Genomic DNA, 56,773 nt, shown 5'->3' with positions numbered 1-56,773 from the left:
AGCGGCGGCGCTGCCGGGATTCGGTGAGGTCGCGCACGGCCTCGCGAAATTCGCGCAGGCTGGACCGGATCTCTTCGATCGGGGCCTGCTGCGTCTCCGGGGCGGGAGGAGGAGCTTCCGGCTGCCGGAATGGCGCCGCGGGATGCGGGGCATAGGCCTGCGGCGCCGCGCGCAGCGGATAGAGCGTCTGCGGCGCCATGTGCCCCGGATAGAAGCCTACGGGCGGCTGCCCCTGCTGCGGATAGGGATAATAGGACTGCGGCGGCATTTGCGGCTGCTGCCAATGCGGCGCCTGCTGGACCGGAGCGTGCGGATAAGCCATCGGCGGTGCATAGTGCGTCGCGGGCAGGTTGGGATCTGCGTAGTATGGTTGTGGGTAGACCAGCTGCGGCTGCGCCGGCGGATAAGGCTGCGGGTGGGCCTGTGGCTGCATCGGATAGGTGGCACGGGCGGACATCGGATGTGGCGCGCCAAAGGGCGAGTAGGCGTAGACTGGACCTTGCATCGGAGTTTCCCTCGGGAGTGCGTCATCACGGCGCGGCGGATTTTGCGGCTCTGGCTGCGCCTCGGGCGTAATGCCGGCCGGAGCGGCTTGTCGGCTGCGCGGCTCCAACCGGATGGCGTGATAAGCCTCTTCTTCTGTCGCCGGACGGGACGAGTTGACCTCGGCAAGTCCATCTTCGGGAGCCGCCGGAATAGCCTGGCTGTATGAATCGCCCCTGCGCGGCTTTTGCCGCGTCGCGCGGGAGTTGGCGGTTTCGCGCAGGCTTTCATAGGCGCCGCGCATGCCGCCGAATCCGACGCCGGCGAAGAATCCGAGCATCAGCCCGGTCAATGCCATCGTCGAACGCGAGGGCGGATTGGCGTTGAGCGGCGGCCACGCCTTGGAAATCACGCTCATATTGGCGGTGTTGATATCCTTCTGCTCGCCGGTTTCGCGTGCGCGCAGCAGGAACGCCTCGTATACGGCGCGCTTGGCGGACGCTTCGCGTTCGAGTTCGCGCAGCGTCACCATCTCGCTGCTAAGATCACCCTGGCGCACCTTCAGCTGAGCCAGCCGCGAGGCGAGTTCCTGTTCGAGCTGCACTGCCCGCTTTAGCTCCGTCTGCGTCGACGAGACGATGCGGCGCAGTTCGCTGTTGATCATGTCGCGTGCGCCGGCGAGTTGCGCTTCGATCGCCATGCGTTCGGGATGTCGCGGGCCGAGCCGCACAGCCATCCGGTCGGCGTCACTTTTCAGCGACGAATATTGTGCACGCAACTCCTGGATGGTCGGCGAAGTCAGCTCCTCCGGGAGCGTTCCGCCGAGCACCGCGTCGACATTGACAGAGCGCGTAGACGCAGCCCTAGCGTTCAATTCCAGCGTCCGTGCGCGGGCCACCGAAAGCTGCTCGTTCAGCTTTACGATCTCGTCATCCGTGATCAGCCGGCCCTGCGCGTCGATGATGTCGTTTTCCGCCTTGAACGTCTCGACCTTGCGCTCGGCCGCCTCGACGCCTGCGCGGAGCTGGTCGAGCCTCGACGTCAACTCCTCCTCTGCCCGCCCGGCCGTATTGGACTGGATTTGCCCGTAGGTCTGCAGAAACACATCGGTCATGGTGTTGGCGATGAGGGCTGATTTTTCGCCATCCTTGGTGACCGCGCTGATCATGATAACGAAGGTCTTGCCGCCGCGCTCGACCGAGAGGGACTCGGAAAGGTTCTGCACGGCAAGAGTGTGCCGCCTGTCGCCTCCATCGTCGCCATCGCTGCGCGACAGGAGCGAGCGCAGATTCGATATGAAGGCGCCGATGCCGCCATCGCTGCCCTCGCCGTTGAATTCGGGATCGCTGGCGAGATTGAGACGATCCACGACTTTGGTCAGCACCGTGCCGGAGGTCAGGATCCGGACCTGGTTCTCGATAATCGCCAAAGTAGCTTCGTTTGAAAGCCCGCCCTGGGTGATATCGCGCTCGACGAGATTGAGGTCTCGCGGATCAACCAGCAACTCGACCGTGGCCTCGTATTTCTTGGGGGTGGATAGGGCGATCATGACGCCCAGCACCGCGCCGAGAACTGTCGTACCGACGATAATCCATTTCGATCTGGCTATGCCGGCGACCACCTTGCCGGGGTCGATGAGCGGCTTCCAATGCTCGTCGGGCACATCGCGGTTGGGAGCCGGTTCCGACTGGTCGACGCTCGGAATATATCGATCCTCGCGGCGCTCGGCGCGAACATCCACGGCCGGCTGAGGTGCGCCGTCCCCGCCTTCTGCCCGCAAGCGCCGGCTGATCCAGCCAGGGACAAGGCCGCTGACCCAGTCCATCCCGGCTGAGGCCGTCGCAGGCGCCGCTTTGGGTGCGGGCTTTTCATCGATCGCCGCTACGCGTTCATGACGAGGCGGAGGCGGATCGTTCTTAACCTCCCGGCGCTGACGGGCCGAATGATGGCGAGCGGCGGCATCGTAAGTACGTTGCGGCTCGGCCGCGGCAAGAAGCGACGCCGAACGCTGCGGAACGCCTTCACCGGGCCGGGCGTCGCCAAACGAAAGCAACGAGCGCTCACGCCGTGGATCGTCGCGTTGATCGGTGTCGAACATGGATTGCGGCCGTTTCCCGGCGCATGCCGGATTGGTGAGTGCAAACGTTAAGCCACGCTAAACAGCCATGGGAAACAAAAGGTTAATTTAGCGACCTAAAGGCGTTCATCATCTAGCGGAAAACGGCGGCGCTCTCCTCGGAACCGCCCATTAAACTTTCCGCGCTAGCATTCGCAGAAACATGACCGAGGCAAGCGACATCCGGCAAAGGCGGCCTTTCGCCAGAATTGGCGCGTTCCTGTCGGAGCGGCGCGGCCTTCTGCGCGACTATTTCGCGGCGATCAGCGGCGCCGGTGGCCGGCTGGTGTTTTCGCTGCTCTATTTCGTCGCGCTGGCGAACACGCTGTCGTTGGGCGATTTCGGGCTTTTCGCCACGGCTTCAGCCGCCGGCGTCATGCTGTCGCGGATCCTGGCCTTCGGCTTCATCTCTGCGCTCTACCGCACGGCGACCATACGCCCAAACCTTATCGGTACGTACACGGCCGGCTTTCTAGCGATGGCGGCGCTGTCGCTTCCAGTTTTGGCGGCGGCGGCATGGCTGACCTACCTGCTGTTCTTTTCGGGGCAGATGGCGCTTTCGATATTCGCCGCGGTGATAGTCACCGAAGCGCTGTTGTGGCGGCCGTTCGAGGTTGTGGTCATCGTCAACAACGGCCAGAACCGGTTCGGTCGCGCGGCTTCCCTGACCATTTTCGGAACGGTCATGCGCGCGGCGGGCGCGGTCGCGTTTGCGTTGTGGCCAACGGACAGCCTGGCCGCGTGGTCGGGCTTCTATATCGTCATCAACGGCATCGCCCTGATTGCAGCGATCGCGCTGTTTTACCCCCGCCAGCGCCTGCGTTTCCGACCGCTGCTCTATTGGCGCCGGCTTGCGGATTCGCTGTATGTGGCGGGAGCGGAAATCCTGTTCTACCTGCAGATGGAGTTCGACAAGCTCCTGGTACTGGCGATCGGCGGGCCGCAGCTAGCCGGCCTCTATGCGATCGTCATGCGGCTCGTCGATCTGACCGCCATTCCGATCCGTACATTTTCGATGATGCTGGTGCAGCGGATAATGCGCGCGCCGGACATGCTGAAAAACTGGCGCATACGCGGCAGCATCGAAACCGGCATCTTTGCCGTTTCGACGGGCGCGTTGCTAAGCCTTGCTGTCGTTCTTCACTATTTCCCGGCGGCATTGGGCCGAACCGTGGAAGAGGCCGCGCCGCTGGTCGGGTTGGCGGTTTTCGTGCCCGGGCTGCGCAATCTGATCGAGTATCAGGCCGAGCTACTGTTTGCGCGCGGGCAGACATTTGTCCGCGCGCTCAATCTCGCTTTGCTTGCGGGCGCAAAGGCCGTGCTGCTGATCTTTGTCATGATGCGCAGCCCGGATACCGCGGCTTTCATCTGGTCGCTGAACGCAATGTTCGTCGCGCTCTATCTGGTGTCGGCGCTCTTGACCTATTCGGCGCTGCGCATGCCGGCCAAGCCTGTCTGATGGCTACTCCGCCTGCGTCAGGCGGCGGATGCGGTCGACATCTGTGCCGATGAAGGACTGCATCCCGATCGCCACCTGATGCGGCGACATGCCGGCGACGAAGCGCCGGAACTCGTCGTCGGACATAGCCGACCCGGTCCAATGGACGCGGCAGAATTCCTCCGCGGCGTGGAAGTGGCTCGCGCCGCCGAGCACCTCGTCGACGAAGCGGCCGTAGATCAGGCATTCGGAAAACTTACGGGACGATCCGACCACTTCGACCCAGTTGCGGCCGTGCAGCCGCTCAATTTGCGCGCACATCGCCTGAACGTCCTGCCTGCTCCATGCGATCAATGTGGAGATGTAGTCATGAGGCGAAACAGCCGGATACTCGATGCCCAAGACCGCTCCAGCATTTCTGGACCAAGTCTCGTGATCGCCCGTACCCGGCAGCGCATTGTCGCGCCGGAAAAGGCGCAGCCTGCCATCGCTGCGGAACGCCGCGCAGTCGAAGGGTTTCAGGAAGACGACATCGGAATCGCAATAGACGAGGATGTCTTCGGCCGCATGGGCAGCGATGGCGATGCGCCGAAGCTGCTGAACATGCCAGCCGCGCAGTGGCATGGTTTTCCAGCTCAGCCAAATGCGGCGGCGGAACAGGCTCGCAGGATCATTGACCGCGTGAAGCCATGACGGCAGCAGGTCGCGCTCGTCGACCACCGTCCGCGATTTCGTTTCAAGCTGTCGAAATAGCGCGACATCGTTCCGCTCAACCAGAAGGTAGTGATGGGACATGCCGGTCACATGCCGATCGACGGTCTCGCAAAGCAGGCGGCAGCGCTCGAAATCGGGGGCATAGCTGGCCGTGACCATGGCGGAGGCGGCCGTTTGACTGATCGGGTCTGACGCGCGCCCCCCTTGAGGTAAGAAACGGCTGTTCACCGGCTTTGTCCGCCGCCGACGAGCTTCTGGCGCAGGACGCGCGCGAGAAAGAGCGGATTGCCGACTATATAGCGCCGCCAGAGGCGGCCGGGTTCGACGATGAGACGAAAGAGCCATTCGAGCCGCATGCGCCGCATCCAACCGGGCGCGCGCGGCACCGCACCGCTCAGGAAATCGAGCAACGCGCCGACGGCGATCGGCAACGTGCAGTGTTTTTCCGTCAGGTTGCGGGCGATCCAGAGTTCCTGCCTCGGCACTCCCATCGCGACCAGCAGGATATCCGGCCGCAACGCCCTGATGGTTTCGACGACGCCAGGTTCTTCCTGCGGAGAAAAATACCCGTCATGGATCACGATATAATTGTGCTGCGGAGCAATCGCCGCCAGCTTTGTGGCCGCCCCCTCCGCGTTGCGGCGGGTCGCGCCAAGCAGGCCGACCGTCAGCGGTTTCGAGACCGCCTGAAGGAAGCCGGGGATGAAATCCGTACCGTTGAGGTTTGCCGGAAAAGGCGATCCATAGAGGATCTTCGCCGCCATATCGACGCCGACGCCGTCCGGCAGGATGAGGAAGTTTTCGAGAGCGTCGGCAAACGCCGCGTCGATGGAAGCGACGTTTGCGTTGTGGGCGTTGAGGAAGCTGACTTTGGTGAACCGCCGTTCGACCAGCATGCGGTTCAAGAGACTTATCGCATCATTCCACCCTATGCTGGCGACGGAGATGCCGAGGATCGTTTTCCAAGCAGAAATGCCGATCGCGTTGGCGGCGTGCATGTTCATGCCAACGCCTCGTGCCGCTGGTAGCCGAGCGCTTCCAGGCCGCGCCTGACCCGCGCGTCGAGTTCCGCGCGCTGGCGGCGGTAGAAGGCAGAGCCGTCCGCATCGGCAACTTCACCCGAAGCGGCGCGCTCGAGCGCCGCCGCAAAGGCTGCCGGATCGTCGGCAACAACGCAGTTTGCGGGAGCATGCCCGATGCCGCGCAACGATGAACTTGTGGCGACGGTCGGCAGACCGAGTTCGAACGCTTCGATGGTCTTCAACTGCACGCCGGTTCCTGCCCTGCTGATCAGCGGCACGACCGCGGCACTGCGGACGAAATCCTGTGCGTCGGGAACACGGCCGACGAATGTTACGCCCGGATGGAACGAGGTGACACCCGCAGGCACGGAGCCGGCGATGCTGATCCGGAAATCTCGGCGCAGATGCGGCACGACTTCGCCCAGAAACCAGTCCAGACCGATACGGTTGGGCTGCCAGGTCCAGGTGCCGATAAGGGCGGCATCGCAATCCGTACGGCGCGCTGCCGGCGGCGGCGGCGCGTCGGGCCGGGTGATCAATGGCAGTGCGACCGATTTGGCATCGGAAGCCACGCCGAGCGCCGAGCGATCTTCTTCCGCGAGAGTGAAGACGAAGCGCGCGCCTCGGCATAGCCGCGCCTCCAGGCGTTTCAGAAGCCGCGCCTCGCGTCGGAACAACAGTCGCTCGAACGCACCTCTCACCGCAATCGCATTTTCGGCGGCCGAGACGTGCTCGACGTTGTGGGCAACGAAGATCGAGGGCCTGTCATCGAACAAGCCATCGAAGGCGCCGGTAAACTGCACCGAGTTCAGCAAATAGCCGTCGAACGGCCCGGCCGCGGCGATGGCACGGCGAACCTGTTCCGGGCCGACCAGGCGCAGTTTCACCGACGAGAATGTGAGGCCGGTCAACACCGCCTTGGCGAGCCATTTAAGCTTCTGCGTGATCGACGCATGGTCGTTGCGAACATCGACTGCGCCGAGAACAATCGTGTTTTCGGCATCCAGTGCGGTCCGGCCGGGCCAGGTGAAGCCAAGGATGGTGACGCGAACGCCGGCACGGCGCAAAGCCGCGATGATCGCGGCGTTGGCGATCTCGTAACCTGAACCGAGCCCGCCGTCGGGCACGATCGAAGTGGCAAACAGCAGATGCATCTCACCTATCCTGAGATGTCGAATAGCCAAACCCAGTGAAGCCTTGCTTAAAAGCTGGCCCGGCGGCCGCAAAACCACGGCAATCAAACGGCCATCCGCCAAAGGTGTTTAACGAATCCTTATCGTCGCCGGTGCTATCCAAACCGGGCATTGACGGACGTTCGCATGAAGCCCTTGCAGAAAGATGGACCGGTCTCGATCCTCGGCCGGTCTCCGGGACTTATTCCGGAGACCATCGAAGCGGTTGTGACAGTGCCGACATTCCGCCGGCCGGAACAGTTGCTGGCCACACTCGAATCGCTGCGGCTGCAGGAAACGGCGCGCCGGTTCGCGGTGATCGTGATGGAAAATGAGGCGGAGGTTCGAGAGGGCGCCCATGCCGCGCTGCCGCTTTTCGAGGCGGGCATCCTTGGGGGGATGGTTATCGTCGCGCATGAGCGCGGCAATTGCAGCGCCTACAACGCCGGCTGGCAGACGGCGGTGATGCATTTTCCGGGATTCAGATATTTGCTGGTCATCGACGACGACGAGATCGCCGACGGAAGCTGGCTGGAAAACATGTGCGCGGCTGCGGAAAAGTACGAGGCGGATATCGTCGGCGGGCCGCAGGTTCCGGTGTTCGCCAGCCCGGCCCATGCGAAATGGGCGGAACACCCCGTCTTCGCACCGCCCTACAAGAAGAGCGGAAGGGTCGGCGCGCTCTATTCGTCAGGCAATCTGCTGATTGGCCGGCATGTGCTGGCTGCTATGGGACCGCCATTCCTCGACCTCAAATTCAACTTCATGGGCGGCGGCGATTCCGACTTCCTGAGCCGCGCAGCGCAGCGCGGCTTCAAACTCGCCTGGTGCGCCGAGGCGGCCGTGCGCGAAGCGGTGCCGCCGCGCCGGGTCGAGGCCGATTGGATCCGCGCCCGCAGCCTGCGCAACGGCGTGATCTCCACGCTGGTCGAGAAAAAGAAACGCGCCGGCACGCGGCTCGCTAACATCCGGGTGCTTGCGAAGAGCCTGGCGCTGCTCGCCGCTTCGCCGTTCCGGGCGCTGGCAAGGTTGGCCAGCACGGGCTCACCGGCGATCGGCGTCTATCCGATCCATGTCGCGCTCGGCCGGGTTCTGGCCGAGTTCGGATATGCCAATGAACAATACCGTCAGCCCGAGAAGAACTGACGCCGCGCCGATCACGGCTGCATTCTCGCGGAGCGGCATAGCCACGGCCATCGCGGCGATCCTGCTGACAATAGCGATGGTGTCGTTCAAGCCGTTCCAACCTGCGGCAACGACCGTCGGCGATGGCGGCGACATCGTCAATCAGCTCGGCTTCGGTTCGCTGGGCGCGCTTTCGATCTTCTCGCTGGTGGCTTTCGCCAATCCGCGGGTTGTCAGTGCCTTATTCAGCCCGACCTTCCTGCTGATGATAGGCTTCCTGCTGCTTTCGGCATTCAACGCAACCGACCCGAATGCCGCCATGCGCGCCGCCTCCTTCACGCTGATCGGCATCCTGACGATGGCGACCGTGCTGGCGATCCCGCGAGATGCCGACGCGTTCTCGACCGTTATCGCGGTGGCGGGGCTGTTCGTCATCGGGCTGAGCTTCGCCGGGCTGGTGATCTTTCCGAGCGACGCCATGCACACGGCCGATTCCATCGAGGCCGAGCATGCCGGACTCTGGCGCGGCGTCTTCAGCCACAAGAACATCGCCGGCCCGGTGATGGCCTGTCTAAGCTTCTGTGGTCTTTATCTCTTCCGTCGCGGCTGGAAGGTGACCGGCGTGCTGCTGTTCGCTTGCGCGATGGTATTCATGGTCAACACCGGCTCCAAGACGACCGCAGGCCTTGTGCCTGCGTCGATCCTTGTTGTTGTTGTGCCCAGCCTGTTCGGGATGCGGTTGATAACGCCGCTTTTGTTTGCGCTCGCCATGATCTGCACGGCGCTCGCCACGCTGGGCATTGTCTTCATCGATCCGCTGAAGCAGCTTGCCGCGGAGCATTTTCCCGACCTCACCTATACGGGGCGTACGACGCTTTGGGAGTTCGTCGCCGAGATGATCGCCAGACGGCCCTGGACGGGCTACGGCTATAACAGCTTCTGGGGTACGGACGTCGTCGCCAATACGGCCCAGCCCTTCGATCGCGCTTGGGACGTTCGCGGTATCGTCCATGGCCACAATGGCTATCTCGACATCGCCGTGATCATGGGACTGCCCGCAATGTTCGTCGCCATATGGGCATTCCTGATCGCACCGCTGCGCGACTACATGCGCATACCGCTGCGCAAGGAGAACATCTTCCTCGGCGATTTCTTCATGATGATCCTGCTGTTCACGGCGCTGAACTCGTTCCTGGAAAGCTTTTTCTTCCGGCGCGCCGATCCCGTGTGGCTGTTCTTCGTGTTTGGCGTCATCGGGCTCAGGCTGACCGCACGTTTCCCGCTCAAGGCGTCCAATCCGGACTGATCGGCCTCTTTCGCATGACTGCCGGACCGTCTAAACGGAAGCGGACGGAGGCTCGGAAATGACAGTGAAACTGGTGCTCGCCGGTTGCGGCAATATGGGATACGCCATGCTTTCGGGCTGGCTTGAATCGGGCAAGCTCAGGCCAGACGAGACCTTCATCGTCGAGCCCAACGCGGAATTGCGGGCGCGAGCCAAGGCGCTCGGCAGCGCGGTGGGCAGCGACGCCGGCGAAATTTCCCCAGGTGCGGTCCCTACCCTGATCGTGCTTGCGGTCAAACCGCAGGTGATACGCGACGTGACGGCCGGCTACCGACGCTTCGGCGATGGTCGCACCACATTCCTCAGCATCGCTGCGGGAACGGCTATGGCGACGTTCGAAGAAATACTCGGCGAACGCGCGCCGATTGTCCGCTGCATGCCCAACACGCCCGCCGCGATCGGCAAGGGCATGATGGTCACATTCGCCAATGATCGCGTTTCGGACGACACCCGTAAATTCATCGCCGACCTCCTTTCGGCCAGCGGCGAGGTCGCTTCTATCGATGACGAGAGCCTGATGGATGCCGTGACCGCGGTTTCAGGATCCGGGCCAGCCTATATATTCCATTTCATCGAGTGCCTGACAGCGGCGGCCGAAAGCGCCGGCCTGCCGACGGAGACGGCGAAGCTGCTGGCCATGCAGACCGTCTATGGGGCGGCTTCGCTGGCGGCCGAAAGCCACGAGGAACCGGGCGTTCTGCGCCAGCAGGTGACCAGCCCGAACGGCACCACCGCTGCGGCGCTCGCCGTGCTGATGGGCGAGGACCGGCTCAAGCTGCTGGTGACGGAAGCGGTGGAAGCCGCGAGGCTCAGGAGCATAGAACTGGGCAAATAGCGAAAGCCGGCTCCGCCTCGGGCTACCCCGCTTCGATCTCGGCCTGAAGCGCTTCCAACTGATGCGAGGCGGCGGCGACCGCGGCATTCTCGATAGCGCGAAAACGGGTCACGACCGAAAGGCCGAGCGGCGTGAGTGCCGCGCCGCCTCCGCTTTTCCCGCCGGTGCGGGCAGAGACAAGCGGTTTGCCGAACAGCCGGTTCAGATCGTCCACCAGATCCCAGGCGCGCTTGTAGGACATGTCCATTGCGCGGGCGGCCGCCGAAATCGAACCCGAAGCCGATATCTCCTCAAGCAACGCGATCTTGCCGGGTCCAATCCGGCCTTCTGGATCGAGATTTATCCGCAGGCTGAGCGAAGGCATCCGTGTAGCGCTCCCGTTCAGAAACCTTGATCTGCCAAGCTATTCGACAGGTTTTCGTGATCGAAAGCCACAGATTTTATCACCGCAAAAACCTCCTGCCCGACGTGTAGCCGAAGAGCATCAAGAGATCGGCGGGTGATCCGCGACAGCACCTGTTGTCCGTGGCAGTCGACGTGAATCTCGACCAGCGGGTCGCCCGAACGGGCAATCCGCGCGATCTTCCCGCGCAGTATGTTCTGGGCACTGAGCCCGATTGGCTCGGCGGTTGCGATCATGACGTCGCGCGCCCGGAGCCGGAGCCTGACCATCGCGCCGGTCTCGGCACGGATGCGCGGAACCCGGATTTCGCCGGCAACCGACTTCAGCACGGTCATGCCGTAGTCGATGTGGTGGGCGATTACCGTCATGTCGAGCACGACGCCGCCCTCGCCGCGTTCTTCGGCCGGGAGAAGGTCGAGCCGCTGGACAATCTCGCCTGTCGGGCCGGACGCGACGACTTTGCCATCCGACATGACGACGATGTCGGTGGCGAGCCTGGCGACCTCGGCGATCGAATGGCTGACATAGACGATCGGGATCTTCAGTTCATCGCGGAGCCGCTCGATATAAGGCATGATCTCGCTTTTGCGCACCTCGTCGAGCGAGGCCAGCGGCTCATCCATCAACAATAATCGGGGGCTGGCGAGCAAGGCGCGGCCTATGGCGACGCGCTGCTTTTCACCGCCGGAAAGCAAATTCGGCCTGCGCTCGAGCAGGTGGCCGATGCCGAGCAATTCCACGATGCGGCCGGTGTCCGCGTAACGTTCGCGCGCCGGCGCGAACCATTTGCCGTAGGCAAGATTACCGCGCACGCTCATATGCGGAAACAGCCGTGCGCCCTGGAACACGGCGCCGATGCGACGGCGATGCGTCGGCACGAAAACGCCGGACGCCCGGTCTGTGAGCACACGCCCGTCGACCTCCACGCTGCCGCGGTCGGGCCGGATCAGTCCGGCGATCATGCTGATGATCGAGGTCTTGCCAGATCCGGACGGTCCGAATAGCGCCGTCAGGTGGCCGGGGCTTGCAAAGCGCGCCTCCAACTGGAAGCCGCCGAGCCGGTGGCTGACATCGACGAGAATGGTCATGCGCGGCCCTCGATCCGGCGGCTGGCGCGCTGCGCCAGCGCTTCCGAAGCCATGAGCGCGGCCATCGAGATAGCCACGGAAATCAGGGTGAGCCGCAACGCGCCCGCATCGCCTCCGGGAATCTGGGTGAACGTGTAGATCGCGGACGGCAGCGTCTGCGTTTCGCCGGGAATGTTCGACACGAAGGTGATTGTCGCGCCGAACTCGCCCATCGCCTTGCCGAAGGAAAGGATCATGCCAGCGATTATGCCGGGCAAGATCAGCGGCAGGGTGATGGTGGCGAAGACCCAGGCCGGGCCGGCGCCGAGCGTGCCGGCGGCTGCCTCGAGCCGGCGATCGACGGCCTCGATGGACAGCCTGATCGCGCGCACCATCAGCGGGAAACCCATGATCGCGCAGGCGAGCGCGGCCCCGGTCCAGCGGAACGAGAACACGATGCCGAAATGCTCGGCGAGGAACGCGCCCACGGGGCCCCGCCTGCCAAAACTCAGCAGCAGCAGATAGCCGGTGACGACAGGCGGCAGGATGAGCGGCAGATGGACGATGCCGTTGAGGAGCGACTTTCCCCAGAAGTTCCCACGCGCCAGGATCAGGGCGGTGAGCAGGCCGAGCGGCAGGCTCCCCAGCATCGCCCAGACAGCGACCTTGATCGACAGCCGGACCGCATTCCATTCGTCGGGCGTCAGTTCCATGCGCGACTGCTAGTTGGAGGCGACTGGAGCGAGCACGGCGAAGCCCTGCTGCTCGAACAATTGCTTGGCCTTGGCCGATTGCAGATATTTCACGAATTCCGCAGCGTCCGGATTGCTGGAGTCAGCGATCACTCCGACAGGATAGACGATCGGTGGATGTACATCCTCTGGAAAGACGCCGATCACCTTCACAGTCGGTTCGGCGACGGCGTCGCTCCGGTAAACGATGCCGAGCGGCGCCTCGCCTGTCGCGACAAGCTTGAGCGCGGCGCGCACATTCTCCGCCTGCGCCACCTTGCCTTCGACCTCGGCCCAGACACCGAGCCTTTCGAGCGCTGCCTTGCCGTATTTGCCGGCAGGCACCGCCTTCACGTCTGCCATCGCCAACCGGCCGTCGCCGAGAAGCCCCGTTAGCGGGAAGTCGGGCGCGATGTTCGCCTCGATCGCCGAATCCGCGCTTGCTATCAGGACGATGCGGTTGCTCAGGAGATTTGTCCGGGAGCCTGGAGCGATCATCTGTTTTTCGGATAAATAGTCCATCCAATCGAGATCGGCCGATATGAAAATGTCGGCTGGGGCGCCTTGTTCGATCTGCCTGGCCAACGCCGAGCTTGCCGCGTAGGAGATAGTCGCCCTCCGGCCCGTCTCGGCCTGCCAAGTCTCATTGACCGCATCGAGTGCATTTTTGAGGCTGGCGGCGGCAAACACGACCACTTTCTCGGCCGCGTGAACGGAGGGCGCTGATGAAAGCGCCATCACCATCGCCCCAATCAGCGCAGCGAACTTCCACCGATTTCTGCCCATCTCGGCCACTCTCCAGAGTAGGTAGCAATCAAACTATGCGAAGGCCAGCGATATATCCAGATGAATATAACACTGGCGGACGCTGTTGGTACAACGCCGACACGCTGCGCGGTGATACCAATCCGGCCCAGTCCAAGCTATGTCTCGGCATCGTCGAAGGCAGTGGCGGGAGGAACAACCAAAAGCATGACGGAAACGGTTGTCATTGTCGGCGCCGGCATCGTCGGTGTGTCGACGGCCATCTGGCTGCAGCGGGAAGGCCATAAAGTGATCCTGATCGACCGTGGCGAACCCGGCGAAGGGACGAGCTACGGCAATGGCGGCGTTCTTGCATCCTGTGCGGTCGTTCCGGTGACGGTTCCGGGCCTGCTCCGCAAGGCGCCGCGGATGCTCTTCGATCCACGCCAGCCGCTGTTCCTGAAATGGCGGCATCTTCCCAGGCTCGCGCCTTGGCTCAAAGCTTATCTCAGCCATTGCACGCCGGATGAAACGCGGCGGATCAGCGATGCGCTCTTTGCGCTCACAGGAGACAGTCTGGCCGACCATCAGGCGCTTGCCGCCGGGACCGGGGCAGAGGCGTTTGTCGTGCCTTGCGACTATCTCTACGTCTATCGCGATCGGTCGCAGTTCGAGGCCGACGCATTTGGCTGGTCGATCCGCAGGGAACATGGTTTCCGGTGGGATGAACTCGATGGAGCGGCACTCCGCGCGCATGACCCGATCTTCCGGCCGGACCTGAATTTTGCGGTTCGGCTGGGCGGGCATGGGCGCATCAGCGACCCCGGACGTCATGTCAAAGCGCTGGCGAGTCACGTGGAAGCCCGCGGCGGACGCATCATTCGCGCCGAGGTGACCGACGTCGTACATCAGGATGGCCGCGTCACCGGCGTTCGCGCCGGCGGCGAAACGATCCCCTGCTCCGCTGCGATCGTCACGGCGGGGGTGTGGTCGGGCTCGTTGACCAAGAAGCTGGGGCTTGAGGTGCCGCTCGAAAGCGAACGCGGATATCACATCGACCTGCACGAACCGAACCGGATGCCCAGATCGCCGGTGATGTTTGCATCGGCAAAATTCGTCGCGACACCGATGGACGGCCGCCTCAGGCTTGCCGGCATAGTCGAGTTCGGCGGGCTGGATGCGCCGCCTTCCCGCCCACCTATAAACCTGCTTCTCCGGAATATACGCGCAGCGATGCCGGACCTGACCTGGCGCGGCGCCAAGGAATGGATGGGACATCGGCCCGCGACGCCGGACTCCATCCCTGTGATCGGCGCCGTACCGGGCATTGAAGGCGCGTGGCTTGGATTCGGCCATCACCACATTGGGCTTACGACCGGGCCGAAGACCGGCAGGCTGCTCGCGCAACTGGTTTCGGGCCACCGGCCGAACTTAGACCTTGCGCCCTATGCTCCTTCACGTTTCACTAGGCGATAACAATCGAATGAATGGGAGATTCATATGAAGCATTTTTCACGCCTGATGGCGGCGACCGCGCTTGTGGCGGTTTCCGCGAATGCCGCGTTCGCGGAAAAATGGGATATGCCGATGGCCTATCCCGCGACCAATTTCCATTCCGAGAACGCGGCGGCCTTCGCGAAATGCGTCGGCGAAGGCACAGGCGGCGCGCTGGAGATCGTCACCCATGCCGGCGGTTCGCTGTTCGGCGGCAACGATATCAAGCGAGCGGTGCAGACAGGTCAGGCGCCCATCGGCGAGCGGCTTCTTTCGGCGCATGCCAATGAAAATCCGCTCTACGGGATCGATTCGATTCCCTTCCTCGCCACGTCCTTCGACGCCTCTGAAAAGCTCTGGGCCGCGGCAAGCGACAAGCTCAAGGCGGCGCTCGATGCGGAAAACCTCGTCTACGTCTACGCCGTGCCGTGGCCGGCGCAGGGCCTCTACATGAAGAAGGACGTCAATTCGGTCGCCGATCTGAAGGGCGTGAAGTTCCGTTCCTACAATGCGGCTACCGCGCGGATCGCCGAACTCGCCGGCATGGCGCCGGTGCAGATCGAGGCGGCCGAACTCAGCCAGGCGCTGGCGACCGGCGTCGTGGAAAGTTTCATTTCGTCCGGCGCGACCGGCGTTGATTCGAAGGTTTGGGAACAGCTCACGCATTTCTACGACGTGCAGGCCTGGCTGCCGCGCAACGTCGTCTTCGTCAACAAGGACGCCTGGACCGCGCTCGATGACGCATCCAGGACGGCGATCACCACCTGCGGCGAAACTGCGGCTGCGGACGGCCTCGCCAAGGTGAAGGAGCTTTCCGGAGGCTACCTCAAAACGCTGGAAGAGAACGGCATGAAGGTTTCGCCGCCCAGCGAGCAACTGGCGAAGGAACTCGAAGGTTTCGGCCAGACCATGACCGACGAGTGGCTGAAAAGCGCCGGCGACGACGGCAAGGCGATCATCGAAGCTTACCGCGCCAACTGACGACTCCAGTCAGACCAAGGCCCGGCGACGTCGCCGGGCCGGGTTCTTTCTTGAAACCAGGAGCGCACAGTGGACGGCGAAGCCAACATATTCCGCCGAAGCCTCGACTTCGTCTATGATTTCGCAGCCTGGCTGTCGGCCCTGTGCCTGGTTGCGATACTGGTCGTCATCACGGCTCAGGTTTGTGCCCGCTGGTTGGGCATTCCCTTCCACGGCTCCAACGAATATGCCGGCTACTTCATGGCGGCGGCATCGTTCCTGGCGTTCGCGCATACGCTAAACCGCGGCGCACATATCCGCGTCGGCCTGCTTCTAACGGCCTTGGGCGAGCGGCGCTTCTGGGGCGAACTCTGGTCGCTCGCCATTGCGGCGGCGGCTTCGACCTATCTCGCCTGGTATGCGATCAAGATGGTCTACTGGTCGTGGAAGTTGAACGATGTCAGCCAGGGCCAGGACGTTACCCCTTTGTGGATCGCGCAAACCCCGATGGCGATCGGCGCTGTCATTCTCGCAATCTGCCTGATCGACAATCTGGTCACTCTACTTGTCACCGGACGCGACAATATCCGCGACGGCCTCGCCGAACAAAGCCACGCGGAATAGCGCCGATGGAACCGTTCTACGCCATCGGCATCTTCCTTTTCATCCTCTTCCTTCTGCTCGGATCCGGCGTGTGGATCGGGCTTGCGCTGCTCGGCGTCGCTTATGTTGGCATGGAGATGTTCACCAGCCGGCCAGCCGGCGACGCGATGATGACGGTAATCTGGCGCTCGTCGTCATCCTGGTCGCTGACGGCGCTGCCGATGTTCATCTGGATGGGAGAGATTCTCTACCGGACGCGACTGTCGGAAGACATGTTCAAGGGGCTCGCTCCCTGGATGGGCCGGCTGCCGGGCGGCCTGCTTCATACCAATGTCGCGGGCTGCACGATCTTTGCCGCGGTCTCCGGCTCCTCCGCCGCCACGCTGACGACGGTCGGCAAAATGACCATCCCCGAACTGCGCAAACGGAATTATCCCGAGCGCTTGACGATCGGAACGCTTGCCGGTGCGGCGACGCTTGGCCTGATGATCCCGCCTTCCCTGACGCTGATCGTCTATGGCGTGGCAATCAATGAATCGATCACCAAGCTGTTCATCGCGGGCGTTCTTCCCGGGCTCGTGCTGGCCTCCCTCTTCATGTGCTATGTCGTCATCGCTTCCATGGTGTCGAAGGATTACAGGCCGGCGGCCGAGCCGACGCTGCCCTTCTGGGACAAGGTGAAGCGTTCGCGGTTCCTGATCCCCGTCCTGCTTCTGATAACCGCCGTGATAGGCTCCATGTATCTGGGCGTTGCAACCGCGACCGAAGCCGCCGCGATCGGCGTTATCGGGTCGCTGGCGCTTGCCGCTGCGCAAGGGGCGCTGACGGCCGGGAATTTCTTCGAGAGCCTGATGGGCGCGACAAGAACCTCGGCGATGATCGCGCTGATCCTTGCGGGTGCGGCTTTCCTGTCTTTGTCGATGGGCTTCACCGGGCTGCCCCGTGCGCTTGCCGAATGGATCGCCTCGATCGACCTCAGCCGGTTCGAACTGCTGATGGTTCTCTTGGTATTCTACATCATTCTTGGCTGTTTCCTCGACGGGATTTCCGTCGTGGTGCTGACAATCGCCATCGTCGAACCGATGATCCGTCAGGTCGGGATAGATATTATCTGGTTCGGCATATTCATTGTTGTTGTTGTCGAGATGGCGCAGATCACGCCGCCGATCGGCTTTAATCTGTTCGTGCTACAGGGCATGACCGGGCATTCCATGGGTTACATCGCACGTGCGGCGCTTCCGATGTTCCTGATCATGATGCTCATGGTGCTGATCCTTATCGCCTTTCCGGAACTGGCGACCTGGTTGCCCGAGAACATGCGGCAGGCGCGCTAGTTGTTCAATGCGCTCCTCACCCAGGCTGCTAAACACGGTCGCCTGCTGCTGGTGCTCGGACTGGTCGCCGGCATCGCCCTGCCCGGCCTTGCGCTCGCGCTGAAACCGTGGATTGGCGAGATGGTCGCCGCGCTGCTGTTCTTGGCAGCACTCCGCGTCGGCCCGCGCCAGGCGCTCGGCGCGGCGCGCGATATCGGATTTTCAGTTGGCGTCGTGCTGGTATTCCAGGTGCTGTTTCCGGTCGCGCTTATCCTCTTCATGCTCGGCATCGGCTGGACCGGAATCCTGCCGACGGCGCTGGTGCTCATGGCGGCCGCATCGCCGATCTCGGGCAGCCCGAACCTGACCGTCATGACCGGCCATGATCCGGCCCCCGCGCTGCGCCTGCTGATCGTGGGCACAGCACTACTGCCGCTGACCGTGCTGCCCGCGTTCTGGCTCACCCCGGCGCTCGACAACACGTCGGAGGTCTTCACAGCGGCCGGCCGCTTGCTCCTGATCATCTTTGCGGCGGGCGGTCTTGCGTTCATTCTGCGCTGGCGCTTTCTCTATGACTTGAGCGCCAATGGACTACAGGCGATAGACGGCGCATCGGCCATCGCCATGGCGGTGGTGGTTGTCGGACTTATGTCGGCGGTCGGGCCGGCAATTTTTTCCGAACCGTCGAGGTTCGCGGTCAATCTCGCCATAGCCTTCGGCGCGAATTTCGGCCTTCAGGTCGTGGTGGCGACGCTGCTGCGCCGCAGCGGCAGACGCCGGCTCGCAACCCCTCTCGGCATCGTGGCCGGCAACCGCAATATCGCGCTGTTCCTGACGGCGCTGCCTGCCGCCGTTACCGATCCGCTGCTTCTCTTCATCGGCTGCTACCAAATCCCGATGTATCTCACGCCGCTTCTTCTCGGATGCTTCTATCGCGATGCGCAAGCAAGTCGCGACAGCGACGCCGCAGCCTAGGGAACCCTTGTTAGACTTTAGGCGTATGGCCGCCAGCGGTTGATCGTGGTGCACTGCCTTGCTGATGTCGGTTCCCGGCGTGCTGCGTCCGGCGAGATCATGGGGAGTGGATGGCGCAAGACATCATCTTGTCCGCGAACGGGCTTACCAAGGAATTCAAGGGTTTCCTGGCCGTGAACGATGTGGATCTCAAGGTCGAAAGAGGATCCATCCATGCGCTCATCGGGCCGAACGGCGCCGGCAAAACGACATGCTTCAACCTCCTGACCAAGTTCCTCCAGCCGAGCCGCGGCACGATCGTCTACAATGATCGCGATATAACGAGGAAGCAGCCGGCCGACATCGCCCGGCTTGGTATGGTTCGCTCCTTCCAGATTTCGGCAGTCTTCCCGCACCTGACCGCCATCGAGAATGTCCGCATAGCGCTGCAGCGCAATCGTGGCGACAGCTTCGACTTCTGGCGCTCGGAGCGCGTGTTGACGGAGTTCAACGGCAGGGCCGCCGGGCTTCTCGATGATGTCGGCCTGTCGGAGTTCGCCGCGGTCCGCGCTGGCGAACTCTCCTATGGCCGTAAACGCGCTCTGGAGATCGCCACCACGTTGGCGCTCGAGCCGGAAATGCTGCTTCTCGACGAGCCCATGGCGGGAATGGCGCAGGAGGATGTCGAACGCATTTCGCAGCTCATCCGCCGAATTTCGGCCAACCGGACGATCCTGATGGTCGAGCACAATCTGTCTGTCGTCGCCGCCCTGTCCGATTACATCACGGTGCTGGCGCGCGGCAAGGTGCTGGCCGAGGGCGACTACGCCAGCGTGTCGAAGGATCCGCGCGTCGTCGAGGCCTATATCGGAGCCGAACATGCCTGAGACGGAAACGGTGGAGCACGCATCTTCCGCCGCCTCGCCCGGCGCGCTGCTTTCGGTCAGGAACCTCCAAGGCTGGTACGGCGAGAGCCATGTCCTGCACGGTATCGATTTCGACGTGCGCGAAGGTGAGGTCGTGACGCTGCTCGGCCGTAACGGCGCCGGCAAGACCACGACGCTTTTGGCGATCATGGGCATCCTGGCCAAGCGCAAGGGCTCGATCACTTTCGACGGCCGCGAAACCATCGCGCTGCCGGCGCGAGCGATAGCCAGGGCAGGCATCGCCTTCTGCCCGGAGGAGCGCGGCATCTTCGCCAGCCTTTCGGTCGAGGAAAACCTGATGCTGCCGCCGCGGGTGCGCGAGGGCGGGCTGACCGTCGAGCAGGTCTTCGAATTGTTCCCCAATCTCCGGGAGAGGCTGTCCAGCCAGGGCACGAAGCTTTCCGGCGGGGAGCAGCAGATGCTGGCCATCGGGCGCATATTGCGTACGGGCGCGAAGCTCCTGCTGCTCGACGAGCCCACCGAAGGCCTGGCACCCGTCATCGTCCAGCAGATCGGGCATACCATTGCGCGGCTGAAGCGCGAAGGGTTCACCATCGTTCTGGTTGAGCAGAACTTCCGGTTCGCGGCTTCGGTCGCAGACCGTCACTACGTGGTGGAACAGGGGCGCGTGATCGATACAATCCCCAATTCAGAACTCGACGCCAACGTCGAAAAGCTTCACGGCTATCTCGGCGTCTGAGATCAACGACCAAAATGGCGCGGTGCGTCAAAACAGGAGGAGCAGACACGATGAAGACGACAGGAAAGATATTGGGAGCGCTTGCCGGCCTGCTGATGGCCGGCTCGGCCTACGCGACAGACGTGAAGATCGGTGTGATGAACGATCGCTCGGGCATCTATTCCGATATCGGCGGCGAGGGCTCCGTCATCGCGGCGCGCATGGCCGTCGAGGACTTCGGGGCCGCCGACAAGGGCATCAACGTCGAGATCGTCTCGGCCGACCACCAGAACAAGCCGGACGTCGGGTCCAACATCGCCCGCCAGTGGTACGACACCGAGGGTGTCGACGTCATCGCCGACGTTCCGACATCGTCGGTCGCGCTCGCCGTCAACGACATCACCCGCGAGAAGAACAAGATCTTCCTGAACTCGGGCGCCGCAACGTCGGACCTGACCGGAGCGAAGTGCTCGCCCAACACCGTGCACTGGACCTACGACACCTGGCAGCTCGCCCACGGAACCGGCGGCGCGATGGTGGCGGCCGGCGGCAAGACCTGGTTCTTCCTGACCGCCGACTATGCCTTCGGCCACGCTCTGGAGCGCGACACCGCCGCGGTCGTGAAGGAAGCAGGCGGCGAGGTCATCGGCAGCGTCAAGACGCCGTTCCCCGGCACGGACTTCTCGTCCTTCCTGCTCCAGGCGCAGTCGTCCGGCGCGCAGGTGATCGGCCTCGCCAATGCCGGAGGCGACACGGTCAACTCGATGAAGCAGGCCGCCGAGTTCGGCATCACCCAGGGCGGCCAGGCGATCGCCGGCCTGCTGGTCTTCGTCAACGACGTGCATGCGCTCGGGCTCGATATCGCGCAGGGCCTGGTGCTGACCGAGACCTTCTACTGGGATCTCAACGACCAGACCCGCGAATGGTCGGCCCGCTTCGAGAAGACGGCCGGCAAGAAGCCGTCGATGATCCAGGCGGGCGTCTATGCGGCGGTGCTGCACTACCTCAAGGCGGTCGAGGCGGTCGGTGACAAGGATCCCACGAAGGTCATGGCCAAGATGAAGGAAATGCCGACCGACGACCCGCTGTTCGGAAAGGGCGTGGTCCGCGCCGACGGTCGCAAGACGCACGACGCTTATCTCTTCCGCGTCAAGAAGCCGGATCAGTCCGAGGGCGAGTGGGATCTCTACGAGACGGTCGCCACAATCCCGGCCGACAAGGCGTTCCGGCCGCTCGCCGACGGCGGCTGCGAACTGGTCAAATAAGCTGATGCCAACAGGACATGCCGGCCCGCCGGCATGTCCGCCCATTCCCCGAATGCCGCCCCTGGATGGGCGTCAAGGTCGCAGGACGGACGCATGTTCGAGCTCTTAGGAATTCCCCCGCAGGCGCTGTTCGGGCAGTTGCTTCTCGGACTGATCAACGGTTCGTTCTACGCCCTGCTCAGCCTTGGGCTCGCAATCATCTTCGGCCTGCTCAACATCATCAATTTCACGCACGGCGCGCAGTATATGATGGGCGCGTTCGTGGCGTGGATGCTGCTGAACTATCTCGGCATCAATTATTGGGCGGCGCTGTTCGTTGCGCCGGTGATCGTGGGAATCACCGGCGTCATCATCGAACGCCTGCTCATCTCGAGGCTCTACCACCTCGACCATCTCTACGGCCTGCTCCTCACATTCGGCCTGGCGCTGATCATCCAGGGGCTGTTCCGCAACTATTACGGAATATCAGGGCTGCCCTACCAGATTCCCGGCGTGCTCTCGGGCGGCCAGAATCTCGGCTTCATGTTCCTGCCCAATTATCGCGGCTGGGTCATCGTGGCGTCCCTGATCGTATGCCTCGCTACCTGGTTCATCATCGAGAAGACAAGACTCGGCGCCTATCTGCGCGCCGCGACGGAGAACCCGACCCTGGTCGGCGCGTTCGGCATCAATGTGCCACGCATGGTTACGTTGACCTACGGGTTCGGGGTCGCGCTCGCTGCTTTCGCGGGTGTGCTCGCCGCCCCGATCTATGCGGTCAATCCCAATATGGGTGCGGACCTGATCATCGTCGTCTTCGCGGTCGTGGTCATCGGCGGTATGGGGTCGATACTCGGCTCGATCGTGACCGGCTTCGGCCTCGGCCTGATCGAAGGCCTGACCAGGGTATTTTATCCGGAAGGCTCAGCCGTGGTGATTTTCGTGGTCATGGCGATCGTGCTTCTGGTGAAGCCGGCCGGCCTTTTCGGAAGGGCGGCATGATGGCGACGGATACCGAGACAGGGGCAGGAGTGGGTCCGCTGGTGCAGTCGCATTCGACCAGCACGCCCCGGCATCATGTGGCGATCTTTGCCGGCTTGCTGGTGTTCGGGCTGGCGGCGCCCTTCCTGCTTTATCCAATATTTCTCATGAAGGTTCTTTGCTTTGTGCTGTTTGCCTGCGCCTTCAACCTGCTGCTCGGCTTCGGCGGCCTGCTTTCTTTTGGACATGCCGCTTTCTTCGGTTCGGCAAGTTATGCAAGCGCCCATGCGGCAAAGATCTGGGGCTTCAATCCGGAGTTGGCGATATTATTCGGTACCGGATGCGCGGCGGTGCTTGGGCTGTTGATCGGCTCGCTGGCAATCCGCCGCCAGGGCATCTATTTCGCGATGGTCACGCTCGCCTTTGCCCAGATGGTTTTCTTTTTCTCGCTGCAGGCGCCGTTCACCGGCGGCGAGGACGGCATCCAGTCGGTACCACGCGGGCATCTGTTCGGCCTGTTCGACATGGCCCCGGACCTCAACCTCTATTTCTTTGTGCTGGCGATCGTTTTTGCCGGCCTGCTGGCGATCTACCGGATCATCCATTCGCCTTTCGGACAGGTTCTGAAGGCGATTCGGGATAACGAACAGCGTTCGGTCTCGCTCGGCTACCGGGTCAACCGCTACAAGCTCCTGGTATTCGTGCTGTCGGCGATGCTTGCCGGACTGGCCGGGGCCACGAAAGCCATCGTGTTCCAGCTTGCGTCGCTGACAGACGTTTACTGGACCATGTCCGGGGAAGTCGTGCTGATGACGCTGCTTGGCGGCATGGGCACCGTGTTCGGCCCGATCGTGGGCGCCGCGATCATCGTCACCATGCAGAATTATCTCGCCACGTTCGGCGCCTGGGTCACCGTCATCCAAGGGACGATTTTCGTGATCAGCGTGATGCTGTTCCGCGAAGGTGTGATCGGAATTCTGTCCAAGGCGCTGAAGAAGCCGCTGTAGGCGTGTCCTGCGGCGGACTAAAGAAACCGCGGCCTACATTCTACCGCGGGCGGAGTTTTCACACAGCCTCGGTCGACTCTAGCTGTAGCGCGATAGTCCGGTTTGGAGTGACGCCGCGACGGTCTGGATCTGGCACGGTTTACGCAAGTCCGCTCACCATAGCATGGCGGTGAGCACTGCAGGCGCATCATGCATTCGCAACGGAGGTGTCGGCCCTCGGCTTCGAGTCTGCATTGACGCCACAGAACTTTCGCCACGCGACGATATCAGTTCACGAATTGTGGCATCAGCAGGCGGGGTAGCCACAGCGAAATGGACGGAAAGAAGACGATAAGGGTGAGAATCGCGAGCATGGGCAGGAGAAGAATGACCACGTCGCGCATGGCCTGCCGGATAGAAATTTCCCCGATGGCGCAGGCGATGAGGAGGCAGAGGCCGTAGGGCGGAGTGACAAGGCCGAAGGCGAGGCTGACGATGCCGATGATAGCGAAATGGATCGGGTGCATTCCGACGGACTGCGCGACCGGAAAGAGCACAGTGCCAAGAATGACGATCGCGGGGATGGCGTCGATAAAACAGCCGATGACCAGGAACGAGATAGCGACCGCCAACCCCATCTCGACGATGCCGAGATCCATCGCCTGGACAAGGGTAACCAGCGCGGCGGGCACTTTGAAATAGGCGAGAATGAAACCAAAGGCGCTCGCCGTTCCGATGCAGAACAGCGCAATGGCGGCGAAGCGGCCGGTATCGTAGAAGATGTGCCCTACCTTCTTAAGGTCCAGCGTGCGGTAGACCAGCAGACCGAGCGCCAGCGCATAGATTGCGGCAATGACCGACGCCTCGGTCGGCGTGAAGAAGCCGCCGACGATGCCGCCGACAATGATGACCGGCGTTAGCAGCGCAAGGAAGGCGCTGGCCATGGCTGTGGCGAGTTCGCGAAGCGTGGCGCGCTCGTGCATGCCCATGCCGTGCCGCCGCGCGTAGACATAAACTGTCGTCATCTGCGCAAGCCCGATCAGGACTCCGGGGACGACGCCGGCGAGGAAGAGCCCTCCGATTGACACAGACATGAGGCCACCCCATACGATCATCAGGATCGATGGCGGAATGATCACTCCCATGACGGACGAGCAGGCGGTCACTGCGACCGAAAAGGAGGCGGTGAAGCCCTCCTTCTTCATCTGGGGAATGATCAGGGATCCAATGCCGGCGGCGTCGGCCGTAGAGCTCCCAGAAATTCCGGCGAAGAGCATGGAAACCACGACATTCACGTGCCCGAGCCCGCCGGGCAGGTGGCCGACGAGAGCGCGCGACAGGCGGATCAGCCTGTCGGTGATCCCCGCGGCGTTCATCAGGTTGGCAGCGAGCAGGAAGAAAGGCACCGCCAGCAGCACGAAGGCGTTGTAGGATTTGAACATCGCCTGCAGCAGCAGGATCGGCGTCAGCCGCGGCTCCAGGAAAAAGATCGGTAGACACGCCAGCGCCAGTGCAAAGGCAACGGGGACGCGCAACACGATGAATAGAAGGAACAGTCCGAACAGGATCGAGGAGACGACGAGCGGGGTCACTGTGCACGCGCCATCAGGATGCTCATGTCACGGACAAGCTTTTCAAGAATGAACACTGTGAAGAGCACCCCTGCGAAGGGCCATGCGCCATAGATCCAGTTCATCGGCAACGCCGCGATCTCGGATGTCTGGAACCAGCCGAACGCGATCAGCTTCCATCCATACCAGACGAGGACCAGAGCGACGATCAACATCAGCAGCTCGACGAGGATGCGCTTCGCTGCCTCGTTTTTGGGGTTGTCGCTCCTCGGCATCAGGTCGAGGTCGAAATGCGTACCGTCGCGGACGGCGACAATGGCGCCCACCATGATCATCCAGATAAAGCAGAAGCGCGCGATCTCCTCCGTCCAGATGTAGCGTGGGATAAGCCCGGTAAAACGCGACAGAACCTGCATTGAAACGGGCACCAGCAACCCGCACACCAGCACGCCGAGCACGATCTTGAGAGCGCCATGGATCACGTCGAGAACCCTTGTCATGGGTGCCGCAACCGTGCTTTCCGGTGTGTCGGAATTCCAACGGGAAAAGGCAGGGCCGACCGCGGCCGGTCCTGCGGAGTTTGAACCCGCGGCGTTACTGAATCGCCTGAATCGCCTTCAGCACGTCGCCGGCGCCGAGTTCCTCGGCATAGGCCTCCAGCACGGGCGTGGCCGCATCGAGCATCTTGTCGCGCTCGGTGAATTCGTGCGTCTGCAGCCATCCCTTCTCCTCCATCGCCTTTACCTTCGCCGAGTCCTCGCCGCTCTCGATCTCCCGGCCGTGTTTTCCAGCCTCGGCGCCGGCTTCGTCGATGCAGCTCTGCAGTTTCTCCGGCAGCTTCTGATAGGTTTTGTTGGAGATGAGGAGCGGGCGGATGGTGATGGCGTGCTTGGTCAAAGACAAATGCGGCCCGACTTCGTAGAACTTCATCTGCTCCACGCCCGCCGCCTCGTTCTCGCCAGCGGCAATCACACCGGTCTGGATTGCGTTGTAGACCTCGTCATAGGCGATTACCGTCGGCGCTGCGCCGAGCGCATCGAAGACCCGCGTCCAGATCGGCGCTCCCTGCATACGGATCGGAAGGTCAGCCAGTTCCGCCATGTTGGTGACCGGCTTGTTGGCGAAGACGTTCCGTGTGCCCCCTCCGGCATAGCCGAGAAGGCGGATGTCGGCCTTCTCCAAAATGTCGTCGGCCACCGGCTTCAGGGCATCGGCTTCCAGCACCTTGCGCCAGTGATCCTCGTCTCGAAACAGGAATGGCATGTCCATGAGCGGAGCCATCTGGGAGAAGGTCGACATGTGCGCAGGTGAGGCCACGGCGTAGTCGACCGAGATCCCCTGGTTCATGAAGCCGACGTAATCCTTTTCCAGGCCGAGCTCGGAATTGAGATGCATCTCAAACTCGACCGGCTCGTCGGTATAACACGCTTGAACGAGCTCCTCGAACTTGCGCATGGTCTTGGTGAAAGCGTGATCTTCGTTGAATTGACTGGCGCCGACCAGCTTGATCTGGGCGGCCGCGGGCGAGCCGACGGCAAATAGAAGTGCCCAGCCAAGGCTGCAGGCAAATACCGTTAAAAATGACTTCCGAACATTTGGCATCGTTTCCTCCCGAAACGCCTCCGAAACGCCTTGTCGGCGCGACCTTGGATCTCCGCTTTGTGCACAGCCCTGCGCGCGGATGTTATCAGCGGAACTATAACTGGGCCTGCCCCTGGGTCAATCGCTCACCCTGGAACGTCTGCAATGGAGATCCGCCACGAATGTCTGGAGATGGCGCAACCTTCCTTCGACAACCAGATGAATGGCCCCCTCGGTAGACTCTGGATGGTCCAATCTCTAAGGTCCACTGATCGCCGCGATCTGGGAAACACCGGCATTGGCGACATGGCACCAAATCTCCAGGGTCACCGTCGCCGCGACCCCAAGTACCCCACGCGTGTCGTCGGTGTTCGTCACCGGAAACGCTGGCGGGCGTTGCTGTGACCGGTGAGCAGAACATAAGCTATCTGGCAGCGAAGCTGGTTGAGGAAAGCCCCACAGTCATGAAGCCAATGACCGAAGAGCACCTCGCGGTTTTACGCAGGCACATGGTCGAGATGATTGCCATCCATACCGACCTGGCGAGCGAAGAACTCGGCAAGGCAACGCTCGATGAGCGGGTAATGACGGCGATGCGGCGGGTGCCACGGCATCTCTTCGTGCCAGCCTCGGTTGCGCCTTATGCGTACCGGGACATGCCGCTGCCGATCGGCTTCGATAAAACCATCTCACAGCCCTTCATCGTCGCGCTCATGACCGATCTCCTTGCTCCCCAACCGCACGAGGTAGTGCTCGAGATCGGCACAGGCCTTGGCTACCAAACTGCAATTCTGGCGGAACTCGCCGGGCAAGTTTGGAGCGTCGAAATCATCGAGGAATTCGCAAGCCATGCCGAGGCTCTGCTGCGGGACCTCGGCTTCTCCAATATCGGCATTCGTGTCGGAGACGGGTCTCGCGGCTGGCCTGAGCATGCACCATTCGACAAGATTCTTGTCACAGTAGCGGCTGACCGCACGCCGCCGGCTTTGCTTAGGCAACTCAAGCCCGGGGGACGCGTGGTTCTGCCCGTGGGACCTGAAGACGCGCAGTTGCTGACCGTCATCGACAAGGATGCGGCAGGGCAACTCAAGACCCGAAAACTCATTCCGGTTCGGTTCAGTCGGCTCGAAACGGTCTGATTGGGTCGCCGTCATGGCATAGATGCAGTCGCCGGGGCCCATGACGCAAGGCGCACCTTCCGGGACTTATCGGCATCCCGAAGTTGAAGCGGCCTCATTTTGCCGAACACCCGCTCCGATAGGTTCGCTGCCGTCCAACATCCTGGTTCGAATGCCACGCCCTTCTCGTGGACGCCTGGCGGTAAGAAGAAAAGGGATGGAGATAGAGAATCGACGCGATTTTCCTCTCCTACCTAGTCAGCACGACATGGGTGGCGTTTTGCGTGGGTGCGTGCTCGGTGCACCGATAACCGAGAGCGGCCGTATCGATATCGGCGAAGAGGTGTTCGCCGGAGCCTAGGAGTATCGGCGATATCGCAAGGTGCATCTCGTCGATTAGCCCGGCACGCAGATATTGCCGGACAGTCGCCACGCCCCCGCCGAGCAGCACGTCCTTGCCGTTGGCTGCCTGGACGGCGCGCTCCAGAGCCGCGTCAAATCCGTCGGTTACGAAGTGAAAGATCGTGCCGCCCGCCATGGTGACGGGCGCGCGTTCATAGTGCGTCAGCACGAAGACGGGGCAGTGGTAGGGTGGATTGTCTCCCCACCACCCTTTCCAATTCTCGTCAGGCCAGGGTCCGCGAATCGGCCCGAACATGTTTCGGCCCATGATCCACGCGCCGACATTCGCGAAAGCGCGCGACGCGAACCCGTCATCGACACCTGTCGTGCCATCTTTTCCCTGCATCCGCTGAAAAGTGTGGGTTGGGATAAACCAATCGTGCAGCGCCTCGCCGCCTTCGCCCAGCGGATTCTCGGGGCTCTGGTTGGGGCCTGCGCCGAAGCCATCGAGTGACAGGCTGAAACAGCCAGTGCGAAGTTTGGACATGGTAGACCCTTTCTCATTGAACGATTGTGAAATGCAACCAGTTGTGTTGTCACACAGGTGATCCTATTTTGCAACCGGTTTCTCGAGGAATGCGCACGTTGGAGCTTGAGCGACGATCGGGCTGCTCAATCAATGGAGGTGCTGGCGATCGGTGGAGCATCGTCGTCCGTTACTCCATGTTCGGCAATCGCCGGCATTTCGCGATCTTCTCACGCATTCCGAGGAGCGCGTGGAATAAAAGCGTCAAGCGCGTGAATGCAAATCATCGCCTTTCCCTGGTTTTGCCCAGAGCCACCGCGGGAATGGATCACATCAGGTCGTAGAGCGAACGACCGCTATGGAGAAGTGCCGCAAAGGTCGGAAGGTAGCACAACCGCCACTGCCGAGGAGACGCGCTCTCAGTCAGTAGGCAATAGCCTGCTGCCGGTTTCGCGGAGTTGCGAGATGCAGTTACAGGAATTTGGCGGTCTCGATGGATCGGCTTCGTTCAAAGACGAACCCTGCCCGGCAATGAACTGCCTCTTCGGCGGCAGGACCCGGAACACAATCCGTAGGATCAATAGTAGCCCAACTGCGCTGTGGGAACCCTTGCATGCTTCAAGCAGAGGGCAGACCCGACTCTACGAGCCTCGGGGGACTTCACCAGATATTCACCAGAAATCGCGTGAAAGCTGTCTGGAAATCCACGAAAATGCCCGATAGGCACTTACGCCCACCATCTACTATATTACTGATTTTCCTATGAAATGGTGCTGCGAGAGAGGATTGAACTCTCGACCTCTCCCTTACCAAGGGAGTGCTCTACCACTGAGCTACCGCAGCTGCCGAATGCGGCGGACTTCTGCCATATCAATCAGGCGAGCGCAAGTTGGCTGCGGAGAGTTTTCGAGCCCCCAAGTTTTTCGACATTGGGCGGCCACAATGATAGTTATTTCAATGAAGCTGAACAGTTGCGACGAAACCAGTGGGATGAACAGGAAAGACACTGCCAGCGGCCAAACGGGCAGCAGCGCCGAGCGCAAGAAAAGGCTCGCCGAGGAACTGCGCGCCAATCTCCAGAAGCGAAAGGCGCAGGCGCGTTCGCGCCGCACAGGCGAGGCCGACAGCCGGCCGGAGGGGATTGAGGTCGCGGCAGGGCAACCAAAGAAGGAACCGTGACGCCGCGCTTAAAGGGAACGCCGGGGCAAATCGTGTTTCTTGAACCGATTTACGTGATGGTCTAGACCGGCCGTTCGAGCAACGATCAACAGCCGGGAAAACTCCCGGAGAAACGAATTTCATGGATCGCATCAGAATTGTCGGTGGCAATCGGATCAATGGCCGTATCCCGATCTCGGGCGCGAAGAACGCCGCCCTGCCGCTGATGATCGCGTCGCTCCTGACCGACGACACCCTGACGCTCGAAAATGTGCCGCATCTCGCCGATGTGGAGCAGCTGATCCGCATTCTCGGCAATCATGGCGTCGACTATTCCGTCAACGGCCGCCGCGAGCGCCAGAACGAAGCCTATTCGCGCACGATCAATTTCACCGCCCGCAGCATCGTCGACACCACCGCTCCTTATGAGCTCGTGTCGAAGATGCGCGCCAGCTTCTGGGTGATCGGACCGCTGCTTGCCCGGATGGGCGAGGCAAAAGTGTCGCTGCCCGGCGGCTGTGCCATCGGTACGCGTCCCGTCGATCTATTTCTCGAAGGGCTGCAGGCGCTCGGAGCCCGCATCGACGTCGAGAACGGCTATGTCATCGCCAAGACGAACGGGCGTCTCACCGGCAATCGGTACGTGTTCCCCAAAGTGTCCGTCGGGGCCACCCATGTGCTGCTGATGGCGGCCTCGCTCGCCAAGGGCGAGACGGTGCTGGAAAATGCCGCGCGCGAGCCCGAAATCGTCAATCTCGCCGAGTGCCTCAACGCCATGGGCGCAAAGATCACCGGCGCGGGCACCTCGACAATCGTGATCGACGGCGTCGATGCGCTGTCCGGCGCGCGCCACCAGGTCATTCCCGACCGCATCGAGACCGGCACCTATGCGATGGCTGTGGCCATGGCCGGCGGCGACGTCATCCTGGAAGGCGCCCGCGCCGACCTCCTTCAGGGTGCGCTCAACGTGATCGCCCAGACAGGCGCCGAAATCATTCCGGTCAATTCCGGCATCCGCGTCAGGCGCAACGGCTCGGGCATCGCGCCGGTCGACGTGACGACCGAGCCTTTCCCAGGCTTTCCGACCGATCTCCAGGCTCAGTTCATGGGGCTGATGACCATGGCCGAGGGAAAATCGCGGATCACCGAGACGATCTTCGAGAATCGTTTCATGCATGTGCAAGAACTCGCCCGGCTCGGCGCTCGCATCACGCTTGCCGGCCAGACGGCGATCGTCGACGGTGTGCGGAAGCTCAAGGGAGCTCCGGTAATGGCGACCGATCTGCGCGCTTCGGTTTCGCTGGTGATCGCCGGGCTGGCGGCGGAAGGCGAGACGGTGGTCAACCGGGTCTACCATCTCGACCGCGGGTTCGAACGGCTGGAGGAAAAGCTCTCCGGCTGCGGCGCGACCATCGAGCGCATATCATCGTAAGACGCCTTCGGCCCCTTCGGTTGCGCGCTTCGCCGAGACCGCCTAACAAGGCGGCAGGCGCGATCACCTTCCACAGGCGTTGAGACATGGACCAGTTGAAACTTGTCGCCCTCGACGAAGAGGATCTGAAAATCGTGTCGGCGCATGTCCAGGACGCCGTCATGAAGACCGGCGATCTCGAATTCCTGCCGTCGCTCAAACGCTTCATCGTGCCGATGAACCGCTTCGCGTGGGAAGGCAAGTCGCGCTTTTTCTTCCGGCCGCGCCCGCAGCGGCGCAACAGCGTGCTGCATTTCGACCGCGTGCTCAACGCCAAGACCAGCGGCATCGCCCGCGACAGGCCGGCCGAGATCCTGTCGCTACTCGCCATCAGCTTCGTGCCGATGGATGCGCCGGCCGGCATCGTAGAACTGATCTTCTCGGGCGGCGGCGCGATCATGCTCGACGTCGAATGCGTGGAGGCCCGCCTCGCCGATCTCGGCGGCGCCTGGCAGGCGTCTTCGCGTCCGTATCACAAAGTCTGAGCGCATATGGCCATCACACTCAACCAATCCGATGCCGGTTTTGAGGAGCGTTTCGCAACGTTCCTGACGACCAAGCGCGAGGCATCTCCCGATGTCGACAGCGCCGTCGCCGCCATCATTGCCGATGTCCGCGCAAGGGGCGACGAGGCGCTGGTCGGCCACACGCAGAAGTTCGACGGCGCCGATTTGCGCAGCCTCGGCATCGCGGTCTCGAAAGCCGATATCGCCAAGGCCTATGGCGAAGCGGACGCCGAGACCATCGAGGCGCTGAAATTCGCTCGCGAGCGGATCCGGTCGCATCACCAGCGCCAACGCCCGGCCGACGACCGCTACACGGACACGGCCGGCGTCGAACTCGGCTCGCTCTGGACGGCGGTGGAAGCGGTCGGTCTCTACGTGCCGGGCGGCACCGCATCCTATCCGAGTTCGGTGCTGATGAACGCGATCCCTGCTGTTGTCGCCGGCGTCGAGCGTATCGTCATGGTGGTGCCGGCGCCCGGCGGCGCGATCAACCCGCTGGTGCTGGTCGCGGCCGATCTTGCAGGCGTTTCCGAGATCTACCGGGTGGGCGGCGCACAGGCCGTAGCCGCCCTCGCCTATGGTACCGAGTCGATACGGCCAGTCGCCAAGATCGTCGGGCCGGGTAATGCCTATGTCGCCGCGGCCAAGCGTCAGGTGTTCGGAACGGTCGGCATCGACATGATCGCAGGACCGTCGGAAGTGCTTGTCGTGGCGGATGCAGACAATGATCCGGACTGGATCGCGGCCGACCTGCTGGCCCAGGCCGAGCACGATGCCGCGGCGCAGTCGATCCTGATCACCGACGACCCTGCTCTCGCAAGCGCGGTCGAAGGCGCTGTCATGCGCCAACTCAAATCGCTGCCGCGCGCCGAGACCGCCGCCGCAAGCTGGCGCGATTTCGGCGCGATCATCCTGGTCGAGACGCTCGACAGCGCGATACCGCTCATCAACCGCATCGCGGCCGAACATCTCGAACTGACTATCAAGGATGCGGACGCTTTCCTGCCGCATATCCGCAACGCTGGAGCGGTGTTTCTCGGGCGCCATACGCCGGAAGTCATCGGCGACTATGTCGGCGGCTCGAACCATGTCCTGCCGACCGCCCGCTCGGCGCGGTTCTCGTCCGGGCTTTCGGTGCTGGATTTCATGAAGCGCACCTCGATCCTCAAGCTCGGGCCGGAGCAGTTGCGCGCGCTGGCGCCAGCGGCTATCGCTCTGGCCAGGGCCGAGGGGCTGGAGGCGCACGGACGCTCCGTCGCCATCCGGCTGAATATTTAGAGCATGGGATGGCGCGGAACGAAGGGCAACGCTCAAGGCTGATCGACGTCGAACTCGACGAATCCATCGGCCGCTCGACGCCCGACATCGAGCATGAGCGGGCGGTGGCGATCTTCGATCTCATCGAGGAGAACAGCTTTCAACCTGTCGACGACGATGGCTGCGGCCCCTATCGGCTGAGATTGTCGTTGGCCGACGCCCGCCTCGTCTTCGCCATTTCGCGGGAGGACGGCTCCCCGGTGGTCACGCATATTCTGTCGCTGACGCCGTTCCGCCGCATAGTCAAAGACTATTTCATGATCTGCGAGAGCTACTACGAGGCCATCCGCACCTCGACGCCGAGCCAGATCGAGGCGATCGACATGGGCAGGCGCGGCCTGCACAATGAAGGGTCGCAGACGCTGATGGACCGACTGGCCGGCAAGATCGACATCGATTTCGACACCGCTCGCCGCGTCTTCACGCTGGTCTGCGTGCTGCACTGGCGGGGCTGACCCTGGCTTCGACGCTTCCGCATCCTCGTTCGATCCTGTTCATGTGCCGCATGAATGCGGTGCGCTCGCCCATGGCCGAGGCATTGGCGCGAAAGGCCCTGCCGCCGACGATCTTCGTCGCGTCGGCCGGCGTGCGGATGGGCGAGCGCGATCCGTTTGTCGAAGCAGTGCTCGCTGAAGACGGATTGTCGCTGGAAGACCGGCTTCCAAAGACGCTGAACGATCTGGAGGACGGCTATTTCGACCTGATAGTGACGCTTGCGCCGGAAGCCCATCACGCCGCGCTCGAACTGACGCGCTCAATGGCTGTCGAGGTGGAATATTGGCCGACGGCCGATCCGACCACGGCCGCCGGGACACGCGAGCAGATCATGGCGGCCTATCGCGACGTGCGCGACCGGCTGAAGGCCAGGATCGTCCAGCGCTTCACTGACGGGGCGTCCCCAAGCGCCGACGATTAAGCGTGTTCACAAAGAGCCGATAATCATATAGGTTCCGCGCAAATTCCGGCCCGGCGCCGGAAATTCCATCCAAACCAAAGGTATAGAATGCCGAAGGAAGAAGTCCTCGAGTTTCCGGGTACTGTCACGGAATTGCTCCCGAATGCTATGTTTCGGGTGAAACTTGAAAACGAGCACGAAATCATTGCCCACACCGCCGGCCGCATGCGCAAGAACCGCATCCGCGTGCTCACGGGCGACAAGGTCCTGGTGGAAATGACGCCATACGACCTGAGCAAGGGCCGCATCACCTACCGCTTCAAATAGGACGGCCGCAGGCCGCGACCCGACACGATGAGCGTTTTCCAGAAGCTTGTGCTCGCCTCGGGCTCGCCGCGCCGGATCGAGCTTCTGCAGCAGGCCGGCATCGAGCCGGACCGGGCGCTCCCGGCGGAAATCGACGAGACGCCGCTGCGCGCCGAGCATCCGCGCTCGCTGGCCAAGCGGCTGTCCAAGGCAAAAGCAGAGAAGGCGTTCGAATCGCTGAAAGCTGAGCCGGATTTCACCGGCGCCTACATACTGGCGGCCGACACCGTCGTCGCGGTCGGGCGGCGCATCCTGCCAAAGGCCGAACTGGTGGACGAGGCTTCGAACTGCCTGCAACTGCTTTCGGGCCGCTCGCACCGGGTTTATTCGGGCGTCTGCCTGATTTCGCCGGAAGGCAAGCTGCGGCAGCGGCTGGTGGAAACCCGCGTCCGCTTCAAGCGGCTCGGCCGCGAAGAACTGGAAAGCTACCTCGCCTCGGGCGAGTGGCGCGGCAAGGCCGGCGGCTATGCCGTGCAGGGGCTTGCCGGCACATTTGTCGTGAAGCTCGTAGGATCCTACACCAACGTCGTCGGCCTGCCGCTCTACGAAACCGTCGGCCTTCTGACCGCCGAAGGCTTCAAAGTGCATTTCAACTGGCTTTCGAGCACGCGTGCATGAGCGGCGAAGGAACAGGCAATGTCGCGCCGCTGCGACCAAAACGCCCCTGCCCCGAATGCGGCAGGCCCTCGTCGCGCGACACCTATCCATTCTGCTCGACACGCTGCAAGCATGTCGACCTCAATCGCTGGCTTTCCGGCAGCTATGCCATTCCGGTCCGCGACGACGAGGAAGAAGGCGATGAGAGCGAGCCGAAGTAGCGCCCGCTAAGCCGGCAACGAACGAAGTTCGGTTTCTTCCTCAAAAGGCTGCACCGGCGCTGGACAGCGCAAAATCCCGTGCTATAACCCACGCGCTTTCGCAGGTTTCACCCAAGCCTCGCGAGTTTCGGACGCCTGCATAGCCGGCCATCGAAACAGGCCCAGATAGCTCAGTTGGTAGAGCAGCGGACTGAAAATCCGCGTGTCGGTGGTTCGAATCCGCCTCTGGGCACCATTTTCCCTTCTCTCAACTTTCCCTTCCGCCGAGCCTTCTACGCTGAAATCCGCGTAACAGCCTGTTATTCCAAAGCTTTTGGAAGCGACGATCGAATTTCAGCGTGTTTCGGGACAGGTCGTCGCATTTGGTCCAACGGCGCGAACTGTTGGTATTTTTGTTGGTATCTGCCACCCTGTTGGTATCGAAATTTGCGAACAGGAGCATTGGCGATGCCGCTCTCGGACGTGAAATGCCGGAATGCCCGGCCGGGATCAAAACTTCAGAAGCTATCTGACGGAGGCGGTCTTCAGCTATGGGTACAACCGGCCGGCTCACGGTTATGGCGCCTGGCCTACCGTTTCGAAGGGAAACAAAAGCTCCTGGCTTTGGGCACCTATCCGCTTGTTTCTCTAGCAGATGCCCGGGAGGCGAGAGACGAAGCCAAGCGGCTGCTGATGGCGGGGATAGATCCGGCGCGTGAGAAGCAGGACAGCAAGGACGACAGTCGCGACACTTTCCGCGCTATAGCCGAGGAATTCGTCGCTAAGCTGGAAAAGGAGGGCCGCGCAGACAGGACGATTACCAAGACGAAGTGGCTGCTCTCCTTCGCCTATCCGAGGCTGGGTGACCAGTCGATCAGGAAAATCGATGCGGCAGCCGTTCTCAAAGTACTGCGGGAAGTCGAGATTCGCGGCCGGTATGAATCGGCTCGTCGGCTTCGCTCAACAATGGGAAGCATATTCCGCTATGCCATTGCCACGGCCCGGGCCGAAATTGATCCAACCTCAGCACTCAAGGACGCTCTTATCAGGCCGACCGTCACGCCACGGGCGGCAATAACCGCCCCAAAGCAGCTAGGGGCGCTTTTGCGTGCAGTTGATTCGTTCGATGGGCAACCGACTACCCGGGCCGCGTTGAAGCTGATGGCACTCATGTTTCCTCGTCCGGGAGAGCTGCGCGCAGCGGCTTGGGTCGAGTTCGATTTCGACGACGCGGTCTGGACCATACCTGAGGCACGCGCAAAGATGCGGCGACCGCATAGCGTTCCGTTGTCGGCTCAGGCCCTCGCGATCCTTGATCAGCTGCGGGAGATTTCTGGACACGGATCGCTCCTGTTTCCCAGTATTCGAACCACGAAGCGCCCAATTTCAGATAACACGCTCAACGCCGCCTTGCGGCGTCTCGGCTACAGCAAAGAAGAGGCTACCGCACACGGCTTCCGGGCCACTGCGTCGAGCTTACTCAACGAAAGCGGCAAGTGGCATCCCGATGCGATCGAACGCCAACTTGCTCACGTGGAAGGCAACAATGTTAGGCGGGCCTACGCCCGAGGGGAACATTGGGATGAGCGCGTGAAAATGATGCAGTGGTGGGCCGACCATTTGGACGAGCTGAGACTGACACAACATGAACATCGCCATGCCACTCGTGGTGCTCAAGGTGTTGGGACGCAATAAGCGGCACGTTCGATGGTCGCACCAATCGGGCTCGTGTCGATAGCCGGATCGCAGGTTGATTGTTCCTTCGGGTCGACAGCGGGGCGCATCGCACCTCGGGCTGAAGAAGAGCGGTATTTCAAGCGAACACGTCGTTCTTCAGGTCAGGAACATTGTGGCCGGGTGCCTGGCGACCGCTGCTTCCGGCGGTCCGAAAGCGCAACGTCGGGCGAGGTACGCTGGTGGGCCCGGAGGGAAACCAACATGTGCCAATTTGTTAGGCGATAACAATAAGATAATTGGCTATGTTGAACCAATGTTGGAACCGTACAATTGTTTTTTGCACCCGGTTGCAAAACCAGGCTGCAAGACGTCCTGATGGATGATCGCCTCAACTACAAGCACTAACATGGTGCGTGCCGCATCAGCAGCTTGACAGGTAAGCGGCTGCAGGCAGATCAGCATCACGACGGCCACCTCGCGTGAAACAACCAGCAAGTGGAGGCGAGATGGAAGGACAGGTCGCCGCAACGGTTCACTCCAGACAAGGCACCCAATCCACGGAGCCGCGATCGGCAACCAATATTGTCGTCCACCGGGCCTCAGGTGCAGCTCTGCCCTTTGCAGACCATCGCGCCTCCGGAACACTGCACGGTTTTGCCATCTACGGCCAAAATAATCTTTAAGCGATCGACGGAGGCTTCGACTTTTAAGCACGTGTTCTTTGCAGCCGCCGCATACCAAGCATCGAGCAATGTGCTACCAAGAAAGGGTCCGCCGCGCAGAACCAGTGAGTTTGCCTGCTCCTCGGATGGAGAATTGGCGAAGACAATGCGCTCAGGATGAGTGGAAAGGCCGGTTTGTTGGTCCAGGTTCCTAACGTCGTGCCCCTGATTTAGCGTTGCGACCCGGTCATAAAGGTTGAAATCCACGCGACCAGTCGCTTCGGACGAACGGGCCGATGGCGGCCTAGTACTGAGTTCAACGCGATTTTCGCTCGCGCCTTTCGTAATCGAGGTTATGATCAGATTTCGAAGCCAAACATGCACAGTATCATTCTGATCTGTTGGCTTGATCAAATCCGTATGCCGGACCGAGAAGTGCCGTCGATCGTGGCACGCCGTCTTTGCGAACAAGTCCGGCACCACCGTGCTATCGATTACAGAACCAACCAACGCATCCCAAACTCTGCCACCCCACCAATCGCTTCCAGCTAGTTGTGGTTTTTCTTCATAGCCGCAGGAGATGACCGGCGTAAATCTTCGCGGCTCTCCCGTATCACGATTCCGTTTGAGCCCTTCCCAATTGGTTTCCAAGCTGGTGAGATAGCTGCCAGAATTTGTCGTCAGGTCTTCCAACAAGGCCCCGTTCCAGCCGAAGGTTAGCGCAATCCGGTCGATCCCATGCTTCTTCACTAAATCCGCTAAGGGCGCGCCATTGGAAGGGACACCCAAAAGACCGACAGCCATGATCCTATCGATCAGCAGCTCTTTCCGCTCCTGAACCCATAATGTGAGACTACGTTTGAGGATCAAGCCCCCCATACTATGGGCTACCAGCCACACATGCCGGTGGCGCCTGAATATTTGAGAGGCGGCCAAGTCGCGAGACACCCCCACCGCAACTTCATCAAGTTTCGCTTGCGATAAAAAATCGGCTTGATAATCGACCGAGTACACTGCGAAATCGGACAACTTGCCATGTCCAGGCAGTTCAGTGTCGTCATCGGCAATGATTTCCGGCCAATTTGCGAACGAACCCTCAGCGGCACCCAGCAAACCATGCACAAAAATTAGTGCCCGGTCGGCATTCTGAGCAGTCGCCGGGGCGCTCAACAATTTCGGTTCGACGGCGAACGAGGTCTGAATATAAGTCAGAAGCGCCAATAATGAAAATGACAAGCGACAGATATTCAACATACTTCGTTCGCAGCAAATGGTGTCTTAATGTAAACCCCGACGTTCTCACCTTTTTCGGTATCGAAGAACACTTTAAGACATCCGAATTGGCCCTCAATCCGGAACGGATCAAGGTACAGTGTCCCACTCTTGGAAAGAATACTAGTGAGCTCTTCGCGATGCTCGAATAGCATTCCCTTGCTCAAGACATCAACTGGCGCGTCAAATCTTGAGAGGGCAGAGGCGGCCAGCAACAAAAAGCTCTCGACCAGACCGGGGTTTCGGTACCCTTCTGGATGAACTCTCGCCAGGTTCTGAACAGCGATTTGCATCGGCAAAAGGCCTGCTGTTGCGTCGCCGAAGGCTGGAACGATCTGGAACTTTTCGTCCGCCTGTCGGATCGACTTATCGGCGTTGTCAACGGCGTCATTTTGGGGCGCCCCGTTTCCGACATTCACGCCGTGGCTACCGGCGCTACCCCATTCCATCAGACAATTGTTGGCCTCTGTTCTCTGGCAGACGCCGCCCTTCAAGGAGGATTGTGCCCCAGCGTGGACCTGCTTGCATGTGCAAACGTCGTGTTCAACTTCTTCGCTCAAAGCTCCCACTGGCATGAGAGCCAATCCAGCCGCCAATAGTGCCGCCCTGCCGGAACTTCCCGATTTGCTCGGCAACTGTCTTGCCCCTCAAAAACCGTCGACCTTGTCGAGATTAGCGAACCAGCGGTACAAATCAACGGGCACTTGAAAGTACGCATGATGCTTATTTGGTATCGTGTAAAGGGGCAGCGAGTGACGGGAGGATTTGGTCGCGAACTTTTTGAAGAACCACATACTGCCACAAGCCGGCGTAGGGTCAGGATTGGTGATGTCCGCGACCGGCGAGTTTTTAATCAGTCGGACGTGGTGCTATTCGATCCTCTATCGAATGGACCGATCTTTCGCCGAAGCCCTATTGGGCGTGCCACGCCTGTGCGTCGGCTACCTACCAATCCAGACTTGAAACCGGCTGCAAAAATTGTCGGTTTGACCTGCTTTCACAGATGCTTGGCAGCGAGTTCTCAATAGCTGCAATTCACACCGGGTCAATCGGCGTGCTAACTGATCGTCAAGAATCAGAGCTAGCGTAAGTGGGGGGACATGGGCTTCACAGACAACCCAATTATTTCGTCGCCGTTCGATCCCCCGTTATTTCACTATGAGCTCGACGAGGAAGGGCAGCCGACGGGCGTGAAATTGCCAGGTCGTCGCGAGAGTATTCAAGTCGTTCCCGTTCCCGCCGCGCGGCGCCGAGGCCCAAAGCAGGCTGAACTCGCCCTGTTCGATCAGGACGGCGCCAAAGTCACGTCGAATGCGCTAATCAATGAAATCCGCAAGCATGTGAACCAGTGGCGAGCCCTGCCTCCAAGCCAATGGGGCGTTACGCCCGAAACGCAACGCTTGCTGCTGCACTGGGGAGAGCCCTCGCGGGCGAGGCGCTTATTCTTCTGCCAGCGCGAAGCTGTCGAGACGCTGATCTATCTCACCGAGGTCGCACCCGCCCGCTTTAAGAAGCAGATTCAGGATGCGAACGCAGAGGCCAATCCCGGCCTCTATCGCTTGGCGTCCAAGATGGCGACGGGCTCCGGCAAAACGACGGTCATGGGCATGATCATTGCGTGGCACGCGGTGAACAAAGCGCGCCGTCCGAACGCCAAAACTTTTTCCGACGCCTTCTTGATCGTTGCGCCCGGAATTACGATCCGGGACCGCCTCCGCGTTCTGATCCCGTCAGACCCGGAGAACATCTACGAGGCGCTGAGCCTTGTCCCAACGGATTTGCTCGATGGTGTTCGAAAGGCGCGCATAGTCATCACTAACTATCACGCCTTCATGCTGCGCGAGACCGAACAAGTTTCGAAGTTGAACCGCCAGATACTCGGTGGGCGCGGGCCGGAAAAAACATTCACGGAAACCGAAGGTGAGATGATTGCCCGCGTCGCGCCTGAACTTATGGGGCGCAAGAACATCATCGTCTTGAACGATGAGGCCCACCATTGCTACCGCCACAAAGTTGGTAGCGAGAACGAGAATGGCGAACCTCTGACGGCGGAGGAGAAGGAAGAGGCCAAACGCAATGAAGAAGCGGCACGGGTCTGGATCAACGGCATCGAGGCGTTTTCCCGCAAAATCGGCGTACAGGCAATTTATGACTTATCAGCCACGCCGTTCTTCTTGAAAGGTTCCGGATACCCAGAGGGAACACTTTTCCCATGGGTGACATCTGACTTTGGGCTTCTCGACGCTATTGAAAGCGGCATCGTGAAGGTTCCGCGCCTTCCAGTGCTGGACGATTCAATTCAAGGCGAACTTCCAAAATTCCGGGACGTTTACCGATACGTTTCCAAAGGCCTGCCAAAACGGGGGCGCGGCAAGCAGTCCAAAGCGCTGATGGACCCGCAAGCGCTCCCCCACCTACTCTTGCAAGCAACGGAAGCCCTCTACAACCACTACAAGGCGACCTACGCCGCTTGGGAAGCCGAACCCGATCTTGGCCGCCCGCCCGTCTTTATTGTTGTCTGTAACAATACCGCGACGTCGAAACTCATGGCCGACTGGATCAGTGGCTATGAGGTGACGGAAGGCGAAGGCGAGAACGCCCAAACCCGCTTTGTGCCGGGCAGGCTCAATCTCTTCTCCAACGTCGACGAACGTGGCCAGTGGCTTGGGCGTCGTCGAACGCTTTTGATCGACAGTGAACAACTCGATTCTGGCGAAGCCCTATCCGATGAGTTCCGCACGCTTGCGGCGGACGAAATACAAGCTTTCAAGAAAGAGCTTCGCCTACGCAACGATCCACGAGACATCGATAAGTTGACCGACGCTGACATTCTCCGCGAAGTCATGAACACAGTCGGACGTATCGGCAAGCTTGGCGCCGACATACGCTGCGTCGTTTCCGTATCGATGCTGACGGAAGGCTGGGACGCGAACACAGTCACACACATTATGGGCGTGCGAGCATTCGGCACGCAGCTCTTGTGCGAGCAAGTCGTAGGGCGAGGCCTTCGACGCGTTTCCTATGAGACAGACCCGACAACGGGCTTTTTCCCGGTCGAATATGCGGATGTGCTTGGTGTGCCTTTCACCTTCGCCCAACAGGGCAAAAACGTGGCACCTTTACCCCCGCCGAAGGTGACCCGCGTGCGAGCTATGGAGGACCGGGGAAAGCTGGAAATCCGTTTCCCGAATGTCGAGGGCTACCGCATCGTCTTCCCACGTAAGTCGCTTCGACCGGTCTTCACAGCCGACAGCAAAATGACACTTACGCCTGATGACATCCCGATGGTCACGGAAGTCGAGCCACTGATTGGGGAAGGGTTCACACTCGATCTGCGCACGCAAGCCAATCAATTGCGTCTCAAGACGGTGATCTTCGACGTCGCTGGGCTCCTCCTGCGCACCTATTTCAAAGACCCGGACGGCGCGTTGCAGGTCTGGCGCTATCCCGAACTCACGCGAATCACCGAACGCTGGTTTATGGAATGTCTGACATGTGCGGGCGAAACTGTCCCGCAGTTCCTCAAGTGGCGTTCGCTTGCGATAAAGGCGGCGGAGAAAATCTATCGTGCTTTGGCGCCCTCTCTTGCCGGGCCACCGGATGGATCAAGCGGCGCGCTTCTGCCGATCCTCAATCCTTATAATCCTGAAGGCACGACGCGACACGTCGATTTCAATACGTCGAAGACGACGGTGTTGGCCACGCGCGCCGACAAATGTCACTTGAATTTCGTAGTATACGATCAGGCCTGGGAGGCGGGCCTTGCCGCGAGGCTTGAAGGCATGAGCGAAGTCATTGCCTACGCCAAGAACCATAACCTTAGCTTCGAGGTGCCGTATGAGTTCGGAGGTGAGACGCTACGCTATCGCCCGGACTATATCGTACGTATCAACGACGGCGCAGCCGAACCACTCAATCTTGTCATTGAGTTGAAGGGCCAGCGCGACGAGAAGGACGCGGCGAAAGCTGAAACCATGCGGAACATCTGGGTGCCTGCAGTCAACAATTTTGGGCGATTCGGACGCTGGGGCTTCCTTGAGTTGAACGATGTGCCATACGACGCGGCAGCGCGCATTCGCGACTATATGCGCCCCTTGCTGGCGGCGGAGTAAGCGATGGCGAATAGTCTCACGAAGGGAAGCTGGCCTGCATTTCTTAAATGGATCAGCGAGCATACAGATAGCAGCTGGGTATTTCGCGGCCATGGTGATGCTTCCTATCAGCTCGTGCCAACTATTGGGCGTCCCCCAGCAGGTCGAACCTACAAAGAAACTGACGAAAGACGTCTATTCTCCGAATTTAAACGCCGTTCCAAGATGCTCCTTCAAGGTGCTGCGCCAAACAATAATTGGGAATGGCTCACGCTGGCGCAACACTTTGGTGTTCCCACTCGGTTGCTAGATTGGACAAATAACCCTCTCATTGCAGTTTATTTCGCAATTTGCTCTGGTGATTATAGACAGAACGCAGAGGTGATCGCCGTTAGAACATCCGCTGCAGAGTTTGTCGACGTAGATAATCTAGAGCCGTTTAAATTGAAGGAAGTAATGTTTTTCGAAGCTCCTCTAATTGCAAACCGTGTTGCTGCTCAGAGCGGCCTTTTCACGGTTCACCCCGAGCCGGGGTCACCATGGAACGTCCCGGTTGGAGAGGTAAGGCGATTTCAAATTAGCCCGACGAAACGCGACGATTTCAGGCAGAGACTTCATGGTATAGGGGTCAACGCGGCATTAGTTTGGGGTGATTTGCAGGGGCTTGGCGAACACCTGCGGTGGCACTTCAGCAACGGAATCCCGTTTGCGAGCGCGCGAACAGGACAGCGCTTTGATATTCCAACGCCCGGAGTTCCGGCACATCCGCAGGATCAGGGTATATAGCCATGACCAAGTCAGAAAAAGATGACGTTGGCACCAAGCTTCGTGAGGCGTTCAGCCGACTTGATGTCTCAAGCTCGATTTGGTGGGGACGGCTGAAACAGCTCGCCAACCATGTCCGAATTGACGGTCTGGCAGTTTTTGACGATGCGGCTGTCGAACAAGGCGGTGCCATCACAGCTCCCGCAACCTTATATGTCCAACTTAGGGATCCAGTTACGGGTGTAGAGGCCGGAGCGCGAGTATTTGACGGCAGTGTTACCTACACAATCGAGAGCGGAGATGCGCAGATAAGGCGAACCGATTTCTCAGTGCCTCTGCCGCCAAAACGCCAGAAGTCGCAAAGCACAGAAATTGATAACTATACCCATACGGGAGACAAGAGGAGGAACATCCCGACGGCAGAGTTGCAGGGCATTCTGCCGGATGACGAAAAAAACTTGAAGCTTCTGCGCTATCCGCGAAACCCGGACCTTGACCCTCAGCTTGTCTGGCGAGGCAAGGATGTAGAGGATGGGGCGCCATTGGAAGTGGCCGCACCGCCAATCTACATCCAAGAGAAAATTCATCCACGTGCCCTGATCGAGAATTTGCGGCGACAGTCAGCCGCCCGAAAGGTTAAGACCGCGCCGCAAATCGACTTTTTCCACGACTTCAACGGGCTGGAAGCTAACCCAGAAGCCCGTACTGAGTTCTATGTCCACGATCAGAATTGGCAAAATCGAATGATTCTGGGTGATAGCTTAGCTGTCATGGGCAGCCTTGCAGAACGCGAAGCATTACGCGGCAAGGTGCAGTGCATATATTTCGATCCTCCATATGGCATCAAGTTCAATTCAAATTGGCAGCCATCAACCAAAACTCGCGACGTCAAGGACGGCAAGGAAGCTAGCGTTTCCCGTGAACCCGAGGTTGTGCGCGCTTTTCGCGATACGTGGAAAGACGGCATTCACTCATACCTCAGCTATTTGCGGGACCGGCTGATTGTCGCTCGTGATTTGTTGGCCGAAACAGGAAGCGTTTTCGTCCAAATCGGCGACGAAAATCTTCATTATGTACGCGCACTTTTGGATGAAGTATTTGGAGCTCGCAACGCGATTGCCAATATTACCGTACAAAAGGCAGGTTCGACTTTTGCTCGGTATCTAGGATCAACTGCCGACTATGTTCTTTGGTACGCGATCGATGCTGACCGTATGAAGTATCGAGAAATTTATAAAGAAAGGGAAATTTCGGCGGACGACGCTGGCCGGTTCACGCTCGTAGAATTGTCGAATGGCGAAAGAACATCTCGGTCAAGAATTGGAGCTATTCCGGCCGGTGCAAAATTATTTGCCCCGGACCCACTCGAATCCGCCGGAATGGGCCGTGAAAAAGGGGAAGGCGCAGCAAGCTGGTTTCGGGTCAATTTCCAAGGCCGAACTTTCACACCTTCCGATCAAACACGGTGGAAGACGAATGAAATTGGAATGGCACGCCTCGAAAAGTCCGGTCGGTTGGTGGCTCAAGCAACAAGGCTCCGCTTTTTGAAATACCTAGACGATTTTCCTGTACAGGCGATCACGAACATATGGTCTGATTTAGCCGGTGCGACAGACAAGGTATACGTTGTCCAGACCGCAACAAAAATAGTTCAACGTTGTATTTTAATGACTACGGACCCCGGGGATCTCGTACTTGACCCAACGTGTGGCTCTGGAACAACCGCTTATGTCGCGGAGAATTGGGGCCGTCGATGGATTACGATTGATACAAGCCGCGTTGCGCTAACTTTGGCTCGTTCCCGACTGATGGGTGCGCGATATGACTATTTTTATCTGAGAGACACTAAGGAGGGGGCGGAGGCGGAAGGGAAGCTGACCGGCAAGCCGCCAGCCGAGGGCCCCTTCGGAAACGATATTCGCCACGGCTTTGTGACCGATCGCGCCGCGAAAGTTTCGTTGGGCGCGATCGTCCGCAACGCCGAAATCGACGTCATTTGGGATCGGTTCCAATCCCGGCTTGAACCTTTGCGCAACAAGATCAACGCAGCGCTCGGCAAGGCGTGGGAAGAATGGGAAATCCCACGCGAATCGAACGCGGAATGGCCAGAACCGGTTAAGGCGGATCACGACGCATGGTGGATCGAGCGGCGCGAACGCCAGAAGGAAATTGACGCCTCAATTGCCCGCAACGCCGACATCGAGTGGCTCTATGATCGTCCGGTTAAAGCCAAGGGCATTGTGCGCGTGTCCGGCCCCTTCACAGTAGAGAGCCTCTCACCGCATCGCGTGCTGCCGTTGGGTGAAGACCCCTATCTTGCCGAGATTTTGGAAGTCGAAGCCGAGAGCCCAGACATATTATCGCAAGCGGACAAGGATATGCTCCCTCTCGAGCCTTCAAATGATTTCGCGCAGGTCGTCTATGACAACCTTCTTGCCTCAGGCGTTCAAAATACCAAGAAGGGCGAAGCCATACACTTCGAATGGCTCAAGCCCCGCGTTTCTCGGTCAGGCATCGTTCCCTTCGAAGGCCGCTATGTGGAAAACGGCGAACTCAAGCGCGCCGCCATCTGTATTGGCCCGGAGTATGACACTGTAGGCTATGACCTCGTAAAAAAGGCTGCCCGTGAGGCCGCTGATTTGTACGACACGCTGATAGTCTGCGGCTTCGCTTTCGCGCCTGAGGTTGATGAAACCCGGCTGAACTTCGGTTCGCTTACTGTGCTCAAAGCGCGCATGAACCAAGACCTGCGCATGGGCGACAAACTCAAGGCGACGGGCGCAGGTAATCTCTTCGTGATCTTCGGCGAGCCGGACCTTCGCGTCGTGAAAGCGGAAGACGACATGTTCCGAATCGAAGTCAAGGGCATGGACATCTTCGACCCGACAACCGGGGAAGTGCGTTCATCTGGCGGCAACGATCTGAAGAATGACATCGCGGCATGGTTCATCGACGATGACTACAATGAAGAAAGTTTCTTCGTGCGCCAAGCCTATTTCGTCGGGCAGGACCCTTATGACTCGCTGAGGCGTGCGCTCAAGGCCGAGATTGACGAAACAGCCTGGGAAGAGATTAGCGCAACAATTTCACGCCCCTTCCCGAAGCCCGGTTCAGGGCGCGTCTGCGTTAAGGTTATCAACCATTTCGGCGACGAAGTGCAGAAGGTATTTGACGTTTGAGAATTTGCAATGGGTGGTCGCCGGCAGTGCCGGGAGCGGGCAGGTTCCCCCTCTCGCGGCGCGCAGCCACCCACCTCTTCAGCCGTTTGCGAAATATCGCATGACCGCACCCTTGCTGCGCTGAACATAGCCGTCTTGCCAGCGGTCATCTCCTTCAAGAAAGCCGGACCAACCCTTTTTGCCCTGTTTCTGCCGTTCGGACTGGATCGCACGGAACCGGTAGTGATCATAAACGTCCAGGATGTGCACGGCGTAGGCTTCAGCGAGCGCTCGATCACCCGTCACCAGGACCATGTTCTCGTCGTTGGAGTAGCTGGCCTTGAAACCGAGATTGTGGCTGCCCAGCACAACCATGCAGTTCGGCGAGAGGGGATCGATCACCAGTACCTTGTCGTGAATGATCGCGCCGATCATTCCGCGTGCGGCCAACTGCTCAGCGCCGAAATCCTTGAGCATGGCCCGATCGTCGATCCGGGACGCCCGAACGATCTCGACATTAGCCTCCTTGAACGTGTGCGGTGATTGACCGGGCGTGTCGTCATCGGGATTGTTGGGATCGTTCTTCTTCTTGGGGATATAGTTGGGCATGGCTTGAGCACTAGAGACCGCTCCCATCACAATAAGCTCACGATCCTTGCGTCCGATATCGATCGCCTCGCCGATGATGCAGTCGCTACCGCTTTGGCCTGGATAGAATGCGAGGAAGAGGATCGCATGCTCAGCGCGGCGCATGCGGCCGTAGATGTCCGACAGATCCGGCGGCAACTTCTTAGTTTTCTTGCGCTGTAGTGTGTTCGGCGAGAACCAGACCGTCAGTTCGGCACCGTTGCCAAGCGGAACGGTGTTCTTGGTGAAATTGGACTGACGGAAGGCCGCGCTTTGCTGTGCGTCTTTCATCTCTGCACCGAGCGGATCGGGAACGACGAGCGGGTCATTTTTCATCAGGTTCCAATAGTCGAAGAACACCTTCGCTACCGAGGGCTCCTCGATCAGAAGCGCGTTGTTCGTCTGGCCGGCAAGGCCCGTTTGGGTCCAATTGGTGCTGCCTGTGAAGACCGCGGCTGGGGCGCCACCGGGCGGCACATGCACGACGAACTTGTTATGCCCGATATGAGTTGAGTTGTTGAACATCCGGTGCTGGATATCGACGCCTGCGTCGACAAGCGCCTTGCGCGCCTTCGCGTTGCGCTTGTCCCAGACTTTGTCTTCAGCACCGGTGTTGGCGAGGATGACATGGATGCGGTTGGCATTCGTGAGCAACAATTCAACGAGCTCGCGGTCCTCCAGTTCATACAGGCCGAGGTAAAATTCCCCCGGCCGGCCGAACAGCTCCCGCAGCAGCGGCAGCACGTCGCCGGCGAGATACTTCCGGTGGGGATCATTCGGGTCGGAGATCTTGTTGATTAGTTCATCGGGCTTGATCACGCCGTCGCCTTCGAGCAGCACGTTGCGGAGCCATTGCGCCGCGAGCACGCCGTTGGTGAAGGTGGTGCGGAAGACGCCGCGGCGCGTAGTTACGAGCACGTCGTTCGTAGCGACGGCGGGACCGAGGTACCCTAACGGCCGTGGGGTCCCAGTATAGCTGGCGACCTCGACCGACACCGGATCGCCGTTGGCGTCATGCACGGGCTTGCCGTTGGGATCCCTCTTCGCGACCGTGGCCTTGTACGGCGTCGGATCGGGCGCGGGCTCCATGCCGGGACGGAGGTCCCCGACGGCCCGAATTTCGTAGCGGACACGCACCTCATCGGGACGTCGCCTGAGGCCGTCGCGCTTTTTGCGCAGAGTCAGGTCGCGCCAGGACAGCTTTTGGATCGGCCATACGCCGCTTTCATGGGGCAGCCAATGCGGATTTCGCTGTCCCTTGAAGCCGACCCAAGCGGCGCAGGAGACGCGATCGTCGCTTCCGTTGCGGCGCTCGGCAACGCTTCCGTCCGAATTCAAGTAGACACGGATGACTTCGAAACCCAGGCACCCCGGGATCTTCTCGTCGATGTCCCATGCGACATAGGCTACTTCGTTGTTCGCATAAGCACGCGCATTCGTGATCCTGACCATACCCCCCCCGACTCTTGTCCAGGCCCCAAGACTATCGCGCGTGTGGTTAGCTGCACAGTATCAATCTGAATTCATCCCCCGATCCGGTACGAAGTATTGCGGCTTGACCTTGCGAAGAGCAGTCTTTCCATTTTTTTCAGCTTCGTAGATCGGTCAACCCAACTTTCACAGGGCGGCGTCCAGTTTGCCATCGGCACCTCGATTCGGCTGGCCGGTCTCCGCAACAGGTGGCGCGACCCGCTGCTTGGCGCACGCCCTAAGGGTGATATCCTCTCGTGCTTTACCATATTCGATTTTGATACTGGGGCCGGGATGGGCGATCAAGAAGAGGCGCGGCAGTCGTATGGTTCCGATCGTGCCCAACTTGTCTATGGGCAGAAACCCAATGGCAGGTTGGCGCATATCACCGAAGTTCAGCGTGGCCTCGCCTGTGGTTGCATCTGCCCAGCGTGTCGCGGCCAGCTTGTCGCCCGGACGAAAGCCGATCATCATGTGCCGCACTTCGCTCATTACCGCGGTGAGGCGTGCGGCGGGGGGCCCGAAACCGTCCTGCACCTCCTTGCGAAGGAGATGTTTCGTGCCAGTCCCAAGATGCTCCTACCAGGCCGACTTTCGCTCGATCACCGCAAGCGGGTGGTGACGAAACCCAGTCAGGAGGTCCAGACGGAATTCCTCCGGCTCGAATACACAGACCCAAAGACGATCATCCCGGACTTGTATGTTCGCGCCTTGGAGTATGACCTCTTTGTTGAGGTCGCCGTGACGCATTTCAGCGATGAGGCCAAGGTTAGGCGACTTCGTGAGCATCGCACTCCGGCCGTTGAAGTGGACCTGTCACGGCTTTCATATGACTTAACACGCGAAGCGATTGCCGATGCCGTGCTGCGCACCGCGCCGCGCTGGTGGCTATATCATCCCGGTATCGATGTTGCGGAGACGAACCGTCGCGAGGACGAAGAAAGGTGGCGCGCTGCTCAGGATGAGCGGCGAGTTGGCGCCGCCGCCAAGCACCAAAAGCGCGTTGTCGAGCTGATTTCTGCCTATTGGGAAGCTTCGAATGCGTTGGCGGAGGAGAGCAGCCAGATTTCGCGTCTGGAGGAGCTTCAAGCAACTGGGTTCGCCGAACATGTCGGCATTGAGGTAGCGGGCTTTGCCTGCTTCGCCGTGCCACCAGAGGTTTGGCAGGCCATCATTCTAACTGAGGTCTTCCACGACCGATGCCTTGGAAACGGTGTCTGCAAAGCAGTCCCGATCACCCAACATCTGGAGAAAGCCGGTCTAATCCGGCAGCAGTTTCGGCGTGTCTATGCCGGGCTGGCGGACGATGCCGCCATGATCGAACCGGATTTCGCTCCACCTTGGAAGGCCGTGGATGCCTATCTGAAACACCTTGCCCGTGCAGGCGTCTTGGTCCAGCACGATAACGGCATGGTGCTTGCAAGACAATTCGCTGAACCTTGGACCACTCGCACGCTGGCGGAGAAGCAGAGGACTGCCGCCATGCACGCTGCCATGCAGGCGGTCGAATGGATACTGGCGGAGCTTCCGGCCGAAGAACGCGGCAACGCGACCAGTGAATCTTGGCTGGATTCCGTTCACACCGAGTCCGGAATGAAATACCGGGCCGCGCTTCAATCGGGCATCGAAGCGCCGAAGATCTCGGCAGAGATTAACGCCGCTGTCGCCATGCTCGAAAAGCGTGGGCCGCTTCCATACGGAACTGTTGGATTACCAATTGAAGGAGCTATCCAGCGCCGCAAGGTCCAGATGGCAAAACAGGCTGGGGAACTGCGGAAGAAGCACATTCAGGAAGCGGAGCGGCTTCGGCACTCGCGCCGTGAACGTCTTTGCATTGACGCCGAAGAGCAATTGAGCGGTTCTGGCCTTGATGCATTCCTGAACACGACTCGCGATGAGCTGAACAGGATGACGCCTCTTGAAGCAGCCGAAGATAGCGAGCCCGGACTGAACCGGGCGCGCGACTTGCTGTCTGTTTTGGTGAGGCAGCTGGCACGCGAAGGGGACGCCGCAGCCGAGCGCCAGCATTACCAAGACAAGATCATCGCAGAAGCGAAGCGCCGCCTTGCTTCCGAGCATTCCGAAGCCTTCCTGAATGCTCGAGATGACGACCTTGGCCGCATGACGCCGCTCATGTTCGTTAAAGACGACAGCACTTATCGCAAGGCGCTCGCGAAACTCTCGGAATGGGACCGGGAGTTCGGTCACCTGTCGCGATAGCTGACAGCCGCAGCAAGGGAGACGACGCAAGGTTGGAGAACGACGCTAGGACAACGAGGGATGCTGCACACCTTCGATCTCGGTCCGGGCCTCGAACAGGATCGCGGCGCGCGAGACGGTTGGCAGGTTGCGCGATAGCGGGCACGTCCTGCCATTCGGCGAGCCGCGCATCTTCGTCCCGATTGGAATCCTGGACCAGTGTCTCCTGCTCACTCGAAACTTGAATGTGACCGCCGTCGCAATTCCCTCACAGGCCGGCGTCGGGCAAGCCATCCCTTCTCGCCTTCGCAAACCCTCGGTCGCTTCCAAGGAATGCCTCAAGCATGAACGGAATGAGTTCAGCGACAGATTCGGATTCGCCATAGGTCTGTCGATAGAGCGATGCATAATCATGAAGCGCCCGGTTCAGCTCAGCACCGACAGTGATCGTGATTTTCGCGGGTGAGCGGTCGGGCAGCTTTCCAAGCTTCAGATTTGCCATCGGTGGTCCTTCTCCTGGCGATGGTTGCGCAGACAGTTCAGCCTTTGTAGGGCCGCAAAACGAGGTCCTTTTGGACGATCACGCGCAGCGGCCATCCGGGGCGGACAGTGATTGTGGGCTGGATATCAAGGTTCTTTTCGGTGATGCGCTGGCCGGCGCGGTTGACGTTCTGCTGGGTGGATTCGCGGATGGCACGAATAAGATCGCTTTCGTCTTCGCCGAGGCTGAACTCGGTGCCAATGCCAAGCAGAGTTGCAAGTGCGATGCCCTTGATCAGTCGCCATGTGTGGAAATCGACCTTGTCCTCGAGTCCGGCATAACCGGCGGTGTCGGTCGCGGGCAGGTTGTTGATCTCGATGGAGGAGCCGTCGGGCAGCAGGATGCGCTGCCAGACGAGCAGCGCGCGCCTTTGGCCGAAGGCAACAACGCTGTCATAGGTGCCGATGAGGCGCGAGCCCTGCGGGATCAGTAGGACACTGCCGGTGACTGTGTCGTAGACATTTTCGGTGACCTGGGCGACGACGAGACCCGGCAGGTCGGAATTGATCCCAGTCACCAGGCTCGCTGCGATCACGCTGCCGGCCATGACCTGATGGGGCGAGACCGGCGTCTGCAGGGCGTGGGGATTGTAGATGCCGCCCGTGTCGCGCGATTGCAGGAAATCCAGCTTGCGCTGCTGGTTGTTCTGGTCACCTTCCGCCGGCGCCACGGAAGCGGGGGCAAGTCCGGCGCCCGGCTGTGGAATGGATGCATGCAGCGGCGGCCGCGCCTCCTGATTCATGCTGTTTGCGTTGAGTTGCGTTGCCTTGTTCTCGATCCGGAAGAACACTGCTGACTCGCGCGCCTGAATCGCCTGCTGCGCCAGGCGCTGCTCCTCGGCGGAAACCTCCTGTCCCGGTGCGATGCCGAGCTGGCGTTGGCGCTCGAGGATCGGTCGCCCCAGGTCGCCAGGGAGAGGAGGTCCGAGTACTGGCGTATCGGGCTTGATTTTGGAGTAGTCCCCCGGAAGCGCTTCGAGCCCCTCTGCCGTCGGTTTGCGCTCCGTGTCGTAGAGCTTTTCGGCCTGCTGCTTGATGCGCAAAGCCGGTCCCTGCAGCGCAATCATCGTGATGCCGAGAATGGCGCCCGAGCCAAGCGCCGCGATGGCGACGATGACGCCGCGTCTGAAGCGCACGACGCGGCGCGGCGACGCCCGCAGCTGCAGATCCTCGGGATCGACTTTCGAAGGAATGTCGGATCGAGATGTACCGGTCATGATCCCTCCCCTCACCGGCCCGAGCGCGCAAAGAGGGACGGACGCCGCCGTGGCTTGCCGTCGGTTCTCGTGATGCGCACCACCTGCTGCGGCTCCGTACCAAGCCGCAGTTCGGCGGCGGCGAAGAGCCGGTCGACGACGTAGTAGTTGCCTCGCATGCGGTAGTTGACGAGCTGGTTGTCGCCTTTGGCGCCGACCACGAAGAGCGGCGGGGCCTCTCCTTGGTCGATGCGGCGCGGGAACTCGATATAGACCTTATGGCCGTCGTCGAAGGCGCGCACCGGGCGCCAGGCAGGCGTATCGCCGGTAATGGAATAGCGGAAGCGGAGATCGTCCAGCGCCACACTGGACTCCACCGGCATGGCGGCCTCGGCTTCAGCATTGCGCCGGCGCAAGGCGATGATCTGGTCATCGCTATAGGTCCAGGAGATCGCCGCCATGGAGGTCTTGTCCGTGCTTTCGAGCTGCAGATGATAGGAGCGTCGATCCGTCGTTACGACGAGATTGGTCTTGAGCCCCGGCGCGAAAGGCTTGACCAGTACATGAGTGCGCTGGTTATCGCCGGAACCACTTACCGTGTCTCCGATCACCCAGCGCACCGTGTCGCCGGCCGAGACCGAGGTGAGCGTCTCGCCAGGCTGCAGCGCGATGTCGGTGACGCGCTCGGGTGCGGCATAGAGCTGGTAGAGCGCGCCTTCCGCGTATGGGTAGACCTGGACCGCGTTGACATAGCCATGTTCGGTCGGTTCCTGGGTGGCGGCCTTATTGGCGTCGGCGACGCGATCCTTGGGCGAGCGCTCATCCTCGGCCACCTTTCCCGGTGCGGGCTGCAGTTGACCGGGCAATGGAAGCGGTTTTGGTACTTCGACGATTTTCACTGGCTTGTCCGGCGCCTTCTCGATGACGGCCGTTTTGAAGTCCGCCGCATCGTACGAAATCTCGGGTGGCGGCACCGGCTTCGAAGCACAGGCCGAAAGGGCAAAGGCCGAAGCGGACGCGATCAGGGCAGCACGGATCGATGATGCTCTATTCTTCATTTGCTGGCTCCTTCGGGGAAACGGGTGTCGACGCGGCGCTGTCGAGCTCGCGCGACCAGTCAATGGCGTTGACGAAGACGCCGAGCGGGTTCCTGCGCAGCTGGTCGGTGTTGTCTGGTGAACGGATCACCATTGTGAGGATCGCGGTCCAGCGGGTGGTGCTGGCGAGGCTGCCGCGCTCATAGACCTGTTCGGTCCATTTGACCTGGAACGAGCTCTCGGACGCCCTCACCACGCTGGTCACTTGCACCGATACGCTACGCGTGCCGACCTTGCCGAACGGGTCGTTGGCCTTGGCGTATTCATTGAGGAAGAGTGCTGCGCGGTCGGTGGCGAAGTCGTAGGCCGAAAGCCAGTTCTGCCGCACCAGCACCGGATCGGTGGAGATGGAGCGGACATTCGAAATGAAGCGGCCGAGATGCCATGCGATCTGGGCATCGGACGGCTCATAGTCCTGGATCGCAGGCGCGACGGCGCGCGCCTCCCCGAACCGATCGACCTCTACGACGTAAGGCTCGACGCGGCTTTGCATCGACTGCCACAGAAGCCCGCCGGAAAGGCCGGTCGCCAGCGCCAGACAGCCGAAGGCCATCAGCCGCCAGTTCCTGGCTTGCACGCGCGCGGAGCCGATGCGCTCGTCCCAAAGCTGGCTGGCCTTCTGATAGGGCGTGACGGGTTCGGGTGTCTTCCCGTAACGCTGAACGGGTCGCTTGAAGAGCATCTAGTCGTCCTTGTCGTTGAGGGAGGGATTGGCGCCACCGCCCGGCCGGTCGCCATCGCGGACGGCCTGCATGGCAGTGTGGCGATGGGCTCGAGCCGTCTGCTCGGAGCGAAGGCGCTTGGCCCAGGCCGGGGCGGCATCGGCAGCTGTGTTGACGGCGGGTTCCTGCTGGGAAGAGGTCGGCTTACCGCCCGTCGCCGTCCAGGCGGCACCGCGGCCGGTTCCGACGCTTCGACTGATCGGACCTGTTGCGGACCGTGCTCTCTGTATGACCGCACCACCGGCGGCTCGCGCAATGCCGCCCATTCCAGCCGCGACGCCGGCCAGACCGGGCTCGCCGGACGTATCCCGTCCGAAGCGGTAGGCCGTGGAGGTAGCGGAACTCATGGCAGTGCCGCCGCGTACCGCGGCCAGGCTGCCGCCGATTGCCATACGGGCACCAGCGAATGCCGTGCCGCCGGCAACGAGCGTCGCACCGGCCGCCGTTGCCGTCGTCCCAAGTGCTGCACCCGCACCAAGCTGAGGTGCGCCGGAAACGAGCCCGGAGGCGATGCCCGGTCCGAAGATCCCGAGACCGAGCAGAGCCAGCGCGCCCAGCACCTGCGACATGGCGGCGGCAAGGTCCGGCTCCTGGCCATGCGATGCAGAAGCAAACTCGGCAAAGAGCGTGGAGCCGATGCCGACGATGACGGCAAGCACCATCACCTTGATGCCGGACGCCATCACATTGCCAAGCACCCGCTCGGCCAGGAACGCCGAGCGGTTCCAGAGTGCGAACGGCACAAGCACGAAGCCGGCGAGCGTGGTGAGCTTGAACTCCAGGATGGTGATGAAGAGTTGGATGGAGAGGATGAAGAAGGCGATGATGACCAGGAACCATGCGAGCAGCAGCACGAAGATGGTGAGCGCGTTGCCGAAGAATTCCGGGAATCCGAGAAGCTGGCTTGCCTGATCGAGCAGCGGCCAGGCGCCCTCGAAGCCGGTGGCGGCAATGCGGCCCGGCCGCAGGAGATCGTCGGGCGAGAGACCTCCGCCCGACGCATTGATGCCGAGCCCGGCGAAGGAGCGGTAGATGATGCCAGCGAGGTTCGCAAAATTGTTCAGGATGAAGGCGAAGACGCCGATATAAAGCACCTTGCGGACAAGCCGGCCGAGAATATCGTGCTCGCCGCCGAGCGCCCAGAACAGGCCCGCAAGCGTGATATCGATGCCGATCAGGATGGTGGTGAGGAAAGCGACGTCGCCCGAGAGCAGGCCGAACCCGCCGTCAATGTAGCGGATGAAGGTCTCCATGAACCGGTCGATGACGCCTAGATCGTCCATGCCGCTGCTTTCCTCGCTTCAAGGGATGCCGGCTCAGTTGCCGGAATAGGCCTTGCCAGAGCCGAGGAAGCGTCGCGTCGTCTCACGCGCGGCTTCCTCCGACTGCGCCTTGCGGGCGGCGTCCTCGGCTTCGGCGCGGTACTGGGTCGCAAGCATCGTCTGGATCTGCATCTGCTGCTTGGCCGATAGCGCGATCAGCTGATTGGTCGCCTGCTGGGCCTCCAGCGCGCCGGCGGCGTCCTGGCTGCGGTTGACGAGCTCAGCAAGCAGATCCCCGTCAGCCTGGACGTTCTCGACGATCTGCGACTGCACGTGCATGGTCTGGCGGAAGGCCTTCATGGCGCTTTGCCAGCGCTCGCGTGCTGCCGAGGCCAGGTCATTCACCTTGATCGTGCCGTCGTAGCTTTCTGGATACTTTTCTCGCCATTCACCCTCGAGCTGGTCCAGGTCAAAACTCAGCCCGTCGGCCTGGATCATCAGCCCGTCGATACGGTTGAGGGCGCCGGTAAGTTGTCCGAGCGAGGAGAAATCCAGGCGCTGAAGGTTGCGCGCCATGTTCTGCAGCATCGTCGCCTCGTTCTGCAGCGACTGAATCTGGTTGTTGATCTGCTCCAGCGAGCGTGCCGCCGTCAGCACGTTTTCCGCGTAGTTCTTGGGATCGAAGACAGTGACGGCGAAGGCCGGTGGGGCAAATCCGGCGATCGGCTTGAGGATAAGGGACACGGTGACAAGACCCGTAACAAGGTGGCGCCGCATGATTCTGAATGCTCCTATTCTGGTTGGGGGAAATGCCCGAGAAGCTCGACGGCCCATTCAAGGCCGCGAGCGCTCAGGAATCGGGGGGCGAAGTCGCTCCGGCCGTGCTCGGAAATGATCGTGTCGACGAGGGTCTGCGAAGCCGGATCGGAGGCGCCGCAAAGCGCGAGCGCGACGGGACCCAATCCCAGCTCGAACAGCCGGTTGCCGCGGCGTGACTGCAGATAATACTGGCGCTTTGGCGTGGCGCGGGCGATCAGCTCGACCTGCCGCTC

The 56,773-nt window shown here is 60.9% G+C and carries 50 protein-coding genes, 2 tRNA genes and 2 pseudogenes (1 of these 54 cut by a window edge); 31 read left to right on the top strand and 23 right to left on the bottom strand.

Annotated features, from left to right (window positions below; translation table 11 throughout):
• Positions 1 to 2,581, bottom strand: the 5' portion of a protein-coding gene (locus MAXJ12_RS23755) for a GumC family protein (protein WP_008838585.1). Its footprint begins 8 nt before the window's first position; only the first 2,581 of its 2,589 coding nucleotides appear in the window; the start codon lies at positions 2,579 to 2,581; its stop codon lies beyond the left edge, outside the window.
• A gap of 181 nt (positions 2,582 to 2,762) precedes the next feature.
• Here MAXJ12_RS23755 and MAXJ12_RS23750 point away from each other — a divergent pair, with 181 nt between their 5' ends.
• Entirely contained in the window at positions 2,763 to 4,058 is a 1,296-nt protein-coding gene (locus tag MAXJ12_RS23750; protein ID WP_008838584.1) for a lipopolysaccharide biosynthesis protein, read from the top strand.
• Positions 4,059 to 4,061: 3 nt separating this feature from the next.
• Here MAXJ12_RS23750 and MAXJ12_RS23745 read toward each other — a convergent pair whose 3' ends face one another.
• The 3 genes from MAXJ12_RS23745 to MAXJ12_RS23735 are packed head-to-tail and all read right to left on the bottom strand — an operon-like array spanning position 4,062 to position 6,927.
• A complete protein-coding gene (locus tag MAXJ12_RS23745; protein WP_040587616.1) occupies positions 4,062 to 4,979 on the bottom strand; it encodes a DUF6492 family protein in 918 nt (305 codons plus the stop codon).
• The gene (locus MAXJ12_RS23740; RefSeq protein ID WP_008838582.1) at positions 4,976 to 5,755 is read right to left on the bottom strand and encodes a WecB/TagA/CpsF family glycosyltransferase; all 780 of its coding nucleotides are present in this window, start codon (positions 5,753 to 5,755) and stop codon (positions 4,976 to 4,978) included. Before MAXJ12_RS23740 ends, MAXJ12_RS23745 begins: the two co-directional genes overlap by 4 nt.
• The gene (locus MAXJ12_RS23735; RefSeq protein WP_008838581.1) at positions 5,752 to 6,927 is read right to left on the bottom strand and encodes a glycosyltransferase family 4 protein; all 1,176 of its coding nucleotides are present in this window, start codon (positions 6,925 to 6,927) and stop codon (positions 5,752 to 5,754) included. The genes MAXJ12_RS23740 and MAXJ12_RS23735 overlap by 4 nt, the downstream gene beginning before the upstream one ends.
• A 165-nt stretch (positions 6,928 to 7,092) precedes the next feature.
• On the opposite strand from MAXJ12_RS23735, the gene MAXJ12_RS23730 reads away from it, so the two are divergent.
• From MAXJ12_RS23730 to proC, 3 genes are read left to right on the top strand one after another with little or no spacing between them, the layout of a single operon-like run.
• Positions 7,093 to 8,091 (top strand): glycosyltransferase family 2 protein, encoded by a 999-nt coding sequence (locus MAXJ12_RS23730; protein ID WP_008838580.1) that lies wholly within the window; start codon positions 7,093 to 7,095, stop codon positions 8,089 to 8,091.
• A complete protein-coding gene (locus tag MAXJ12_RS23725; protein ID WP_008838578.1) occupies positions 8,060 to 9,376 on the top strand; it encodes an O-antigen ligase family protein in 1,317 nt (438 codons plus the stop codon). Before MAXJ12_RS23730 ends, MAXJ12_RS23725 begins: the two co-directional genes overlap by 32 nt.
• Positions 9,377 to 9,434: 58 nt before the next feature.
• Positions 9,435 to 10,250, top strand: coding sequence for a pyrroline-5-carboxylate reductase (proC, locus tag MAXJ12_RS23720; RefSeq protein ID WP_008838577.1), 816 nt, complete (start codon positions 9,435 to 9,437; stop codon positions 10,248 to 10,250).
• Positions 10,251 to 10,272: 22 nt separating this feature from the next.
• Here the strand turns inward: proC and MAXJ12_RS23715 are convergent, their stop codons facing one another.
• From MAXJ12_RS23715 to modA, 4 genes are read right to left on the bottom strand one after another with little or no spacing between them, the layout of a single operon-like run.
• The gene (locus MAXJ12_RS23715) at positions 10,273 to 10,614 is read right to left on the bottom strand and encodes a winged helix-turn-helix domain-containing protein (protein ID WP_008838576.1); all 342 of its coding nucleotides are present in this window, start codon (positions 10,612 to 10,614) and stop codon (positions 10,273 to 10,275) included.
• 17 nt (positions 10,615 to 10,631) lie between these two features.
• Positions 10,632 to 11,741, bottom strand: coding sequence for a molybdenum ABC transporter ATP-binding protein (gene modC / locus MAXJ12_RS23710; protein WP_008838575.1), 1,110 nt, complete (start codon positions 11,739 to 11,741; stop codon positions 10,632 to 10,634).
• Positions 11,738 to 12,433: a molybdate ABC transporter permease subunit gene (gene modB, locus MAXJ12_RS23705; RefSeq protein WP_008838574.1), complete on the bottom strand. Its 696-nt coding sequence runs from the start codon at positions 12,431 to 12,433 to the stop codon at positions 11,738 to 11,740. Before modB ends, modC begins: the two co-directional genes overlap by 4 nt.
• 9 nt (positions 12,434 to 12,442) lie before the next feature.
• A complete protein-coding gene (gene modA / locus MAXJ12_RS23700; RefSeq protein ID WP_008838573.1) occupies positions 12,443 to 13,237 on the bottom strand; it encodes a molybdate ABC transporter substrate-binding protein in 795 nt (264 codons plus the stop codon).
• Between the two features lie 186 nt (positions 13,238 to 13,423).
• On the opposite strand from modA, the gene MAXJ12_RS23695 reads away from it, so the two are divergent.
• The 10 genes from MAXJ12_RS23695 to MAXJ12_RS23650 all read left to right on the top strand — a co-directional run bounded on the left by MAXJ12_RS23695 (position 13,424) and on the right by MAXJ12_RS23650 (position 23,356).
• Positions 13,424 to 14,671 carry an NAD(P)/FAD-dependent oxidoreductase gene (locus MAXJ12_RS23695; RefSeq protein WP_008838572.1) on the top strand — a complete coding sequence of 416 codons (1,248 nt, stop codon included), beginning with the start codon at positions 13,424 to 13,426 and terminating at the stop codon, positions 14,669 to 14,671.
• Between the two features lie 24 nt (positions 14,672 to 14,695).
• The gene (locus MAXJ12_RS23690) at positions 14,696 to 15,670 is read left to right on the top strand and encodes a TRAP transporter substrate-binding protein (RefSeq protein WP_008838571.1); all 975 of its coding nucleotides are present in this window, start codon (positions 14,696 to 14,698) and stop codon (positions 15,668 to 15,670) included.
• Between the two features lie 69 nt (positions 15,671 to 15,739).
• A complete protein-coding gene (locus MAXJ12_RS23685; protein ID WP_008838570.1) occupies positions 15,740 to 16,273 on the top strand; it encodes a TRAP transporter small permease in 534 nt (177 codons plus the stop codon).
• 5 nt (positions 16,274 to 16,278) lie between these two features.
• Positions 16,279 to 17,586, top strand: a complete 1,308-nt coding sequence (locus tag MAXJ12_RS23680) for a TRAP transporter large permease (RefSeq protein WP_008838569.1) — start codon at positions 16,279 to 16,281, stop codon at positions 17,584 to 17,586.
• Complete coding sequence (locus tag MAXJ12_RS23675; protein WP_008838568.1) at positions 17,587 to 18,540, top strand: hypothetical protein; 954 nt, start codon at positions 17,587 to 17,589, stop codon at positions 18,538 to 18,540. It begins immediately after the preceding gene.
• Between the two features lie 110 nt (positions 18,541 to 18,650).
• Positions 18,651 to 19,406, top strand: coding sequence for an ABC transporter ATP-binding protein (locus MAXJ12_RS23670; protein WP_008838567.1), 756 nt, complete (start codon positions 18,651 to 18,653; stop codon positions 19,404 to 19,406).
• On the top strand, positions 19,399 to 20,145 hold the full coding sequence (locus MAXJ12_RS23665; protein ID WP_008838566.1) for an ABC transporter ATP-binding protein: 747 nt from the start codon (positions 19,399 to 19,401) through the stop codon (positions 20,143 to 20,145). Before MAXJ12_RS23670 ends, MAXJ12_RS23665 begins: the two co-directional genes overlap by 8 nt.
• 50 nt (positions 20,146 to 20,195) lie before the next feature.
• Complete coding sequence (locus MAXJ12_RS23660) at positions 20,196 to 21,389, top strand: ABC transporter substrate-binding protein (RefSeq protein ID WP_008838565.1); 1,194 nt, start codon at positions 20,196 to 20,198, stop codon at positions 21,387 to 21,389.
• A 93-nt stretch (positions 21,390 to 21,482) separates the two neighbouring features.
• Positions 21,483 to 22,370, top strand: a complete 888-nt coding sequence (locus MAXJ12_RS23655) for a branched-chain amino acid ABC transporter permease (RefSeq protein WP_008838564.1) — start codon at positions 21,483 to 21,485, stop codon at positions 22,368 to 22,370.
• Positions 22,367 to 23,356, top strand: coding sequence for a branched-chain amino acid ABC transporter permease (locus MAXJ12_RS23650; protein ID WP_008838563.1), 990 nt, complete (start codon positions 22,367 to 22,369; stop codon positions 23,354 to 23,356). Before MAXJ12_RS23655 ends, MAXJ12_RS23650 begins: the two co-directional genes overlap by 4 nt.
• 266 nt (positions 23,357 to 23,622) lie before the next feature.
• On the opposite strand, the gene MAXJ12_RS23645 is transcribed toward MAXJ12_RS23650, so the two are convergent.
• From MAXJ12_RS23645 to MAXJ12_RS23635, 3 genes are all read right to left on the bottom strand, one after another.
• Complete coding sequence (locus MAXJ12_RS23645) at positions 23,623 to 24,927, bottom strand: TRAP transporter large permease (protein WP_008838562.1); 1,305 nt, start codon at positions 24,925 to 24,927, stop codon at positions 23,623 to 23,625.
• Positions 24,924 to 25,406 carry a TRAP transporter small permease gene (locus MAXJ12_RS23640; protein ID WP_008838561.1) on the bottom strand — a complete coding sequence of 161 codons (483 nt, stop codon included), beginning with the start codon at positions 25,404 to 25,406 and terminating at the stop codon, positions 24,924 to 24,926. The genes MAXJ12_RS23645 and MAXJ12_RS23640 overlap by 4 nt, the downstream gene beginning before the upstream one ends.
• 94 nt (positions 25,407 to 25,500) lie before the next feature.
• Entirely contained in the window at positions 25,501 to 26,508 is a 1,008-nt protein-coding gene (locus tag MAXJ12_RS23635) for a TRAP transporter substrate-binding protein (RefSeq protein WP_008838560.1), read from the bottom strand.
• A 443-nt stretch (positions 26,509 to 26,951) separates the two neighbouring features.
• Between MAXJ12_RS23635 and MAXJ12_RS23625 the strand changes: the two genes are divergently transcribed.
• Entirely contained in the window at positions 26,952 to 27,626 is a 675-nt protein-coding gene (locus MAXJ12_RS23625) for a protein-L-isoaspartate(D-aspartate) O-methyltransferase (RefSeq protein WP_040587633.1), read from the top strand.
• 229 nt (positions 27,627 to 27,855) lie between these two features.
• Here MAXJ12_RS23625 and MAXJ12_RS23620 read toward each other — a convergent pair whose 3' ends face one another.
• Entirely contained in the window at positions 27,856 to 28,494 is a 639-nt protein-coding gene (locus tag MAXJ12_RS23620) for a dihydrofolate reductase family protein (RefSeq protein ID WP_008838557.1), read from the bottom strand.
• Positions 28,495 to 28,592: 98 nt separating this feature from the next.
• Here MAXJ12_RS23620 and MAXJ12_RS40140 point away from each other — a divergent pair.
• Positions 28,593 to 28,726: pseudogene (locus tag MAXJ12_RS40140) on the top strand (winged helix-turn-helix transcriptional regulator); the annotation flags it as partial.
• A 515-nt stretch (positions 28,727 to 29,241) separates the two neighbouring features.
• Here MAXJ12_RS40140 and MAXJ12_RS23615 read toward each other — a convergent pair.
• Positions 29,242 to 29,316: transfer RNA gene (locus tag MAXJ12_RS23615), tRNA-Thr, on the bottom strand.
• Between the two features lie 147 nt (positions 29,317 to 29,463).
• Between MAXJ12_RS23615 and MAXJ12_RS23610 the strand changes: the two genes are divergently transcribed.
• The 11 genes from MAXJ12_RS23610 to MAXJ12_RS23560 all read left to right on the top strand — a co-directional run bounded on the left by MAXJ12_RS23610 (position 29,464) and on the right by MAXJ12_RS23560 (position 36,678).
• On the top strand, positions 29,464 to 29,652 hold the full coding sequence (locus MAXJ12_RS23610) for a hypothetical protein (protein WP_008838555.1): 189 nt from the start codon (positions 29,464 to 29,466) through the stop codon (positions 29,650 to 29,652).
• A gap of 121 nt (positions 29,653 to 29,773) precedes the next feature.
• Positions 29,774 to 31,063, top strand: a complete 1,290-nt coding sequence (gene murA, locus MAXJ12_RS23605; RefSeq protein WP_008838554.1) for a UDP-N-acetylglucosamine 1-carboxyvinyltransferase — start codon at positions 29,774 to 29,776, stop codon at positions 31,061 to 31,063.
• A gap of 86 nt (positions 31,064 to 31,149) precedes the next feature.
• Positions 31,150 to 31,587 carry a DUF2948 family protein gene (locus MAXJ12_RS23600; protein ID WP_008838553.1) on the top strand — a complete coding sequence of 146 codons (438 nt, stop codon included), beginning with the start codon at positions 31,150 to 31,152 and terminating at the stop codon, positions 31,585 to 31,587.
• 6 nt (positions 31,588 to 31,593) lie between these two features.
• On the top strand, positions 31,594 to 32,886 hold the full coding sequence (gene hisD, locus MAXJ12_RS23595) for a histidinol dehydrogenase (protein WP_008838552.1): 1,293 nt from the start codon (positions 31,594 to 31,596) through the stop codon (positions 32,884 to 32,886).
• Between the two features lie 8 nt (positions 32,887 to 32,894).
• On the top strand, positions 32,895 to 33,380 hold the full coding sequence (locus MAXJ12_RS23590; protein WP_008838551.1) for a UPF0262 family protein: 486 nt from the start codon (positions 32,895 to 32,897) through the stop codon (positions 33,378 to 33,380).
• 41 nt (positions 33,381 to 33,421) lie between these two features.
• A complete protein-coding gene (locus MAXJ12_RS23585; protein ID WP_008838550.1) occupies positions 33,422 to 33,841 on the top strand; it encodes an arsenate-mycothiol transferase ArsC in 420 nt (139 codons plus the stop codon).
• An 87-nt stretch (positions 33,842 to 33,928) separates the two neighbouring features.
• Positions 33,929 to 34,147: a translation initiation factor IF-1 gene (gene infA, locus MAXJ12_RS23580; protein ID WP_008838549.1), complete on the top strand. Its 219-nt coding sequence runs from the start codon at positions 33,929 to 33,931 to the stop codon at positions 34,145 to 34,147.
• 27 nt (positions 34,148 to 34,174) lie between these two features.
• Positions 34,175 to 34,804 (top strand): Maf-like protein, encoded by a 630-nt coding sequence (locus MAXJ12_RS23575; protein ID WP_008838548.1) that lies wholly within the window; start codon positions 34,175 to 34,177, stop codon positions 34,802 to 34,804.
• Positions 34,801 to 35,004 (top strand): DNA gyrase inhibitor YacG, encoded by a 204-nt coding sequence (gene yacG / locus MAXJ12_RS23570; RefSeq protein ID WP_008838547.1) that lies wholly within the window; start codon positions 34,801 to 34,803, stop codon positions 35,002 to 35,004. Before MAXJ12_RS23575 ends, yacG begins: the two co-directional genes overlap by 4 nt.
• Positions 35,005 to 35,163: 159 nt before the next feature.
• A tRNA-Phe gene (locus tag MAXJ12_RS23565) sits at positions 35,164 to 35,239 on the top strand.
• 212 nt (positions 35,240 to 35,451) lie between these two features.
• The gene (locus MAXJ12_RS23560; RefSeq protein WP_008838546.1) at positions 35,452 to 36,678 is read left to right on the top strand and encodes a tyrosine-type recombinase/integrase; all 1,227 of its coding nucleotides are present in this window, start codon (positions 35,452 to 35,454) and stop codon (positions 36,676 to 36,678) included.
• Between the two features lie 581 nt (positions 36,679 to 37,259).
• Here the strand turns inward: MAXJ12_RS23560 and MAXJ12_RS23555 are convergent.
• Entirely contained in the window at positions 37,260 to 38,576 is a 1,317-nt protein-coding gene (locus MAXJ12_RS23555; protein ID WP_008838545.1) for an esterase/lipase family protein, read from the bottom strand.
• Entirely contained in the window at positions 38,570 to 39,088 is a 519-nt protein-coding gene (locus tag MAXJ12_RS23550) for a hypothetical protein (protein WP_139044010.1), read from the bottom strand. The genes MAXJ12_RS23555 and MAXJ12_RS23550 overlap by 7 nt, the downstream gene beginning before the upstream one ends.
• 606 nt (positions 39,089 to 39,694) lie before the next feature.
• On the opposite strand from MAXJ12_RS23550, the gene MAXJ12_RS23545 reads away from it, so the two are divergent.
• The 3 genes from MAXJ12_RS23545 to MAXJ12_RS23540 are packed head-to-tail and all read left to right on the top strand — an operon-like array spanning position 39,695 to position 46,629.
• Positions 39,695 to 42,706 carry a BPTD_3080 family restriction endonuclease gene (locus MAXJ12_RS23545; RefSeq protein ID WP_008838543.1) on the top strand — a complete coding sequence of 1,004 codons (3,012 nt, stop codon included), beginning with the start codon at positions 39,695 to 39,697 and terminating at the stop codon, positions 42,704 to 42,706.
• Positions 42,707 to 42,709: 3 nt separating this feature from the next.
• A complete protein-coding gene (locus MAXJ12_RS35610; RefSeq protein ID WP_008838542.1) occupies positions 42,710 to 43,471 on the top strand; it encodes an FRG domain-containing protein in 762 nt (253 codons plus the stop codon).
• A gap of 2 nt (positions 43,472 to 43,473) precedes the next feature.
• Positions 43,474 to 46,629, top strand: a complete 3,156-nt coding sequence (locus MAXJ12_RS23540; protein WP_085984045.1) for a site-specific DNA-methyltransferase — start codon at positions 43,474 to 43,476, stop codon at positions 46,627 to 46,629.
• A 78-nt stretch (positions 46,630 to 46,707) separates the two neighbouring features.
• On the opposite strand, the gene MAXJ12_RS23535 is transcribed toward MAXJ12_RS23540, so the two are convergent.
• On the bottom strand, positions 46,708 to 48,687 hold the full coding sequence (locus MAXJ12_RS23535) for a phospholipase D-like domain-containing protein (protein WP_008838538.1): 1,980 nt from the start codon (positions 48,685 to 48,687) through the stop codon (positions 46,708 to 46,710).
• Between the two features lie 96 nt (positions 48,688 to 48,783).
• On the opposite strand from MAXJ12_RS23535, the gene MAXJ12_RS23525 reads away from it, so the two are divergent.
• A complete protein-coding gene (locus MAXJ12_RS23525) occupies positions 48,784 to 50,925 on the top strand; it encodes a competence protein CoiA family protein (RefSeq protein WP_139044009.1) in 2,142 nt (713 codons plus the stop codon).
• 247 nt (positions 50,926 to 51,172) lie between these two features.
• On the opposite strand, the gene MAXJ12_RS23520 is transcribed toward MAXJ12_RS23525, so the two are convergent.
• From MAXJ12_RS23520 to MAXJ12_RS23490, 7 genes and pseudogenes are all read right to left on the bottom strand, one after another.
• The gene (locus tag MAXJ12_RS23520) at positions 51,173 to 51,406 is read right to left on the bottom strand and encodes a DUF2274 domain-containing protein (protein ID WP_008838534.1); all 234 of its coding nucleotides are present in this window, start codon (positions 51,404 to 51,406) and stop codon (positions 51,173 to 51,175) included.
• A gap of 37 nt (positions 51,407 to 51,443) precedes the next feature.
• The gene (locus MAXJ12_RS23515; RefSeq protein WP_008838533.1) at positions 51,444 to 52,661 is read right to left on the bottom strand and encodes a TraB/TrbI/VirB10 family type IV secretion system protein; all 1,218 of its coding nucleotides are present in this window, start codon (positions 52,659 to 52,661) and stop codon (positions 51,444 to 51,446) included.
• An 11-nt stretch (positions 52,662 to 52,672) separates the two neighbouring features.
• Positions 52,673 to 53,698 carry a P-type conjugative transfer protein TrbG gene (gene trbG / locus MAXJ12_RS23510; RefSeq protein ID WP_008838532.1) on the bottom strand — a complete coding sequence of 342 codons (1,026 nt, stop codon included), beginning with the start codon at positions 53,696 to 53,698 and terminating at the stop codon, positions 52,673 to 52,675.
• On the bottom strand, positions 53,688 to 54,419 hold the full coding sequence (gene trbF / locus MAXJ12_RS23505) for a conjugal transfer protein TrbF (RefSeq protein WP_008838531.1): 732 nt from the start codon (positions 54,417 to 54,419) through the stop codon (positions 53,688 to 53,690). The genes trbG and trbF overlap by 11 nt, the downstream gene beginning before the upstream one ends.
• Positions 54,420 to 55,742, bottom strand: coding sequence for a P-type conjugative transfer protein TrbL (gene trbL / locus MAXJ12_RS23500; RefSeq protein ID WP_008838530.1), 1,323 nt, complete (start codon positions 55,740 to 55,742; stop codon positions 54,420 to 54,422). It lies immediately after the preceding gene.
• A gap of 33 nt (positions 55,743 to 55,775) precedes the next feature.
• Positions 55,776 to 56,498 carry a P-type conjugative transfer protein TrbJ gene (trbJ, locus tag MAXJ12_RS23495; RefSeq protein WP_008838529.1) on the bottom strand — a complete coding sequence of 241 codons (723 nt, stop codon included), beginning with the start codon at positions 56,496 to 56,498 and terminating at the stop codon, positions 55,776 to 55,778.
• A 14-nt stretch (positions 56,499 to 56,512) separates the two neighbouring features.
• Positions 56,513 to 56,773, bottom strand: a pseudogene (locus tag MAXJ12_RS23490) (conjugal transfer protein TrbE); the annotation flags it as partial.

It is taken from the genome of Mesorhizobium alhagi CCNWXJ12-2, from assembly GCF_000236565.1.
Lineage (GTDB): Bacteria > Pseudomonadota > Alphaproteobacteria > Rhizobiales > Rhizobiaceae > Allomesorhizobium > Allomesorhizobium alhagi.
The sequence above is the reverse complement of the archived record's forward strand: the minus strand, read 5'-3'. Positions and strand labels throughout refer to the sequence as shown.

Bases quoted from the DNA above. Each gene is read 5' to 3' on its own strand.
- MAXJ12_RS23750 (WP_008838584.1), top strand. From the start codon at position 2,763: ATGACCGAGGCAAGCGACATCCGGCAAAGGCGGCCTTTCGCCAGAATT.
- MAXJ12_RS23740 (WP_008838582.1), bottom strand. From the start codon at position 5,755: ATGAACATGCACGCCGCCAACGCGATCGGCATTTCTGCTTGGAAAACG.
- MAXJ12_RS23735 (WP_008838581.1), bottom strand. From the start codon at position 6,927: ATGCATCTGCTGTTTGCCACTTCGATCGTGCCCGACGGCGGGCTCGGT.
- MAXJ12_RS23730 (WP_008838580.1), top strand. From the start codon at position 7,093: ATGAAGCCCTTGCAGAAAGATGGACCGGTCTCGATCCTCGGCCGGTCT.
- MAXJ12_RS23725 (WP_008838578.1), top strand. From the start codon at position 8,060: ATGAACAATACCGTCAGCCCGAGAAGAACTGACGCCGCGCCGATCACG.
- proC (WP_008838577.1), top strand. From the start codon at position 9,435: ATGACAGTGAAACTGGTGCTCGCCGGTTGCGGCAATATGGGATACGCC.
- MAXJ12_RS23715 (WP_008838576.1), bottom strand. From the start codon at position 10,614: ATGCCTTCGCTCAGCCTGCGGATAAATCTCGATCCAGAAGGCCGGATT.
- modC (WP_008838575.1), bottom strand. From the start codon at position 11,741: ATGACCATTCTCGTCGATGTCAGCCACCGGCTCGGCGGCTTCCAGTTG.
- modB (WP_008838574.1), bottom strand. From the start codon at position 12,433: ATGGAACTGACGCCCGACGAATGGAATGCGGTCCGGCTGTCGATCAAG.
- modA (WP_008838573.1), bottom strand. From the start codon at position 13,237: ATGGGCAGAAATCGGTGGAAGTTCGCTGCGCTGATTGGGGCGATGGTG.
- MAXJ12_RS23695 (WP_008838572.1), top strand. From the start codon at position 13,424: ATGACGGAAACGGTTGTCATTGTCGGCGCCGGCATCGTCGGTGTGTCG.
- MAXJ12_RS23690 (WP_008838571.1), top strand. From the start codon at position 14,696: ATGAAGCATTTTTCACGCCTGATGGCGGCGACCGCGCTTGTGGCGGTT.
- MAXJ12_RS23680 (WP_008838569.1), top strand. From the start codon at position 16,279: ATGGAACCGTTCTACGCCATCGGCATCTTCCTTTTCATCCTCTTCCTT.
- MAXJ12_RS23670 (WP_008838567.1), top strand. From the start codon at position 18,651: ATGGCGCAAGACATCATCTTGTCCGCGAACGGGCTTACCAAGGAATTC.
- MAXJ12_RS23665 (WP_008838566.1), top strand. From the start codon at position 19,399: ATGCCTGAGACGGAAACGGTGGAGCACGCATCTTCCGCCGCCTCGCCC.
- MAXJ12_RS23660 (WP_008838565.1), top strand. From the start codon at position 20,196: ATGAAGACGACAGGAAAGATATTGGGAGCGCTTGCCGGCCTGCTGATG.
- MAXJ12_RS23655 (WP_008838564.1), top strand. From the start codon at position 21,483: ATGTTCGAGCTCTTAGGAATTCCCCCGCAGGCGCTGTTCGGGCAGTTG.
- MAXJ12_RS23650 (WP_008838563.1), top strand. From the start codon at position 22,367: ATGATGGCGACGGATACCGAGACAGGGGCAGGAGTGGGTCCGCTGGTG.
- MAXJ12_RS23640 (WP_008838561.1), bottom strand. From the start codon at position 25,406: ATGACAAGGGTTCTCGACGTGATCCATGGCGCTCTCAAGATCGTGCTC.
- MAXJ12_RS23635 (WP_008838560.1), bottom strand. From the start codon at position 26,508: ATGCCAAATGTTCGGAAGTCATTTTTAACGGTATTTGCCTGCAGCCTT.
- MAXJ12_RS23625 (WP_040587633.1), top strand. From the start codon at position 26,952: ATGAAGCCAATGACCGAAGAGCACCTCGCGGTTTTACGCAGGCACATG.
- MAXJ12_RS23620 (WP_008838557.1), bottom strand. From the start codon at position 28,494: ATGTCCAAACTTCGCACTGGCTGTTTCAGCCTGTCACTCGATGGCTTC.
- MAXJ12_RS23610 (WP_008838555.1), top strand. From the start codon at position 29,464: ATGAACAGGAAAGACACTGCCAGCGGCCAAACGGGCAGCAGCGCCGAG.
- murA (WP_008838554.1), top strand. From the start codon at position 29,774: ATGGATCGCATCAGAATTGTCGGTGGCAATCGGATCAATGGCCGTATC.
- MAXJ12_RS23600 (WP_008838553.1), top strand. From the start codon at position 31,150: ATGGACCAGTTGAAACTTGTCGCCCTCGACGAAGAGGATCTGAAAATC.
- hisD (WP_008838552.1), top strand. From the start codon at position 31,594: ATGGCCATCACACTCAACCAATCCGATGCCGGTTTTGAGGAGCGTTTC.
- MAXJ12_RS23590 (WP_008838551.1), top strand. From the start codon at position 32,895: ATGGCGCGGAACGAAGGGCAACGCTCAAGGCTGATCGACGTCGAACTC.
- MAXJ12_RS23585 (WP_008838550.1), top strand. From the start codon at position 33,422: ATGTGCCGCATGAATGCGGTGCGCTCGCCCATGGCCGAGGCATTGGCG.
- infA (WP_008838549.1), top strand. From the start codon at position 33,929: ATGCCGAAGGAAGAAGTCCTCGAGTTTCCGGGTACTGTCACGGAATTG.
- MAXJ12_RS23575 (WP_008838548.1), top strand. From the start codon at position 34,175: ATGAGCGTTTTCCAGAAGCTTGTGCTCGCCTCGGGCTCGCCGCGCCGG.
- yacG (WP_008838547.1), top strand. From the start codon at position 34,801: ATGAGCGGCGAAGGAACAGGCAATGTCGCGCCGCTGCGACCAAAACGC.
- MAXJ12_RS23560 (WP_008838546.1), top strand. From the start codon at position 35,452: ATGCCGCTCTCGGACGTGAAATGCCGGAATGCCCGGCCGGGATCAAAA.
- MAXJ12_RS23555 (WP_008838545.1), bottom strand. From the start codon at position 38,576: ATGTTGAATATCTGTCGCTTGTCATTTTCATTATTGGCGCTTCTGACT.
- MAXJ12_RS23545 (WP_008838543.1), top strand. From the start codon at position 39,695: ATGGGCTTCACAGACAACCCAATTATTTCGTCGCCGTTCGATCCCCCG.
- MAXJ12_RS35610 (WP_008838542.1), top strand. From the start codon at position 42,710: ATGGCGAATAGTCTCACGAAGGGAAGCTGGCCTGCATTTCTTAAATGG.
- MAXJ12_RS23540 (WP_085984045.1), top strand. From the start codon at position 43,474: ATGACCAAGTCAGAAAAAGATGACGTTGGCACCAAGCTTCGTGAGGCG.
- MAXJ12_RS23535 (WP_008838538.1), bottom strand. From the start codon at position 48,687: ATGGTCAGGATCACGAATGCGCGTGCTTATGCGAACAACGAAGTAGCC.
- MAXJ12_RS23520 (WP_008838534.1), bottom strand. From the start codon at position 51,406: ATGGCAAATCTGAAGCTTGGAAAGCTGCCCGACCGCTCACCCGCGAAA.
- MAXJ12_RS23515 (WP_008838533.1), bottom strand. From the start codon at position 52,661: ATGACCGGTACATCTCGATCCGACATTCCTTCGAAAGTCGATCCCGAG.
- trbG (WP_008838532.1), bottom strand. From the start codon at position 53,698: ATGAAGAATAGAGCATCATCGATCCGTGCTGCCCTGATCGCGTCCGCT.
- trbF (WP_008838531.1), bottom strand. From the start codon at position 54,419: ATGCTCTTCAAGCGACCCGTTCAGCGTTACGGGAAGACACCCGAACCC.
- trbL (WP_008838530.1), bottom strand. From the start codon at position 55,742: ATGGACGATCTAGGCGTCATCGACCGGTTCATGGAGACCTTCATCCGC.
- trbJ (WP_008838529.1), bottom strand. From the start codon at position 56,498: ATGCGGCGCCACCTTGTTACGGGTCTTGTCACCGTGTCCCTTATCCTC.